Source organism: Paraburkholderia sp. FW306-2-2C-D06C, from assembly GCF_058781505.1.
On record NZ_JBYSWU010000006.1, the window covers coordinates 172,660 to 225,822 of the forward strand.

Here is a 53,163-nt window from a genome sequence, read left to right on the forward strand (position 1 = left end):
CTGCGTGCGTGATCGTGCCGCCGTCGTTGATGAGCGTAGCCGGTGCAAGTGTGAGGTCCGTGCTGTTCGTCTGCAGCGTGCCGCCGTCCGCATTGTCGAGCGTGCCGGACACATCGACGGCCATCGCACCGGTCCCGGTCTGCATGATGCTACCGCCGTGATTGACGAGGGTCGTCCCGTGTAGCGCGATCTGGTCGGCGCTGATCGCGCCAACGCTGTTGTCGAGCATCGCGGCGCTGGCGGTGACCTTCTGTTCTGCCTCAATCGTGCCGCCCGCGTTGGTCAGCGTCGTGCCGGCCGACGCGGCGGTGTTGCCGTTCGCCGCGAGCGTGCCGCTATTCGCCAGCGACAGTGCCGCATTGGCGGCCAGGTTCTGCGCGGCGGTGATGGAGCCGGCGTTCACGATCTGTCCGGCCTGCGCCGTTACGTTGCCGTTGCCGCCGATGGTGCCGCCTTGGCCGTTATTGAGCAGGCCGGTGGTGGTCACGCCGAGGCCGTCGGCATTCAGCGACGCGATGTGTCCGCCCGTGTTGTCGAGACTGCCGGCGTAAGTCGTGAGCGCGCCCGCCGCCTGCATCGTGCCGCCCTGGTTCGACACCGCGCCCGCGACGTTCTCAGCCAGCGTGCCGCCCGACACGATCTGGCCGCTGCGGTTCGACAATGCGCCCGCTGCGATCGTCTGTGCACCGCCCGACGAGAGCGCACCGTTGTCGTTCGTCAGCGTGCCGGCTGCGCTGGCCGACAGCGTGCCGCCTGCGGTCGTCGTCGCGCCGGATGTGTTCAGGTCGCCGATTGTCGCTGTGAGGGCAAGCGTGCCGTTCGCGGAAGTCTGGCTACCAGCGAGATTGACCGAGCCACCTTGCAGCGCGGCGTTACCGCCCGCTGCGTTGCGGCCAGTCGCGGACACTGCGCCACTGCCGGTGACCGCCAGGTCGCCAGACTGCGCAATCGAGCCGTCGCTGTCGATCCCCGCGCCGAGCGTACCGGTCGAATTCACGCTGCCCGCGTTCACGGTCGTGTTCTGCTGTGCGGCGAGCGTGCCGCTGTTGTTCAGGTCACCCGCTGTACTGGCAGAAACGGATTGCCGCGCATAGGTCGTGCCGCTATTATCGATGCCGTCGTGCGCCGACAGCGCCATGTTGCCGCTCGCGCTGGTACTGCCGGTGAGCACGAGCCGGCCCTGCGTGGTGAGCGTCAGGTCGCCCGCCTGCGCGGCAATCACGCCCCGGTTCGAAACCCCTACACCGAATTCGTTCGAGGCCAAAACGATACGGTTGGCGTACATTCCGCCCAGCTGGCTCACGTCAATCGAGATGGCCGGCGCCGGGCCATCACCGGCGATCGGCGTCGCCGCGAGCGAGTCATGATCGACATGGTTCGCGCCCGTCACGACGTTCAGCGTGTTCGCATACAACCTGGCATTCGCCGCGACCGAGCGGGCGATCAGATCAACCTGATCGATATTCGACGCATTCAGCCCGTCACCCTGCACGGTGATCTGCCCTCCACGCACGTCGAAACCGGTGAGGCTGCCGTCCGGGCCGTAGCTCGGCGTGCCAGTCGTGAGGGTTGCGCGCGAGGTGTTGATGAACGAGCCACCATTGACCGAAATCCCCGAACCATTCGCTATGACGACCTGGGCGCGCGCGCCCGCGACTTCGAGCGGCCCGTTGATCTGGCTCGCGGCACTGCTGTTGACCTGGTTGACGATGATCCTGGCGTACTGGCCCGCCGCGAAGTTAGGATTGCCGTTGATCTGCCCGGCAAGCTGCGTGCCGGTGATGACCGGCGAGTTGTTCAGGATCGCGCCGGGCTTCTGTACGTCGAACTGTGAATACGTATTGATCGAGACGCCAGCCCCCGAAGGCCGGGCCACGTTCACCTGCGGCAGACCATTCGGTGTCTGGATGACACTCGCGCCGGAACCCGGTGCAGCGACAATCTGCGCGTAACTGGTCGCCGGCCTGAGCGCGGGGACGGCACCGAGCAGGAGCATGGCCGCGAGAGCAGCATGCCGCAGCGCGAATCGCGTGATGGGTGTGCGCCGATACGAGCCGCCTGCGCACGTGGTTTCTCCCGATGCTGCCTTGCCGTTACCTGTTGCGGTCTCCTCGACGGCAACCAGCATCCCTCGTAGCCGGCTGAAAACCAGCCGGAAACTGTTGGTATTCATTTGCTCTTTTTTCGTTGTTCGCACAACGGATTATTGTAAGTAAGCTGAAGGGTATCGAAAGGCAACAGCAACCAACGAGTCAAACGTTGTCGCGCGACAACGCTTTGTACAAATCGGATTTATCTGATTGCGGGGCAAAAGAAGCTCAAACCGCTAATTCTGAAGCGGGCACCTCGGTCAATCAGCAGTATTGGAAACCTGCCGGACCACACCGAGGTCCACCAGTGCCTGTGACAAAGCAGTCATCCACCCCTTCTCGCGCTGCGCGCTCGCCGGCAAGGTCCATCCCAAATCACTCGCTGTCTTTCACCGTCGTAAGCCCACGCGCGCACCATGTTGACGCGCAAGAATGCTCGCTTGCGGTGCATCGCCCCATCAACTCCCCGCTCCGCCCCGCTGCACCGGCATGGCACACACCTTGCTCGACAACTACCCACGATGCTGCCGCGTCCTGACGGCAGCCGACCGCCTGTCGCCACCACCGCTCACATAACATGACCCGATCGACCCTTCGTCCCGCGCGCCGCGCCCTGCTCGCTGCCCTGTTGCTCTCGCCCGTCCTCGCGTTCAATGCGCCGGCCGCTCAGGCGGATACGCTCGATAACATCGCTAAAGCCGGTGTGCTCAAAGTCGCCGTGCCGGAAGACTATCCGCCGTTCGGCTCGGTCGGCGCCGATATGAAGCCGCAAGGCTATGACATCGATACCGCGGCCCTCCTCGCGAAGTCGATGAACGTGAAGCTCGAACTCGTGCCGGTCAACAGCGCGAACCGCATTCCGTATCTGCAAACCGGCAAGGTCGATCTGGTCATCTCGTCGCTCGGCAAAACGCCGGATCGCGAGAAGGTCATCGATTTCTCGAACGCCTATGCGCCGTACTATCAAGGCGTGTTCGGTCCGGCCGACCTCAAGGTCGCCAGCCCCGCCGATCTCACCGGCAAGACGGTCGGCGCCACGCGCGGCGCGCTCGAGGAAATCGGTCTCACGCAGATGGCGCCGAACGCGACCATCAAACGCTTCGAAGACAACAACGCCACCATCGCCGCATTCCTCTCCGGTCAGGTGCAGTTGATCGCCGCCGGTAACATCGTGGCCGCCGCGATCCTCGCGAAGAACCCGCCGCGTCGGCCGGAACCGAAGTTCGTCATCAAGAATTCGCCGTGCTTCGTCGGCATGAACAAGAACGAAGGCCGCCTGCAACAGAAGGTCAACGCCGCCATCGCGCAAGCGAAACAGGACGGCACGCTCAACACGATGTCGAAAAAATGGTTCGGCACGCCGCTGCCGACAGATCTGTAAGCGTGTCGTTAGCCGGACTTGATACCGTGACAGGCTCATCCGGCATTGCGCTCGTCCTGGCCCATCCGTGCACGGCACGCGATCGCGGCCATGACGCGCAGCGCCGGTCATCATCGCCGCCTGCCCCATCGGGACAGGCGCAACCCTAAGCACATAATCGATGAAGCTGACACCTCGCGAGAAGGACAAGCTGCTGATCTTCACCGCCGCGCTGCTCGCCGAACGGCGCCGCGCGCGCGGTCTCAAACTGAATTACCCGGAGGCGATCGCCTTCATCACCGCGGCGCTAATGGAAGCGGCCCGCGACGGCAAGACCGTCGCCGAAGTCATGCACTACGGCACCACGCTGCTCAGGCGTGACGACGTGATGGAAGGCGTGCCGGAAATGATCCCCGACATCCAGGTCGAAGCCACCTTCCCCGACGGCACCAAGCTCGTCACCGTTCATCACCCGATCCCCTAATCACGTAAGGCAGGCCCCATGATTCCCGGCGAACTCCTCATCGACGACGGCGAACACGAACTCAACGCGGGCCGCGCCACCGTCACGGTGGTCGTGTCGAATACCGGCGACCGGCCGGTGCAGATCGGCTCGCACTACCACTTCTACGAAGTGAACCCGGCGCTCTCCTTCGATCGCGAAGCGGCACGCGGCTTCCGGCTGAACATCGCGGCGGGCACCGCCGTGCGCTTCGAGCCCGGCCAGGAACGCACTGTCGAACTGGTCGAACTGGCGGGTGAGCGCGTCGTCTACGGCTTCAACGGCAAGGTGATGGGCAAGCTGTGATGCGCGAATCACGCGCGCTTGCTCGAACCGCCCTGCTCATTTCCGGACCCACACCATGACATTACGCATTGGCCGCCGCGCATACGCGGAAATGTTCGGCCCCACCACCGGCGACCGCGTGCGCCTCGCCGATACGGACCTGTTGATCGAAGTCGAACGCGACTTCACGACCTACGGCGAAGAAGTGAAATTCGGCGGCGGCAAGGTGATTCGCGACGGCATGGGCCAGTCGCAACGCGTGCACGCCGACGTGGTCGATACGGTCGTCACCAACGCGGTGATTCTCGATCATTGGGGCATCGTCAAAGCCGACATCGGCATCAAGAACGGCCGCATCGCCGCGATCGGCAAAGCAGGCAACCCGGACATTCAGCCGAACGTGACGATCGCGATCGGCGCGTCCACCGAAGTGATCGCCGGCGAAGGCCTGATCGTGACGGCGGGCGGCATCGATACGCACATTCACTTCATCAGCCCGCAGCAGATCGAAGAAGCACTCGCGAGCGGCGTGACGACCATGCTCGGCGGCGGCACCGGTCCCGCGACGGGCACGAACGCCACCACCTGCACGCCGGGTCCGTGGCATCTCGAACGGATGCTGCAAGCGGCCGACGGTTATCCGATGAACCTCGGCTTTCTCGGCAAGGGCAACGTGAGCCAGCCGCAGCCTGCCTTGGAGCAGATCGCCGCGGGTGCGATCGGCCTGAAGCTGCACGAAGACTGGGGCACGACGCCCGCTGCAATCGACAACTGTCTTTCCGTTGCCGACGATACCGACACGCAGGTCGCGATTCACACGGATACGCTGAACGAAGCAGGCTTTGTCGAAGCGACAGTCGCGGCGTTCAAGGGCCGCACGATCCACACGTATCACACGGAAGGCGCAGGCGGCGGCCACGCGCCGGACATCATCAAGGTGTGCGGCGAAGCGAACGTGCTGCCCTCGTCCACCAATCCGACGCGCCCGTATACCGTCAACACGCTCGAAGAACATCTCGACATGCTGATGGTGTGCCACCACCTGGACCCGTCGATCGCGGAAGACATCGCGTTCGCCGAATCCCGCATCCGCCGCGAGACCATCGCCGCCGAAGACATCCTGCACGACCTCGGCGCGCTGTCGATGCTGTCGTCGGATTCGCAGGCCATGGGGCGCGTGGGCGAAGTGATCATCCGCACGTGGCAGACCGCGCACAAGATGAAGGTTCAACGCGGCGCGCTGCCCGAAGACAACGCGCGCCACGACAATTTCCGCGCGAAGCGTTATGTCGCGAAGTACACGATCAACCCGGCGATCACGCACGGCATTTCACATGAAGTCGGCTCGATCGAACCCGGTAAATGGGCCGACCTGGTGTTCTGGCAGCCGGCCTTTTTCGGCATCAAGCCGTCGCTGATACTGAAGGGCGGCATGATCGCGATGGCGCAGATGGGCGACCCGAACGCGTCGATTCCGACGCCGCAGCCGGTCCACTATCGCGAGATGTTCGCGACACGCGGCGGTGCGCTGGGTCGCACGTCGCTCACCTTCGTTTCGCAGATGGCCGCGGATGCGGGCGTCGGCGAACGCTACGGCCTGAATAAGCGTATCGTTGCCGTAAAGAACTGCCGCAACATCACGAAGGCCGACATGATTCACAACGCGTGGCGTCCGGCGATCAGCGTCGATCCGGAGACGTATCAGGTCATCGCCGACGGTCAGTTGCTGACCTGCGAACCAGCAACCGTACTGCCGATGGCGCAACGCTACTTCCTGTTCTAAACCATGCGCACCATCGACAAACTGATCGCGCCGCATCTGAAGCTCGCGCCTGTATTGATCAAGCGCGCGCCGACCTTGACGCTCGCTTTCGACGACCGCCGCAAGAGCCGCCTCGCGGCGACGCTCGACAACGGCGAGGAAGTCGCGCTGCTGCTGCCGCGCGGCACGGTTCTGCGCGACGGCGATGTGCTGGTCGCCGACGACGGCGGTTTGGTGCGCGTCGTGGCCGCGCCCGAAACGGTGCTGTACGTCCGTGCCAAAGATGCGCTGACGCTCACGCGCGCCGCGTACCATCTCGGCAATCGCCACACGCCCGTCGAAGTCGGCGCGGATTATCTGAAGCTCGAATACGATCCGGTGCTGGCCGATATGCTCAAGCGCATAGGCGCAACGGTCGATCAGGTGTCGATGCCGTTCCAGCCGGAATCCGGCGCGTACGGCGGCGGCCACAGACATGGTCACGACGAGACCTTCGCCGAAGACTACGCAATCGCGCAGCAGGTGTTCGGCGAGCATCACGGTCATGAGCATTCGCATGATCACGACCGTGAGCACGACCATGAGCACGGCCATGGCCACGCGCACGGCCACGATCATGAGCACGGCCACTCGCACGATCACGACCACGGCGATCACGTCCACGACGAATCGTGCGGCCACGGGCATCACCCTCATCATGCGCATCGCTGAACTCACGGCGCTGCTGCATCTCGCGTCGCCGGCGCTGCCGATTGGCGCGTTCAGCTACTCGCAGGGTCTCGAAGCCGCGATCGAAGCGCATTTGATCACCGACGTCGATTCCGCACGCGACTGGATCGCCAGCGGTTTGAGCGATGTGCTCGCGCATGGCGAACTGCCGTTTCTCGCGCATCAGATCGAACGCTGGCGCGCGCATGATGCTGCGGGACTGGCCTCGGCGAATAGCGAGTTCCTCGCGAGCCGCGAGTCGGCCGAATTGAGACGCGAAACGGAGCAGATGGGCTGGTCGCTGCGGCAGTTGTGCGTGTCGCTGGAATGGGGCGATCCAGCACGGCGCGCGACGCTGGCTTCGATGACGCCTTTGGCCCAACCCACGGCATTTGCGTTCGCCGCCTTCGCGCACGACGCGGCGCCCGACGCCGCTCTCGCCGCTTACGCCTTCAGCTGGGTGGAGAACCAGGCCGCCGCCGCGTTGAAAGCGGTGCCGCTCGGCCAGCTCGCCGGACAGCGCATCATCGTCGCGTTGCGCGAGCCGATCGACGCCGCCGTCACGCGCGCACTGGCCACCACACCGGACAACATCAGCACCTTCGCGCCGCAATTAGGCATTTTGTCGGCGCGTCACGAGTCGCAATACTCGCGGCTCTTTCGCTCATAAGCAGACTAATGCAGACTTAGGCAGACTTAGGCAGATCCATCATGAACGCACCTCATCACCCCGCTCTTCGTACGAAGAAACTGCCGCCGCTGCGCGTAGGCGTCGGCGGCCCGGTCGGCTCGGGCAAGACCACGCTGCTCGAAATGCTCTGCAAGGCGATGCGCGAACAGTACGACCTCGTCGCGATCACCAACGATATCTATACGAAAGAAGATCAGCGTCTGCTGACGGTGGCGGGTGCGCTGCCGGCCGAGCGAATCATGGGTGTGGAGACAGGCGGCTGCCCGCACACGGCGATTCGCGAAGACGCGTCGATCAACCTCGAAGCCGTCGACCGCATGCTCACGCGTTTTCCCGACGCGGACATCGTGTTCATCGAATCGGGCGGCGACAACCTCGCGGCAACCTTCAGCCCGGAGTTGTCGGACCTGACGATCTACGTGATCGACGTCGCCGGCGGCGAGAAGATTCCGCGCAAAGGCGGACCGGGGATTACGAAGTCGGACCTGCTGGTGATCAACAAGACGGATCTGGCGCCGATGGTCGGCGCGAATCTCGATGTGATGGCGTCCGACGCGAAGAAGATGCGCGGCGAGCGGCCCTTCGTGATGTGCAATCTGAAGGCGCTCGACGGCCTGGACGAGGTGGTGAAGTTTATCGAGAAGAAGGGGTTGTTGAAGGTTTGAGCCTTCACTCGCCCGGATGGCATTCGAGCAGAAATGCCATCATCTCGGTCCCATCCTTCGATAGATAGAAGCGCACCATCTTTTCGTTGAAGTCCCCCGCCCGCTGCGCCGGGACACTGATTGCGTCGATGCCGTTCGACATGAGCACGCCGTTCATCATGAAGCGCGAGGTGCGCTTGTTGCCGTCGAAGAAGAATTGCTGCAACGCGCCGAACAGGAAGAACGCGCAACCACGCTCGAAGACATTCGGGACCTGCTCGGTCAGCGCGCGGGTTCCGGCAGCGAAAACCCGGTTGAGTTCTGGAGCACCGGCCACGGTCGGCAGCGGCGTATACCGCCCTGCCTCACCTAAAGCTACGTCGGGTGTGTACCGGGTTTCATCGCCTTCCCCGCGGAACACGCCCCACTCCAGCGCCTCGTTGCGCGCAACAAGACGATGCAGGTCGCAAAACGTCGCTTTGTCGAGCGCAAAACGGCCGTTCTGTACGATCTCCAGCAGATATTTCGAACTCTCCACCAGGTTCAGGACCTGCTCCTGATCAGAGATCTTCCGTCCGCCAACGGTGACGCCATCGAGCAGCGTTTTTACCTCGGGGAACGTAAAAGGATTGCCTTCGAGCACGCTCGCATCCCACACGAATTCCGGCAGCATCCGATGAAAGCGGAAACACACCCGTTTGATCGAGTGGATCGGCATGTCTTGCGGAATCGCGGCACGGTCCCATTGGAAGCCGAGGTCGGTGAAAAGCGTCATGGCAGGTCGTGAAGGGAGCGGTTCAAGTCACAGGGCAGTCAGCGCTCAAGCCCGGTGTTGGCAGAATATACGATTTATCGGCGCACAAAGCGATAACGCGAGCGCAGCATTCGCGGCGCTCGAATCACTACTCCGGCAACAACGCCATCAACACATCCACCGTCCGCGCGGTCGCGCCGCGATGGCGCGCGGCGAACGCCGAGGCCGCGCCGCTCATCGCGAGCCGCCGCGCCTTGTCGCCGAACAGCTCGCGCAGCGCGCGCGCCAGATCGGCCGGGTCTTGCACCTGCACCGCCGCACCCGCCGCGACCGCATCGGCGGTGGCTTGCGTGAAGTTGAACACGTGCGGTCCGATCAGCACCGGCACACCGACCGCACACGCCTCGATCAGATTCTGCCCACCGAGCGGCAACAAACTCCCGCCGATGAACGCCAGATCCGACGCGGCATAGTAAGCGCCCAGCTCGCCCATCGAATCGCCGAGCAACACATTCACATTCGAAGGCAACGCCGGCACGCCGCCGCCCGCGCCGGAAGCAGCCGAAGCCACGGTCGCCGCGGGCGCCCAGGTCGAACGCCGCTCGATGCGCAAGCCGGCTTTCTCGACCAGCGCCGCCACTTCGTTGAACCGTTGTGGATGCCGCGGCACTAGAATCAGCAACGCGTCGTCGATGCCGAGCGCGGCGAACGCCTGCAACACCAACGCCTCTTCGCCTTCACGCGTACTCGCTGCGACCCACGCCGGCCGCGCGCCGATCGCCGCGCGCCACGCATGACCGCGCGCCGCCAGTTCCGGCGGCGTGCTCATGTCGAACTTGAGATTGCCGAGCACCGCGACATTGCGCGCGCCCAACGCCGTGAGCCGCTCCGCATCCGCCGGACTCTGCGCCAGCACGCGCGCAAAACCGCCGAACACGCCCCTGGTTGCGTTGCCGAACTTCGCAGCGCGCTTATAAGAACGCGCGGACATCCGCGCATTGGTCAGCACGAGCGGCACATCCGCGCGACGGCATTCGTCTATCAGCGTCGGCCACACTTCCGTTTCCATCACCAGACCGAGCGACGGCCGCCACGTCCGCAAGAACCGCCGCACCGCGTGCGGCATGTCGTACGGCAAATAGCTGCGCAACACGCGGTCGCCGAATATCTGCTCGCCGGTCGCGCGGCCGCTCGGCGTCATATGCGTAAGCAGAATCCGCGCGTCGGGCCGCGCCTTCATCAGCGCGTCGATCAGCGGCTGCGCGGCGCGCGTCTCGCCCACCGACACCGCATGCACCCAGATCAGCGGCGCATCGTCTTCCGGCAGCCGGCCACGCGCAGAACCGAAACGCTCGCCGATATGCTCGCGATAACCGCGCTCCTTGCGCGAGCGGATCAGCAAACGCAATACGGCAAGCGGCGCGACGATCCACCAGAGCGCGTTATAGATCGCCCTCAGCATCGGGGCTCCGCGTCTTTCAGCGAGTCTGACAAGAAGAAAGCGGCGCTCAAACCAGCGCCCTGCCCTTCAGGCGCTCGAGAATGCCGAGCGGCGCGCATTCCGGCTGCGCCATCGCCTTGACCGGCAGGAAGAAAGTCTGCTCCAGCATGAACTGACCGGACATCACCGCGTGCGAAGTCTGGTCGGAGAAACACACCCACACGCTGCCGGTCGGAAACGGCACGGTTTCCTGCGGGCACGACTTCTGATAGTCGAGATCGGCCTTCATGCCGTCGTGCAGATTCAGCATCAGATGGTCGTATTCGCTGCGCGGCGATTTGGTCACGTGTAGCAGATTCAGCAGCCACGCGGAGCCGGGCATCTGCGGCTTGATGCGCGGCAGGAAGCGCCTCGCCATGTCCTCGAACGGTTCGCCGACGCGCCACACGCGCGGCACGCCATACGGATTGACGTTGGTGAACACGCGCAGGATGCGCTCGCCGTAGTTCGGCCGCGACGGAAATGCATCGACGTGCAGACGGCTATCGTCCTTGCGCCACGAAGTCTGGCGCGTTTCCACCTGATGCAGACGCAAACTGGTGGGCGCGACGCGCAGCGTGCCGTTGTATTCGGGGAAAAGCCCATCGACCAGCGTGCGCGCATTGGCCTGATAACGCGCGATCAACGCGCGCACCGCCGATTGCGCGACGGCGTCGCCGGCCACGCCGTGCAGCGCGCCGCCATTCGGTTCGAGGCTGATGTTCTTGCGGTTCGGGTCGGCGAGCGCCGGATCGAGCAGCGCCTGCTCGCCGCCTTCGATCGCAAAGCGCAGATTCGGGAAGTACAGCACTTTGCCGCGCTCGACGCCGGCGAGCAGCGTTTCGCGCGGCACGGACAGATTGCGTCCGTGCCAGTCAGCGTTCGCTACTTCGATGATCTGGGTTTCGTTCATGGTCGCCCTTGAAAACGGATGAAGCGTAAGGCGAAGCGCACGCCGCGTTACAGCAGGCCGAAGCCGGCCAGTGCGGACTTCAGCTGTTGCAGCGTGGGCGGCTGCCCGGCGGTGCCGAGATTGACGACGTTCGGCGACCAGTAGCCGCCGGTGCGCCACGCGGTGGCGAAATTGTACAACTCGATCGTCGGCCGCTTCAGCGCCGCGGCGATGTGAACCAGACCTGTGTCAACCCCGACCGTCGCGGCGGCACCGTCGATCAGGCCGACCACCGCCGGCAACGACAGCCTGGGCGGCACGATCGCCGCGGCGCCGAACTCCTTGGCCAGACGCTCACTGGTCGTGCGCTCTTCGTCGCTGCCCCACGGCAGCACGATCGACGCGCCACGCCGCACCAGCGACTGGCCCAGGTCGATCCACGCGGCATCGGGCCATTGCTTGTCGGCGCGCGAGGTGGCGTGGACGAACACCACGTACGGCACCGGCAGGTTCAGATTCGCCTCCGACAAAGCCAGCGCCGCGCGCCCGGTGTCGATGCCGAAATCGATTTCGTCGGTGGGTTGCGGCTGCGGGTCGTTCAGCGCCGCGGCCACCAGTTGGCGCGTGCGTTCGACCACATGGGTGCGCGGCTCGATCGGCACGCGCTTGTCGTAGAAGAAACGCACCGGCCATTCGAAGCCCGCGCCGTCGGTGCGGTTCGCGAGGCCGACCAGCGGTCCGCGCGCCATGCTCGCGACCCACGCGGTCTTGATGAGCCCCTGGCAGTCGATTACGAGATCGTAGTGCTCGGCGGCGAGCGCACGCCGGAATGCGCCGATCTCGCGCCAGTTGTCGAGCGACAGGAGCCGCTTGCGCCAGCGCCGCAGCGACACGGGAATCGCCCGGTGCACGCCGGTCACGAGCTGCACGAGCCCCACGAAGCTTTCTTCGACGAGCCAGTCGATCTGCGCTTGCGGATGGCGGCGGCGAATGTCGGCGATCACCGGCATGTTGTGAACGACGTCGCCCAATGACGACACCCTCACGATCAGTATCTTTTGCACGCTCAAGAGTGGGAAAACCGGCTATCCGGCCCGAAGATGCGTTGAAAGAGCCCCCGAACCTGTCGCTTCGCGCCAGGCCTCCCGAGGGGGTTGATCCCCCAATCCCCCAAGGGGACTTCCTTCGGGGCGGGGGACTTCCTGCGGAGCGGAAAACTTAGGGCGGCCCGGCGTTTTAGTAAGAGCGCCCCCAAACCTGTCGCTTCGCGCCAGGCCCCCCCGAGGGGGTTGATCCCCCAATCCCCCAAGGGGACTTCCTTCGGAGCGGGGGACTTCCTGCGGAGCGGAAAACTTGGGGCGGCCCGGCGTTTTCTCACGAGGACGGCAATTTTAGCGCGTCGCATGCCAATGCCATGAAAAAACGCGGCGCGGTAAGTGAAACCCGCGCCGCGTTCGGCGGCAGCCGCGGGCGGTTCAACTCGAACCGCCCGCAGCTTTTCGTCGCCCAAACCGTCAGAACGGCAGTTTGGCGTCAGCCTTCTCCGCGAGGATCACGCGGCGAAAGTCTTCCTGGATGCGCTTGAGCGCTTCGTCGTTATCGGCCTCGAAACGCATCACGACCACCGGCGTGGTGTTCGACGAACGCGCCAGACCAAAGCCGTCCGGATATTCGACGCGCAGGCCGTCGATCTTCACGACGTCGTCCGCGCCGGTGAACTTCGCGTTCTGCTGCAAACGCGCGATCAGCTCGAAGTTTTCGCCTTCCTCCAGCTTCAGTTGCAGCTCCGGCGTGGAATGCGAGTTCGGCAGCGAGTTCAGCAGCGTGCTCGGATCGGACACGCGCGTGAGGATTTCCAAAAGACGCGCGCCCGTGTACAGGCCGTCGTCGAAACCGTACCAGCGGTCCTTGAAGAACACGTGACCGCTCATTTCGCCTGCCAGCGGCGCGCCGGTTTCGCGCAGCTTCGCCTTCACGAGCGAGTGGCCGGTCTTCCACATCAGCGGCTCGCCGCCCTTGTCCTTCACCCACTTGGCCAGATTGCGCGTGCACTTCACGTCGTAAATGATCTGCGCGCCCTGGTTGCGCGACAGCACTTCTTCGGCGAACAGCATCAGCTGGCGATCCGGATAAATGATCTGGCCGTCTTTGGTGACCACGCCGAGACGGTCGCCGTCGCCGTCGAATGCGAAACCGATTTCAGCATCGGTTTCCTTCAGCGCGCGGATCACGTCCTGGAGATTCTCGGGGTGCGCCGGGTCCGGGTGGTGATTCGGGAAGTTGCCGTCGATCTCGGTGAACAGTTCGACCAGTTCGCAGCCAAGCTTCTTGAAGAGCTTCGGCGCGAGGCCGCCGGCCACGCCATTGCCGGTGTCGACCACGATCTTGATCGGGCGCGCGAGCGTGATGTCGCTCGCGATGCGATCGAGATACGTATCGGCGATGTCGTACTCGGTGTACGTGCCGGTGCCGGTGGCGAAGTTATCGTCGACGATGCGCTGATGCAGCGCGAGAATCTGCTCGCCGTAAATCGCCGCGCCGCGCAGCACCATCTTGAAGCCGTTGTAGTCCGGCGGATTGTGGCTGCCCGTCACGACGATGCACGAGTCGACGCGGCGCTCGCCGCCGTCGAGCTGCAACGGCACGCTGGCCGCGAAGTAGCCCACCGGCGTGGGCACCATGCCGACGTTGACCACGTCGACGCCTGCCGCGCGCAAGCCGTCCGACAGCGCCTGGATCAGTTCGGGACCGGACAGGCGGCCGTCGCGCGCGACCACCACGGCGTCGCCGCCTTGCGCCCGCACTTCGCTGCCGAATGCACGGCCGATCGAACGGGCTGCATCGGCATCGAGCGTCTTGCCGATCACACCGCGAATGTCATACGCCTTGAAGATAGATTTGGAGATCATATTGGCTCACTTGCGTGCAAAGGAAAATTTTGACCGGCGCTACGCTGATCAATCGGTAAATTGGTCGCTAACCTGGCCGTTGAGCTGGCCGTTACCTGGCCGTTGAGCTGGTCATTAACCGATTGGTACAACCTCGCGATGCGCCCTTGCCGGAAGCGATCCGGTTCCAACTTATAATTGCGCCTTTCGGACCTGCCTTATAGACGCCCTATTCTAATGCTTAGACGCCCTCCTTTTGGAAAGTTGCCGCGACTGTCGGCCAGGTGGGCAATGACGCGCGCTGCCGCCGCGCGGCTTGCAACGCTTGCGCCGCCCGCTCGATTCGCGCAACCGGACAGGCGAGCGGCAAGCGGATGCTGACGCTCAAACGCTTCGCCAATCCCGACGTCACGCGCGCCTTCACCAATATCGTCTGGCTCGGGCTGGAGCGGCTCACGCAGATCGGCGTTGCGATCTTGATCAGCGGCATGCTGGCGCGCTACTTCGGGCCGGACATCTTCGGCAAATGGCAGTACGCGAACACGCTGCTGCTGGTGCTGTCGCCGATCACCTGGGTGTGCGGCGCGGAGATTCTGGTCCCCACCATCGTCGGCCGGCCGCCGGCTCAACTCGGCACCGTGCTCGGCAGCGCCTTCGCGCTGCGCATTTCCGTGTCGGTCGCGGCGCTGCTGCTGACATGGCTCGGCATTGCGCTGCACCTCTTCGAACCGATGGTCGGCGCGATGCTCGCCGGCCTCGCGGTCACCATGCTGTTTCGCGAGCCGTTCGTCGGCGTGATCAATGCGTGGCTGCAAAGCATGACGTACAGCAAGCCGCAGTTGCTCACCAGCATGAGCACCGCGGTGCTGAAAGCGGGCTTCGTCTATCTGCTGGTGCGCGCCATGGCGGCGCCCGCGCGCTTCGGCTGGCTGTGGGCGGTCGAATCCGCGGCGATCGGCGCCGTGCTGCTGCTCTATTACATCCGCCGGCATGGCGGCACGCTCGGCTGGCGCTTCGACCGTTCGCTGTTTCGCCACTTCGCGAGCGCGGGCACGGTGTTCTGGCTTGGCCTGATCTGTATGTATCTGTTCCTGAAACTGGACCGGCTGATGCTCGAACGCGCGATCTCCTTCGCCGACCTCGGACGTTATTCGGCCGCGCAGCAGTTGAACGAAAACTGGATCACGCTCGCGCTGATGCTGGCGCAGACGATTGCGCCCGCGTTCGTCTATCGCGTGCAGGAGCCCGCGCAACTGCGCCGCAACATGTGGCGGCTCACCGCGATGACCGCCGCGCTGATGGTGAGCGGCGCGCTCGTGCTGGACCTGCTGGCGGGGTTCATCATCGGCCGCGTGTTCGGGCCGGACTATGAAGGCGCGATCGAGATTTTCCGCTGGGCCGTGTGGCTTTCCGTGCCGGCCGGCATCGAAGCGATCGGCAATCTGATCGTGCTGAAATATCAGGCCAAATTCGTGTTGCTGTCGAAGTGGCTGCTGGCGCTGGCCGTCGCCTTCGTCGTCAATCTGCTGGCGATTCCGCGGCTCGGCGCGTACGGCGCGCTGGTAGGCCTCGCGGCCGGCTATCTGGCGGCGGCGTCGGTCAATCTCTACTACATCCGCTTCAAATTGCGCCCATGACGAATTCATCCGCCGCCGCGCATATTGCCCTCGACGACGTCGCCGTGCTGATGCCCGCGTACAACGGCCAGGCCGACGTCGATCTCACGCTGGCCTCGTTCAGCGAAAGCGCCCCGGTGCACGTGCTGATCGTCGACGACGGCAGCACGCCGCCGATCGTCGCGCCGGCGATCGCCAATCTGCATATCGAAGTGCTGCGCATGCCGGAGAACGGCGGCATCGAGCGCGCCCTGCAAGCCGGCATCGACGCCCTTGCCCAGCGCGGCTTCCGCTATGCCGCGCGGATCGACGCGGGCGACCGCAGCGTGCCGCAGCGCCTCGCCAAACAGCGCGTGTTCATGGAATTGCATCCGCAAGTGGCCGGCCTCGGCATGTGGACGCAGGTCGTCACGCGTGACGGCAAGCCGCTCTTCATGCTGACGCCGCCCGCCGAGCCGAACGCGATTCGCCGTCTGCGGTTTTTCCGCTCATGCCTCGCGCATCCTTCGATGATGCTGCGCATCGACGCGGTGCGCGCGGTCGGCAACTATCGCACGCAATACCGTTCCGCCGAAGACCTCGATCTGTTCGTGCGCCTGATGGAGCGCTACGACTGCGCGAATCTGCCGGAGCTTGGGCTCTATTACGAGCTGAACGAAGGCGGCATCAGCGCGACCAAACGGCGCCGCCAGGTGAGTTCGACGCTACGGCTGCAACTGCGCTACTTCAACGCCGCCAATCTCTACGACTGGCTCGGCCTCGCCAAAAATCTGTTGCATCTGATCACGCCCTACGGCGCGTTACAGCGGGTCAAACGCACGCTGCTCGCGCCGCGCGCAAGCCATTAATTCATTCCACCGTCGAGCCCGTTCCCGCATGAAGCCTGCCTTGAAATCGACGCCCGCGCTGCGCATTACACTCGTCTGTAACACCGCCTGGGCAATCTATACGTATCGGCAAGGTCTGATCCGCATGCTGGTTGGACGCGGCGTCGACGTGACGGTGCTCGCGCCGCGCGATCGCACGTTCGAACTGCTCGCCGCGATGGGTTGCCGCTGCATCGAACTGCCGGTGGCGTCGAAAGGCACCAGTCCACGCGAAGACCTGCGGACGCTTTTGTCGTTGTATCGTTTGTACCGGAGCATCCGCCCGCACGTCGTGTTTCATTACACGATCAAGCCGAACATCTACGGCTCGATCGCCGCGAAGCTGGCGGGCGTGCAGTCGGTAGCGGTAACGACGGGGCTCGGTTACGTCTTCATCCAGCAGAGCCGCGCGGCGCAAGTCGCCAAAAAACTGTACCGTTTCGCTTTCCGTTTCCCGCGCGAAATCTGGTTTCTGAATCGCGACGACCAGGCCGCGTTTGTCGAGCAAAATTTGTTGGTGCATCCTGAGCGTGCGCGTCTGTTGCATGGCGAAGGCGTCGATCTCGAACAGTTCGCGTTCACGCCGCTACCCGAGCGGGCCGAATTCAAGTTTGTGCTGATCGGGCGGCTCCTGTGGGACAAGGGCGTCGGCGAATATGTCGAAGCCGCACGGCGTTTGCGTGAACGTTACCGCCAGGCGCGTTTCCAACTGCTCGGGCCGGTCGGCGTCGACAATCCCAGCGCAATCACGCGCGAAGAAGTCGCTGCCTGGGAACGGGAAGGCGTCATCGAGTACCTGGGAGAGGCGCACGACGTGCGGCCTTTCATCGCCGATGCGGATTGCATCGTATTGCCGTCGTATCGCGAAGGCGTGCCGCGCACGCTGATGGAAGCCTCGGCGATGGGCCGGCCGATAGTCGCGACCGACGTGCCGGGCTGCCGCGAGGTGGTGGCCGACGGCGTCAACGGCTGGCTGTGCGAAGTGCGCAATGCGGAGAGTCTCGCGGCGAAGCTGGCACAGATGCTCGACATGAGCGGCGCCAAGCGCCGCGCAATGGCAGAACGCGGCCGACAGAAAGTCGCAAAAGAATTCGACGAACGCGTGGTCGTCGAAGCATATAAAGACCTGGTGCAGAAAATGACGGGCGTCCTACTTTAACGGAGCAACAGCATGACCACGAAGGGCACGATTCTGGTAACGGGCGGCGCGGGCTTTATCGGCTCGCACACCTGTGTCGAACTGCTGAACGGCGGTTTCGACGTCGTGGTAATCGACAATCTCGTGAACAGCAATCGCGAATCGCTGCGACGCGTGGAACAGATCACCGGCAAGGCGGTGGCCTTCTACGAAGCCGACGCGCGCGACGAAGCGGCGCTCAACCGTATTTTCGACGCGCATCCGATTACGGGCGCGATTCACTTCGCCGCGTTGAAGGCGGTGGGCGAATCGGTCGCCAAGCCGATCGAGTACTACAGCAACAACGTCGGCAGCCTGCTGACACTGCTCGGCGTGATGCGCGAGCGCAATGTGAAGCAGTTCGTGTTCAGTTCTTCCGCGACGGTGTATGGCGTGCCGAAGAGCTCGCCGATCGACGAATCGTTTCCGCTTTCCGCAACCAATCCTTATGGACAGTCGAAGCTGATCGCCGAGCAGGTCTTGCGCGATCTGGAAGTGGCCGATCCTTCGTGGCGGATCGCGACGCTGCGCTATTTCAATCCGGTCGGCGCGCATGAGAGCGGCTTGATCGGCGAAGATCCCGCTGGCATTCCTAACAATCTGATGCCGTATGTGGCGCAGGTCGCCGTGGGCAAGCTCGAGAAGCTGCGGGTGTTCGGCGGCGACTATGAAACGCCTGACGGCACCGGCGTGCGCGATTACATCCACGTGGTAGATCTGGCGCGCGGACACCTGGCGGCGCTCGATGCGCTGGTCGAGCGCGACGCGAGTTTCGTCGTGAATCTTGGGACGGGACAAGGGTACAGCGTGCTGGACGTAGTCCGCTCGTTCGAGAAGGCGTCGGGCAAACCGGTGCCGTACGAGATCGTGGCGCGCCGTCCGGGCGATGTGGCTTCGTGCTTTGCCGATCCGGGGGCGGCGGAGAAGCTCCTTGGCTGGCGTGCTGAGTTTGGGATCGAGAGGATGTGTGCGGATCATTGGCGGTGGCAGTCGATGAACCCCCACGGGTTTGGTGCAGCCTAGCGTCGGGGAGCCGGTTCGTCCCGTGCCCGGTTTTGCCTTGCGCCGGGCACGCTTCGACGGGAAGACCCGCGTTGTCACAGCCCGCCCGCGACGGGCGCCTCCGGTGTGCGTGCCGGTGGCTTTCGCGACGCGCGTCGTTTTTTCGCTACGCGCCGCTCCTGCCCCCTTGTGCCACCCGGTATTGGTGTGATCAAATAGCTTCGATTGCAGTACACGCTTTATCCTCCGCCGAGGCTTCGGCATGACACACCGGTTTCCCCCCTGTTCTTCAGGGCATGAATCGTGATTTCAATTGCATTGCAGTTGGACGATGGGCTCTGTGTCCATCGTGACGATCCGGAAGAGGTCGCGGCTTGGTCCGCCGGCCACGAGTCATCGATGTATTAGCCGCCTTGTGAGGGCACGACTCGTCGAAGGATCAAAGGTCTGCTGCGCGCCAATGCCGGCGCAGCCCGCCCATCTGCCATCCCCCCACGCAAACCAGCCGTCAGGCTCACATGCGCCCTCAGGCGAGTGATCCGGCGGGTCATCAAACCATGCCCGTTCCTCTGGCATTCCAATAGCCCCGGGCGCGCGCATCTGTGCGCCGATCATCTGCTTTGACACATGCGTTTTGCGCACGCGGTCGCATGTAAAGCCGATTCCACGCGGGCATCTCTCACTTTCAAGCACAGCAGACCGCCTCTTATCCAGGTCACCGGATCTACAAACTCAACCTTACCCTTTGGCGCCTGTTCGTTCCTTCGTCCATTAACCGGCAAAGCCCCTCAGGCACGCAGCTGGCCCTCCCGCCCCCTTCCCGTCAGCGCGCAATCAACAGGCTCCGAGCCGGCTGTGATATGGCGCGGCACGTCCGCACCCCGGGGGCTGTGTTCGTGAATACCGCCAGCGCGCAACACAATGTGCGGGTCTGGCGGGTACTGAAGCGGAGGATTCAAATGGCCATGCTGGCAGATGCTGTACACGAGCTTGCCGGGGCGAGCGCCTTGGCCGGCGGTAGCTTTAAACATCAGGAAAACCGGCGTCATCTGGTGACACCGTTCCTGCGCTTTGCCCGGGAACTCAAGGCCCTTACCCGGTCACTTGCCGAGGTCAAGCCCTGGCTGGTGCATGCCTATGCAGCACACTGTGTCGCTCAAGGAATGACCCCGGGACACCTTGAGAACATATTTTCTGCCATCCGCGTCGTTCTGGATGTGATGGGAAACGACCTGGGTAAAAGCTGCAGCAACCGGCAGCTTGGCCTGCCATATCGCGTGCGCAAAGGCGCCCGCCGCGCCCAGACACCCGGCGAGCTTGACGCGCTGCTGGAGCGCGCGGCCCGCATTGATCGCGGACTCGGGCACCTCATCGCGCTCGCCCGGCACCTCGGCCTGCGTCGGCTTGAAGCCCTGATGTGTGGAAGGGACTTGAGGATGTGGCTTGATGCGCTGATGAGCGGCAAGACCAGGCTAGATGTGATGCGGGGGGCCAAAAATTTACGTGCCCGGGAAGTGGAGGTGCTCGAGGCGCAGCGGGAGGACACCATCAAGGTTATCCAGGCCGCACTGGAATATGCCGTTGCGCACAACTATGAGTTCATCACAGGACGCGGCAAAACACTTGAGTCGGCGATCAACAGGCTGAAAGCAATACTGCGTCGCGCCGGAATGACAGGAGAACTATCTTTTCATTCACTTCGTTACACATATGCCTTGGAGCTTGCGCTGCAGCTGCTGGACAGCGGTGTCGCACCCTATGAGACCCTCGTCCGCCTGAGCGCCTCGCTCGGCCACGGTCCCACGAGAATACAAATGATTTTCAACTACTACTGTCAACCCATTGCGCATCAATTCAAGGGTTGCCTGAAAATCCATAAGAAAGAAGCACACCGCCGAAGCCCGGCAAAGCAGTTGCCCCGGGCGGCCGCGCGGCGGGAAGCGAAACTCCGGCATGCCCGGCTAAGTGGCTCTCCAATTGGTCGGATGGATTTGCCGACGAATGCGATGCCCGCAATGCCCGCACGGGGCGCCCGCAGGCGCACGGGCGGAAAACGCGCGGTTTCCCACGCTCGCGCACCGGTCGACCACGCCGGCCAGGACCATAAAAGTGGCCGCCAAACCGGTTGATTCATCTGCATTCCGCTCCTTTTTTAATATACACAGGACTCCGCTACTTTGATGAAAACGTTCGAAAGACAGCCGCGTCGCACCGGGACAACCTCCGTGCCAATCACCGCCGAGATGGAAGCATCGAGCGCTACTGCAAGCTCGCCCGCAACGATCAGCGTGATGCAGGCGTCGCCCGGGTTGCCCGACCAGGCCGCCAGCCGAAGTGGCGCGTCCACCGACACCGGCCCTGGCAACACTGGCTCAACGCCGCAGCAGTCTGCGATTCATGATCAGGTGGAAAGCGTCATTGCCGCCATCGGCTGCAACCAGATCATGAACGCGCGCCTGCGCGAGGCATGGATGATGTTCGGCGTCTTTCTCCAGTGGCGTGGCACGTTGCCCGAGCGGCTCCAGGACATCGCCGCGACGGAGTTCGAGCCGTTCGTCTCTCATTGCCGGGCAACGCAGGCAAACGTCGACGCCGTTCTCTGGGCACTTTCGCCGTTGCGTACCCTCCTTGCTCATGCGGGGCATCGCGCGGACGCACTTGCTGCACTATCCGCCCGGACGACAAGCGTGCGGGTGGGCAGCGGCGGCAATCGCAAGTACCGCCGCGACCGCCGGTTCGCCACGCCGGCCGCCGGATCGAGGGTCGCACCCGAGCAGTGCGATCTTCCTGAGCCCGTCCGATGACGCACCGCAGTCCTCCATATCGCTATTTCGGATTTCCAGCCTGCCCTGACCTACCCACCTCTTCCTGAACAGGAGAAAACAGATGAACCATCACTACCTCATCCTCACCAGCGGCAATGATGTGCAGGAGAGCGCCGTAGCTGACCTCGTCAGCTCGCGTACTGGTGCACGCCTGGTCCGCGTGGAAGTGCCTCGCAAAGCGTCTGCACAGCTTGAACCAGACGCGGTACGCGTACGGGCCGACCGGCCCGACGCGCTTTACTGCATGCTGGCCGCTGCCTCGCACGCCTACTGTGTGGCCGTCTCGGCACCATCGGTGGCTCCCACGCTTGAGTTCCTTGCGGAACACCCTGGCACAGCGAATGATTTTGCGCTCATCATCTGCACCGCAACACCCCGTGAGGGATCACAGCAAAGCGCAGTCGGAACGCTCACCAAGCTCGCCTCGATGGGCGTTGACCCGACGCAGGTTGGCGTGGTCTATACCCATACGCCGCGCGACGCGTTCGTAGAGCAGGCGTTCACGCAACTGGCCGGCTATCTGGCTAACGGCCCCTTTGCGGCGGTCAGCCGTGAAGCCGTGCTTAAGGACTCGACGGCCTTTGAGCGCGCCCGTGAGTTGCAGCTTCCGATCGCCGGCGTTCTGAGCGGCCAGGTCCGCTTCGAGTCAGCACTTGAGGAGGCGCGCCAGGCCGGAGAACCGGAAGAGCTTCTGCACGCTCTTGCCCGCAAACTCCTCGCGCAGCGCGCATTGACCGGTTGCCGGGTGGACATCGACAAAGCGCTCGACATGCTTCGCGTTCCCCACATCCTGCAGCAGGAGCTGCCGCCCGCCGTGTCGGTCACCTCAACCCCGCCCCAGCCGCACGCCGTTGCACTGGTGGACGGCGGTGTCGTACTGGATGAGACAAGCCCGCCTCACAGCGAGCCCATGCCGGGCTAAATGGCCCAGGAGTCCGGGACCGAGGAGGTCCCGGGTAAGCGCGGCCGGCTCCAGCGTCCCGGCCGCGCCACCGGCGTCGGGGCGCTGAATGGTGAGGACGTTCCGAGTCGCCCTTTTCCTGAACGGGCGTCGCATGATCTCGTGAGAAAACGCAATGCTTTTGTGCTCCCGGACTGCCAGACCCCCAAGCGTATCGCACACAACGACGGATACGCCCGGCAATTGCTCGCGGGCGCTGATCAACAGGGACCTCGCCTATGTTCGGCCAGCTCGATGTGCTAATGGGCAGTTCCTCAAGAACGCTTGCTTCCAGCGGCGGCCCCGTCGCATGCAGAACCCCCTCACCCTCGGATATCTGCGATATTCAAGTTCACCCGGACATGCTCCGGCGCTTCATCGCCCGTGCATTCGGCGGTCATGTTACAGGCGCTCGAAATCGTAGGCAGCGTCGAAGGTCAGCCACGAAGGACCGACCTGATGTCTCGCTCGCGGTCACTGGAGCAGCAATGACCAGGTAAGGACCAGACGCGGGCGACTGTTCGCATTGGGGGTGTGACTCACGACCGAGCGATCATGGCCACCTGCTGCCCGTCGTGACCGGCAGCAACCGACCGACCCATTGCGGCCCGTCAAGCCAGCGCGACATCTACGGCGGCTTTCAAGGTACAACGGCCGTTCGTCGACTCGCATAGGGAGACGGGAGTTCGGCCTGAGCCGACATTGGGCCGGGTTGGGTTCTACGTCAGCAATGTGGCGGATTGCTGACAGTGGCGGGATCGAGCAGACGGATGGCAGCTTTTTGCATTAGCGAACTCACACTCCCGACCCACTGCGGACCCTGGACCAGGCGTCGCCTCTTCGGCGGCTTTTGCGGTACAGCGGTCATTCATCCCTTCGAGTCGGTCGGCAAGTCGTCAGCCAATGAAGCCGCCGTTCGGATAGCCGCGAATTTTATCGCTCGCGAGTGGTGGCTTACAAAAGGACCGTATGATCTGATTGCTGTCGACCCATCTCCGACACTCGAGAATCGAAAACTGGATGCCGTAGAGCAGCCTTTGAGCGACCGGTTACAGGTGTCGGCACTGTCGTTGACCCAACGCGGTCTGATCTATGACGCGTGCCAAAGCGCGTGACGGAACCCATTGGCCTCCTTGTGCAATGAATCGGGAGGTCGCGTCGACGACTGTTTGGTTGCTGTCATCATCGAATACGGCAAAGACAGGTGCGACGACCGACTCCGCGAGGGCAAATTGCTGCTTTTCGAATCTGCTCGGGTCGATGCGGCCTTCGGCATCGAAGGTGAGAATGGAAAACGTGTTCCGAACGACGCGCACCGGGTTTCTGGCCACAAGCTCGACCACGACGCTGGCCATTCGCGCTCGTTGCCCGGCAAAAACGGGCAGGCAGTGGCTTGCCGGATCTTGCAGCATCTGGTCGAACGTTGTGTTTGACAGCCGCCAGAGGGTATCGTCACGAGCGATCAAAAACGTTCGGCAAGAAAAACCCATGGTTCTGCCCCTTGCATTAACGGTGACGCTCACCACGCTCGGCAAGATCCCACAACGTGCCTTCCCCGCAGCAGATTCGCCCCTTTACCTTACACCGTGCGCATGACCAGGCTTCGGGTTGGCTCGGTCGATGTCCGGCTCCGCTGGGCCTCTCCTGCACGTGAAGCACGTCGCAGTCATCGCGCTCGTGGAGTCGAAGTGAGTCGCGCAGGCGATCACGGTTGCGTGGAACCACGCCACGGGCTTTGCCGCGCCCCGCTGAGGGCCACGCGCACCCTTCTCGTCCAGAAAGTGTCCTGCGTTAATGAATGCGTGACTGCGGTCGGAATGAAGCAAGTAAGGAACGCCTCAGCGCGAGGATGGAAACGCTTGCCTCTTGACGTCTCACTGCATGATCTCGCCGCTCCATCGATCACGGTTGGCCCAGAACGGACACTGCATACATTTTTCGCCTTCCGGGTAGTCAATGCCTTCCTCATGCGGGCAGCCGATGATGCGATCGACGGCAACCACCGATTTCGCACCGTGATGATCGATGAATCGAATGATTGCTTCGGTGACTTCTGGATCGATTCTCGCATCGGTGGTTTTGCAGAACCACCGCTCAACAGGGTCCGCGTCAGCACCTTCGTGCGCGACGATGCCAACAGAGACCTTCGTCGCTCTCGTGTCGTCTGGTCCGTAGAAGGCAACCGTTGCCACCGGATAGCCGCAGAAGCCTTTGCCACGTTTTTTCGCAAACTTGTCCCGGTACCACTGCGCCTTGAATGTCACGACTCCTCCCTCGCATGCCTTGCCGAGTGACGTAAGCGGCGTCACCGGTGTACACAAAGCGTACCAAGTTTCTACACCTTGACCGGCCGCCCGGCAAGCGGGTTCGGGAAGTAATGGCTGCGTGAACCGAGCAAGGGGCATTCGCAGCACAGACGCGGGCGACCGCAATGGAGTGACTCGCTCCGGTTGGTGATCGGCGGTAGGCGGCCGGCTACATGATCATCGTGCGACACGAAGTCGCTTGTAGAAGTTGTTCCCACGGCAACGGAGGGTACCACCCGTGTCACCGGGTGAATCTAGGAGCCTGAATAAAGAGCGGTTCTGACAACGTAACGAAGCGCCGCAAGGTGCGGGGTATCAATCGCGAGAGGCGTACCCTTCTGGCAGCCACACGCCGGATGAGTGCCAGATAGTCGGTAGGGTGAAAACATTTGAATCTGCGATAAAGATCGTCATGTAGAACAAGCGGAAGTGGCTACCACGCTTGAACCAAAACGGTAACGGAGGCGGGAATAGCGTCTGATAATTGCGCTCTCGTGACCCATACGCCTCCCGGTCAATAGCAGGCACCTAACCCGACGTACTTTACAAGCGGAACGTGGAAACCCCGTATCGCTCCCTTCGGGGACAGCAGGCTGCAAGGTCTGCCCATGGTGGTGCGGGCATAGGAACGAGGACAAAGCGAACGCCGGCCTGTAATGGGACGGATAGGGGTTGCAACATCACCTCACGCGAAAGCGGGCAGACTTCCTCATGGTCTCTCTTCACCAGAGAGTTTCCAGAACCATCTTAACGGAGGGAAAGCAAATGAGCGCTGCAACACAGGCGCGTGCGCCTTCTGGCGTGACGTGGGACGGCATCAATTGGGCCAAGGTCCGACGGTACGTAAGAAGGCTGCAGACGCGTATGGTGAAGGCGTCACAGGCCGGCCGCCACAACAAGGCGAAAGCCTTGCAATGGTTGCTGACCCACTCGTTCAGCGGCAAGGCATTAGCCGTGAAGCGGGTGACTGAAAATCAAGGCAGGAACACCCCCGGTGTGGACAAGGTAACGTGGAAAACACCGGCGGCAAAGACCAACGCGATTGCGTCGTTGAAGAGGCGGGGCTACTCGCCCCTTCCGCTTCGGAGAGTGTTGATTCCGAAGAAAAACGGCAAGACGAGGCCGCTCGGCATACCCGTCATGAAGTGCAGAGCCATGCAAGCATTACATTTGCTGGCGCTGGAACCGATTGCGGAAACCACCGCCGATCTGAACTCCTATGGGTTCAGGCCGGAGCGCTCAACCGCTGATGCAGGAGAGCAATGCTTCACTTCTCTTGCGCAAAAGACGAGTGCGGAATGGGTGCTAGAGGCCGACATTCAAGGCTGTTTCGACCAAATCAGTCACGACTGGATGCTCGCCCATATCCCCACGGATAAGGCGATCCTCAAGAAGTGGCTCAAGGCGGGATTCGTGTACCAGAACGAACTCTTCCCGACTGAGGCAGGTGCCCCGCAAGGGGGAATTATCAGCCCTGTCTTGGCTAACATGACGTTGGACGGTCTCGAAGCCAGGCTGGCGGAGAAGTTTCCGAAGGCAAGGCGGGCAGGCTTAAAAATGAACATGGTGCGTTACGCGGACGACTTCATTATTACGGGCAATTCAAAAGAATGGCTGGAACAGGAGGTCAAGGCCGCAGTGGTTGAATTTCTGGCGGAACGCGGGTTAGTCCTATCGCCAGAGAAGACCAGAATAACGCATATCAGGGAGGGGTTTGACTTTCTCGGATGGAACATTCGCAAGTACAACGGCAAGCTGCTCATGAAGCCGTCCAAAGCGAACGTCAAAGCGCATCTTGACAAGATCCGTGAGGTCGTCAAGGCCAACAAGACGGCTAAACAGGCCCACCTGATAAGGCTGCTCAATCCGGTACTACGTGGATGGGCGAATTACCACAGGCATGTAGTCGCCAAGGAAACCTTCGCTCGGGTTGATGACGATGTCTGGTCGATGCTATGGCGATGGGCGGTAAGAAGGCATCCGAACAAGGGAGCCCGCTGGGTTAAGGAAAAATATTTCAAGACCCGAGGTGCCCGGAACTGGGTATTCACCGCCACAGAAAAACAAGAGGATGGAACGCAACGGGAGCTCACCCTGCTACAAGAATCTGATACGCCAATCCAGCGGCATATCAAGATCAGAGCCAACGCCAATCCGCACGACCCAGACTGGAAGCATTACTTCGAGTCCCGATGGGGCACGAAAATGCAGAACTCGTCAAAAGGCCGTGCGAAGCTGTACCGCGTCTGGCTCAGGCAGGACGGCCTGTGTCCTGACTGTCAGGAACCCATCACGACGGGCATCCCTTGGGGTGTTCGTTGTATCGTGAAAAGAACCGAAGGCGGATCGGACGCAGCGAGTAATCTTCAAGTACACCATCCCGATTGCCGTAGAAATCATTAGTCTGCCGAAAATACCGTTGTGAAACCGGGTGTCGCGAGATGCCTTTGCAGAGGCTTGAGCCGTGTGGATCGAAAGACCCATGCACGGTTCTGAGGGGGCTGGACGCGGGTAACCGCGCCCAGCTACCCGACATTCAAAGGCGCAGCGTTGAACGTCCGTAGGTCGGTCCAACGAGACACTCTGCCATTTAGTCGTTTGTAACAAACGCGCCAACTGATTTTCGCCGCGCGGGAGGGAGCCGCCATCGGCATCCCATCTCGTGTGACTCAGGTTTTGGTACCCTTTCATCGTGAGTCCTGTTTCTCTTGGCAGAATTCGGAAATTCACGGCGACCGCCGTGAAGGTTAAAGGTTGGTCAGCCGGCGGCAGAGCCGGGGGCGAATTTCTGTGAGTTGATACGTAGCAATCAGGTCGTCCTACAGCAGATGAAAAGACAGTTCACAAGACATGCGCAACGCAGCGGCCAGGCGTATCCCGGACGCTTGGTCCACCCCACAATTCGAGCGGACCAGGCGCAAACGGAGCTTCGTCCAGTTCGCACTGGCGTGGTGGGCCTGCTGGTTGATTCCGAAGCCGCGTTCCGCGAAAACAGGCCGCTTCAGCGCTTGCTGCAACAGTGTCATGAGGACGGGCGTTCTTGACTGCTTCCGACATTCTCGCGCCACACCTGACGCCCGGTGGTCACCTGCTTGCGGTGCCGGAGGACGCCGCGCCACTATTGGCGGATGAAATACGACCGCGGTTGGGCAGTTCTTTTGCGCTTGGCGCAGGACATGGCCTGCTGCATCTGGGAACGGCGGAAATCGGCCGCATTTTGCCGCCCGCATGGGCCTGGTGGCGTGATTTTGCCGCGCGCTATGTCACCGCCTTGTGTGCCACGCCCGAAGGCGGCGAGATCGCGGTCGTCACGCCTGCTGCCAAGGATTTCGATGCCCTGATTGCCGATGCACCGCCGATGACGGGCGGGGAGTATCTAACGCCAGATGTGCTGGCCACGCTGTGGGGCGAGATCAATACCGCCTTGCACCAGGAACTGGCGACCGCAAAAGTCTCGCTTCAGGATTTCCTCAAGTCGCGCCACCCGGCCTGGAATCTCGTCGGCCGCGTGCATTTCAACCTCGCTGAGAACCGCAAGGACCCGGAGTCACCGTTCGCCTTCCTTGCGACTTACACCTCGCGCCTGTCGGCACATGGCAAAGCGCAACACCAGCCACTGTCGCAAGCCCTCGCGGAATTTTCGGGAGCCAGGAGCCGTGCGCAACTCTTGTCGCTACTGCTGCCGGTCCAGCGCGCCGCGGAACACTGCGATTGGCTTCGCGAAATGGTGGATACCGGCGAGATATACCATCCGCTGCGCTGGACGCCGCTTGACGCCCACCGCTTCCTTTCGGACCTGTCCAAACTCGAAGCCGCCGGGATTGTCGTACGCACGCCAAGCGTCTGGCAGGCGGGCCGCCCTGCTCGTCCCGTTGTGAGAGCCAGCGTCGGAGCGCGACCGCCTTCGCTCCTGGGCAAGGACGCGTTGCTCGATTTCAGCATGGAGGTCTCCCTCGACGGCGAGAGTCTCAGCGCCTCCGAGGTTAGGGATCTGCTCAAAGGCGCCGACGGGTTGCAACTCATCCGTGGTCGCTGGGTCGAAGTGGACAACAAAAAGCTCAGTCGCCTCCTGGAGCGATTCGAGGCCATGGAAAGGGCGGCGAAAACCGGTCTGCCATTTAATGAGGCCCTACGCATTCTGGCGGGTGTTTCGCTCGACGATAGCGGCGACCCCGCTGACCGAGACTGGTCGCAGCTTGTTGCAGGGCCATGGCTGGCCGACATCTTGCAGAAGTTGCGTCAGCCGGACGGGTTGGCACAGATCAGCCCGGGACCGGAACTCAAGGCCAGCCTGCGGCCCTACCAACAGGCCGGCGTGCGGTGGTTGTACCTGCTCACCCGGCTCGGACTGGGCGCTTGCCTGGCGGACGATATGGGCCTGGGCAAGACCATGCAGGTACTCTCGCTGCTGCTCGTGCTGAAGCGCGAAAGCGCCGAGGCGCGGCCCAGCCTGCTGGTCGCCCCCGCATCGCTGCTGGCCAACTGGGCGGCAGAGGCCGAGCGCTTCGCCCCCGGCTTGCGCCTGCTGATCGCCCATCCGTCGGTCATGCCGGCGGCCGATTTGCGTGCGCTGGACGCCGCGCGGCTTGCGGACATCGATCTCGTCGTCACCAGCTTTGGCTCGCTTCTTCGCCAGCCGGTACTGGGTACCATCCAATGGCGGGTTGCCGTCGTCGATGAAGCGCAGGCGATCAAGAATCCGGGCGCCAAGCAAACGCGACAGGTCAAGCAGCTCCATGCGCAATCGCGTATCGCGCTGACCGGAACCCCCGTGGAAAACCGCCTGTCCGATCTGTGGTCCATTTTCGATTTCACCCACCCCGGTTTGCTGGGCTCGGACAAAGTCTTCGCCAACTTTACCAGGCGGCTGGCGAAGGCCGAGCACTTCGGCCCGCTGCGCACGCTCGTGCGGCCCTACATCCTGCGCCGCCTGAAGACCGACAAGCGGGTAATCGACGACCTTCCGGACAAGACCGAACTCAAGGCCTGGTGCCACCTGAGCCCGAGCCAGGCGGCGCTTTATCAGCGCGCGGTGAAAGATCTGGCCGCCGCGCTTGACGACGTCGAAGGCATAGGTCGCAAGGGTGTGGTGCTGAGCTTCCTGATGCGCTTCAAACAGATATGCAACCATCCCTCGCAATGGCTGGGCGACGCAGCGTGGAAGGAGGACGACAGCGGCAAGTTCGCCCGCCTGCGCCAGCTGGCCGAAGTCATCGCCGCCAAGCAGGAAAAGGTGCTGATATTCACCCAGTTCCGGGAGACCACGGAGCCGCTGGCGGCATTTCTGGGTTCAATCTTTGGTCGCGAAGGTCTGGTGCTCCATGGCGGCACTCCGGTAGCCAAGCGCCGCGAACTCGTCAAGCGATTCCAGGAAGATGAGCTGACACCCTTCTTCGTGCTCTCGCTCAAGGCAGGTGGCGCGGGGTTGAATCTCACCGCCGCTTCCCATGTGATCCACTACGACCGCTGGTGGAACCCGGCCGTGGAAAATCAGGCGACTGACCGTGCGTTTCGTATCGGCCAGCAGAGGAACGTTTTGGTGCATAAGTTTATCTGCCGTGGCACGATCGAGGACCGTATCGACCAGTTGATTGAAGCGAAGCAGCAATTGGTGAAGGATGTGCTGGAGGGCGGCGCGGAACTCCTGCTCACCGAGATGAGCGATCGAGAGTTGCTCGATCTCGTGAAGCTCGACGTTTATGCCGCGCAAGAAAATTGATCGTCAAGAGGAAGCGCAATGGGTTACGGGGGATGGCAGCCTTACGTCTCGGTCGCCGAGCGCAGGAAAAAGGCTGAACTGGCCGCTGCCAAGGCGAAGAAGGCTGGTGCGGTCCTGTCGCCAATCGTGTCGAACCGTGGCGCCATCGCCAAGACCTTCTGGGGCAAGGCCTGGTGCGACAATCTGGAAGGCTACAGCGACTATGCCAACCGCCTGCCGCGCGGTCGAACCTATGTGCGCAACGGTTCCGTGATCGACCTTCAGATTACGGCAGGCGAAGTCCGCGCGCAGGTAATGGGTTCGAGCCTCTACACGGTCGCCGTGAACGTGACGGCGTGTCCTGATAAGCAATGGCGAGCAATTGGAGCCGATTGCGCGGGGTCGATCGATTCGATCGTGGAACTCTTGCAGGGCAAGCTCTCGACAGCCGTGATGGAGCGCATCTGCAAACCTGGCACCGGTCTTTTCCCGGCGCCAAAGGAAATCACGTTCAATTGCAGTTGCCCGGACTGGGCGTCGATGTGCAAGCACGTTGCTGCCGTGCTCTACGGCGTTGGCGCACGCCTCGACCAGCAGCCAGAATTCCTCTTCGCCTTGCGCCGGGTCGATGCCAATGATCTCGTCAGTCAGGTCGGTGCCGGCCTGCCTAAATCGAGAAAACGCCCGGCCACCGCCAAGGTGCTCGACGACGCGCTGGTGGCCGATGTGTTTGGCATCGAGATGGCCGAAGCTTACCCACCGGCGAAGCCTGTTGCCGGACGTGCCAAGCCATCGGCAGGTAAGGTGACAGCGAAGACGGCGGCAAAGTCGGCTGTCTCGACAACCCGGAAGCCGCCCGCGACCGCGAAGACTGCGGCGGACAATAAAGTGGTAACAAAGAAGTCGCCAGTCAAGCCCTCTGCTGAGCCACGTAAGTCAATGTCTGGCAACGTCGTTACCGGTAAAGCAAACGTGGCGAATTCGCCTGCAACCCCGAAAGAGGCTGCAGCAAGGAATCGCGCCAGTACTCGACCGGTGAAAGGTAAGTCCCGTTAAACTCCGATTCAATCTCGCATTGCTACGCGAGAAGCGAGTGACGTCGATGAATGAAATTCTTTTCCTCGGGAAACCCCGGCGTCTGGCGAAGTCTCCCGATCATGTTGAGCGTCAGCGGACGTATCCGGTTCAGGATTTCACAGAGACCAGATTGACGGTATTTTCAATACTTGAACGACCGTTTCGTGAACATTGCAAACGGCTGTAACGGCCGATCACTTGACGAGCATGACCGTCGGAGGAAGGTCCGTTGTCTGGGCTGAGCCGGCGCTCGAATGTCCATCTGAGAGCTCGATCGAACGACCGCAGGTGGCCGGATCCCGTCCGATGCTGAACTTCCGTGACCATGACCAGATCGTGCCCGCGATCGAGTCGATTCACGCGCCAGATGTTGCCGGCGGAAATACACTCCTCACCGCCGCTGTCGACGATGACATGCTCGTCGGTTTCGAGGATGAATCGGTTGCCCGCTGCGCGCGTTGTCACGGGGTGGGAGATTTTCGATGCTTTGGCGAACGCCTTGCGGGCGTTCTCGAGGCCGAACTTTTCCACCGACGGCGGCGCGAACTGATGCGTGCTATGGCCGCCGGAGCAGGCGAGAATTTCCGGACCGACAACGTCGGTATTGCTATGATTGTTCGGCATATAGTCTTTCGCCTAGGTTATACCCGGAAACACTATCCTGGGCCCTTAAGGACGTGCTAAAAAGAGCCGATATCCCGGAAGCGCGACTGGAAGTCCGGTCCGGAGATTGGAGAATCCCACGCGGTCTGTCGCACGGAATTCCGAGGTGAAAGTATGGAAAAAAAAGTGCTCGTCGCGGTAGCCGCTGCGCTTATGTCTTCTGTGGGCGCGCTGCATCCCGAATCCGCCCGTGCCGCTGATGCTGAAGCCTCGGCCTTCGAAGACTCGACCGTCGACGCATCTCTTGATCCCGGCGAAAAACGCGTCTCCGCCGAAGCCGACATTCAGGCGCGCCTGGCAGACCTGCGCTATGCGTATTTCATCGGCTATAACGCGCGCGCCAGGGAAGACTCGAAATCCTATGCGACCTTGGGCGACGAGGTGAAGCATCGGCAAAAGCAGCTTGCTGCGCCGGCCATGCCCGCATCGCCGAAGCCGGTTGCCGAGCGGGTTGCACCCCCAAGGCGGGTCGTAGCGCAAGCCGCGTCGCTGAGGCAAGTATCCGCGCCGGTCACATCGCCGAAGCGGGATGCTGCTGCGCGAGCCACGCCGTCCAGGCAGGTCGTCGCGCAATCCGGGCCTGTGCCGCTAAAGCACGGTCCCGCGCAAGTCGCGTCTGCGCCGCCGAGGCGGGTCTCTGCACCGGTCGCGTCGTTGAAGCAGGCTTCAGTGCGGGTTACGCCGCCTAAGCGGGCTGAAATGCAACCTGTGCCTCTGAAGCAGGTTTCTACGCGGACTACGTCGCCGAAGCTGTTTGCCACCGAGTCCGAGCCTCCGATACTGATTCCGACGCAAGCCGTGACGGCATTGCCGGAAGCAAAATCGGACAATGATGACGACGCGCAGGTGACGCAGAGGCGCGATTTCCAGAACGCTCAGCGGGCGGTGCCGCAATATCGGCAGGCCGATGAGGAACCGCAATACGCCGTAGAGCAAGGAACTCAAGCGGCTCCGCCGACTCAAGCAGCGCACAACCGGCAACCTCGGCAATATCAGAATCAGCAGCCCCAGCAATACGCGGGGGCGCCGGCCTATAACCAGATGTCAACAGAGTCTCAGGAGTCAGGTGGGTACGCCGGGCGGGAATACGCGCCGTCGCCCCCGCCGCCTCGAACCGTTCAGGCTAACCAGTACGCGCCCGCTCCGTATCCGCCCGCTCGGTACCAACCGGCTGACGTGCAGTCCGCCTACGTACCTCGGCCGCCCACTCAAGCGGCGGCGCAGCAGGTCATCATAGTGGGCCGCCCGCCTGCCTATCCGACATATAACGAGATGTACACGCCGCCTGAAGTGCGGCGGCCGTACCCCGCCGGTTACGGCAATCCGGCGCAGCCAGCCGGATATCAGGGATGGGAGTAGGCGCACTCACTCGCATGTGCCGCCGGGCGCGCTGACTCACGTATGCAACGGGCCGTAACAGGCGTCCCGTTTCCATGATGGAAGCAGCATGCGCGTGCCGGACACGTGCGATGGCACTGCCGTGACTCCGATTCCCCATCAGGGCGATACCTGCTCACAGGGCGTCCATGCAGAATAAAAATCGTCCCATCCATCGATGGTGAGCACGCCCTTTAGCAGCCTGCGCTGGCATTTGTCGATGGCCGTGGCGAACGTCTGCTGCCGACGTCAATGAACGGGTGTTTTTGTTAAGGGTTATTCGACGTCTGCCCACATGCGCCGCGGCAGACTCACGATCCTGTGAATGAGGGCAGGCATCGAATAACCCTTAACAAGAGTGTGAGTTCGCTAATGCAGAAAGCTGCCGTCCGTCTCCTCGACGACGCCTGTCAGCAATCCACCACATTGCTGACGTAGAACCCAGCGCATCTCAATGTCCGCAATGGCCGAGCAGCCAACAAACGCTTCCGAGGGCTCTCGCACCTGCATTTTCCGCCAAACGCCCACTCAACGTGATAAGGAGCGGGCTATCCGAACAAGCAGAAGCTGATCCTCTCCGGATTTCACGAGGCTTCGCTTGCCCTTCGCAAAGCCTACAACTACGCGTTCCCGGACAAGAAGCACGTGCACATTCATTCGAGCTACGACGCCAAGCTGGCAGAACGTGTCGCTGGCTCTCACGCGTAGCGCGAAGAGCGACGTTGCCTGGGCGGAATGCGCCCCGCTCTTCGTGTATAAAGGAGGAAGCCTGTACTACGGGAGCCCGCCGTGCCCGAAACCCCGCCGTCAACCACGAACTCAACCGCTGAAGGTCCGAACCCGTCCTTGCCGCGAATCATCAAGCCGTGGGCCATCGGCGGCGCAATCGTGCTGTTGCTCGGCATTTTGCTGCTGATCTTCAACCCGTTCCACAAGAGCCCGGATGAACGGGCGCTGAGTGAACTGGGATTCATCAAAGGCACCTGCAACGACAGCGACGCGTCGACAGCCACGCCCGACTCGGAATGCCTGGCGTTGCGGGCGAAACCGACAATGACAGCATCTCAGGTCGCGGCCGCTTTGCCACATCTAAAGAATTCCGACCGCAAGATCGAACTGAATCTGGGAGGCACCCAGATCGATAACCTCGATTCGCTGAAGGGGCTGGACGATCTGGAATCGCTTGACCTGACGGACACGCCCGTCTGGAACATCGACGCCCTGAAGGAAATGCACTCGCTGAAAAGGCTCGTGCTCCATCGCACCGAAGTCGAAAACGTCGCCGCGCTAAAAGGGCTGACCGGTCTGCAATCGCTAAACCTCTGGGATACCCGCGTCTCGAATCTCGACGCGCTCAAGAACCTGCGCGATCTGCGAGAACTCGACCTGCGGGATACACAGGTTCGCGATCTCAATCCGCTCGAGGATTTGCCTCATCTGGAAACGCTCAAACTCGGGGGCGCGAGGAACGTCCGGAACGTCGACGCGCTCAGCCAGCTCGCCTCCTTGCAGACGCTCGACCTCAACGAAACCCAGGTCGACAGCATCAGTCAGTTGAAAAAGCTCCGCGGTCTGCAAGCGCTCTATCTAGCGAACACGCCGCTGCGAGACATCGACGCACTAAAAGGAATGTCCTCGCTCAGGACGCTCGTGCTGGACGGCTCGAAGGTCGATGATATCGACGCGGCGCAGGGCATGCTCCTGCTGGACACGCTGGTGCTCGCTCGCACGCAAGTGACGAACATCGATGCATTGAAAGGGCTCACCCGTCTGCAAAGGCTCAATCTCGCCGACACCCGGGTCGAGAACGTCGAGGCGCTGACAGACCTGAAAAGCCTGCGAATGCTCAATCTCTTTCGCACCAGGGTTCGAAACATCGATCCACTGCGAGGTTTGACCGGTTTGCAGGAACTCTACCTTGCGAACACCCCTGTCGAAGACGTCGACGCGCTGAAAGGGCTCACTGGCCTGCGAGAGCTCGTTCTGTATGGCACCCAGGCCAGGAACGTCGACGATCTCAAAGCGGCGCTTCCAAAAACGCGAATCGTGTGGTGATCATTCGACATTTTTTCAACAGGTGCGCCAGGTCAAACAGCAGCGTCCCAGATTTTGATAGTCCTTATCCGACGGCACGCGACAACTGACGTGCGCTTGCAGCGAGATTGAATCTCAAGCTCACGGCAGCGCAGTAGCTTCTGCGGAAACCGGTTTTGCGTGCGCGAGGCTGACCCGTTTCATACGGGTTCGCGGGTAGCGTATTGCGCGGCGATCGGCATCGAGGTATTGCGCTCCCGGCCAACGCATGAAACGGATCATAGGAAGCAGGTGACGGCCAGTCATGGGAAGCGGTCTGTTATAAAACGATGCGCGCGCATGTGGGCGGGACGGCTATTGGGTACACGCGGCCGTAATGTCCAATATCGGGAGCATCGGCTGGCTCTTACCGGACGTTCACTGCCCTTGCGGAACGGTCATAGCTGACATTCGCGCGAACTGAACGTCCGTGGGCGGCTAAGCGACGCATAACGGCCGCTGACCGAATCACCGGCCAACGTCGCCTTAGGCCGATGAACGAGCGTTCGTCCTTTACGATTGGATGACCGGTTACGGGGCGGAGCCGACGCTTGAACGTCCGACCGACGACGCATGTGAACGGCGGTTTGTGGCCGGGCTCTGCCCCTTGGCGATCGGCGGCAGTCGACCCACAAGGGCCGGTCGCATTTCTCAGTAACGGTCGTTCAAACGCGTCGAACCGGGCCCGGTTCCTACTTCGATCCCTCGGTCTCGTGAACCCAAGGGAGACGCCCGGCACCGTTCGCGGTCTTGAGATCCTTTTTTCTTGCGTCCAGGGAGAATGCGAAGGAGCTTGGGAGCCTCCGTTGACCGTATCCGGTCCGAGGGCATGCCATATCTGGCCGCCACATGTATCGCGCACGCGTCGCACAAGGTTGCCGCAGTTCTCTCACGACCACGTCCCCGTACACCCCCTGCCAGACAGATATCGAGAAGCGCGACGTCTGGGCGAAACCCATGGCCGCAGCCAGTGCCAATTTCTACCCCAATCGCAAACTCCACGACACATCGAGGACGTGTTGCGTGGAGCGTTCGACGTACTCGGTACGATGCGCAATGCCGAGGCGCCGGCATCGAAATCTTCAAGCGCAACCGGAGCGTGTTTCGTCTTCACAGGATTTTGCCAACAGCACCGCACGTATGTGTTGGGTGCAGACCATCACACTCCCTCTCGCCGGCTTCAAAGCCATCGCTCGGCGCTCGCCTGGGATGGGCATGGCGCCGCGATTTCCGGCAGTGGCCGGGTCAGCGCGCAGCTTTACCGTGTATGTGGCCCGTTCTATGCATTGGACCGGCAAAGACGATTCAATGTTCGGCTGCTCGGACTGACAACGCAGACCGATATGACAGCGGCGTCTAACGCGACGCGCTGCGGCGCGCATTGTTCGTCTTTATGTTGGCTCCAACGGCGCAGAGGGTGTACTGGCGACGGTGGGCAGACTCTTTTCTCGCAGGCGGAGGGAATCTCAATGCTGCCCAAGAAGTACCTCCTCGTCGCGGCCATGCCGACGCCCAACGGCGCCCTGCACCTGGGGCACGTAGGCGCGCAATACCTGCCGCTGGATGTGTTTCGCAGGTATCAGGAGCAGCAGGGCCACCGGGTGGCCTATTACGGCGGCTTCGACGTCTTCGACAACGCGGTCTGCGTCGCGGCGCAACGCGAAGGCCGCACGCCGCAAGCGCACGCCGCTCTGATCACGGCGCAGATCGCGGCGGAGCTCCGGTACCTCGAGATTCACATCGATGGGCTGATCAACTATGCCGACACTGCGTACTCGGGGCTAGCGCGCCAGTTGGTCGGCGCGCTGCGAGAGACGTACGGCCCTCGCGTGAGTCAACGCGGCGCGAAGTTTCCGTTTGACGATGCGGGACGGCCGCTCGGCGGGAACTGGCTTCGCGGGCGGTGCGCATACTGCAAGGCGGCGGTGAAGGGATACGCCTGCGACCCGTGCGGCCGTTCGCTGTTGCCGTCCGAGCTGAGCGACACTGAGACAGTCGACGGCTCGACGATCCACTGGCATACCGTAGACGTCGAATTCGTGACCACGCCCGTTCATGGGCTGCATGCCTATCTCGAGTCTCTTCCGTCCGCCCGCCCATACCTACCTCTCGTGACGGCACGCCTTAATGCGCCCCAGTTGCAGCTGCAATGGACCAATGTGGACACCTGGGGCCTGTCGCTAGCTCAGGGTGTGGTCTTTTATAACCGCAACTTCACCTTGGTGGAGCAACTACTTCTCGGCGACCTCGCTTGTGCGTCCCTTGAGCTCAAGGAAAACGCCTTCGGTCCGAGCAGCGATGTGGTCTCCATCCTTGCGTACGGCAAGGACAACGTGGGGCTGTTGTTGGCCGACATCCCCGCGCTGGCGATGACCACCGGCTACTACCGGCCGTACCGTTACCAGTGGATCAGCCCTTTCTACAACCTCGACGGCCGGAAAATGTCGACGAGCGGCAACTACGCCATCTGGGTGCGCGATGCCAGCGGCAGCGATGCAGAAGCGATCCGCATGTACGTGTGCCGCAAATTCGACGCGCAGCGAGATGTTGACCTCTCCCTGGTCGAACTTCGCAGCGAAGAGGCGGCTTACGCAAGGCTCGTCGATATGGCGCGCTCGGCGAGCGTCTATGCGACGAGAACTTCGCGCTTGTCCGAAGAGATCAACGGGGTTCTGGGACACCTGCGGGAGACGGTACGCGATGCTATGCAGGATGGCGTCGCGGACATCGCCGTCTTTCCCCGGGCCATCGATAAGTGGGTGTCGCTGCGCCCGGCGGCGAGCGCCGGCCAATGGCTGCGCGGTCTCTCGGAGCTGGCCGCACCCGTATTGCCACGCCTCGCCCGCGAGATCGACAAGTGCCTGGAGGTTGCCCGATGAGCGCGCGCGGAGGCGGTCGTCTACTGCTGGCGGCAACCGTCGGGAATCTGGCCGATGGAGTCCGCGTGTCCGCGTTCCCGTTGCTGGTCGCGGGGCTCACGCGCTCGCCGTTGGTCGTCGCCTTGACCACGGCGCTGACGCACCTGCCGTGGCTGCTGTTCGCGCTGTATGCCGGCCTGGCGGTGGACCGGCATGGCGCCCGGCGCGTACTCGTTGCGTCGCACGCGACGCGGGCGCTGCTGATGCTGCCGGCGTTGGCGGTGGCAGCATCTGGCGCAGCGGTCTCGCTGCTGCTGGCGGTCATCTTCGCGCTAGGCGTACTGGAGGTGTTTGTCAACACCGCGGAGCCGACGCTCGTGCCGGCAGTCGTGGCGGCCGATGCTCTGGCGAAAACCAACGCAAGGTTGAGCGTGCTCGAGTTGGTCATGAACTCGTTTTTCGGTGTCGCATTGGGCGCCACGCTGTTCGGGGTCGAGAAGTGGCTGCCATTCGTCATCGTCGCAATCGCCTGTTTCGGGGCAACGGTCCTGGTCAGCACGCTGAGCCCGCGCGAGATACGCCCCGAGCTGGCTGGTGGGCAAGAGTGGGGCCATCTGCTGGACGGTGTGCGCTTCGTGTGCGGCAACAGAATCTTGCTGACGCTGGCCGTCGTGACGGGGCTGGCAAATTTCGCGATGACCGCGTTCTTCAGCCTCCTGGTGCTTTACGTACATCGGTTCGGAGAGGACACACAGTACCTCTTTGCCGCGTCGCTAACGGCAGTGTCGGCCGGCTCCGTGCTGGCGCTAGGCCTGATCGGTCCAGCTCGCCGCTGGTTGGGCGACGCCCGGGTACTGCGTGGCGCGATCGTACTGCTCACAATCGCCCTCGGCGCCGTCGCGACAGCGGAGCGCCTGCCGATCGCATTGGCGGGGTTCGTGGCGATCGGCGTGGCGGTCAGCCTGTGGGGAACCATTGCGGTCACGTTTCGCCAGGAGGTGGTGCCGGCGCAGTTGCTGGGGCGGGCAAACGCCTTCTATCGCCTGGTTTCCTACGGCAGCGCGCCGCTGGGCGCCCTGTTCGCCGGGGTTGTGTCGGCGTGTGCCGGCGTGACGCAGACCTGCACGGTGGCCGCGATCCTGACCCTGTTGTGCTGGCCGCTGCTGCCGCTCGTCTCACACCGCCGAATGACCCAGATGCGCCAGTTGGGCGCGCCCCTGCAGGAGGACGTCTCGTGAAGATTTTGATTCTGAACAACTGGAGTGGCTTGATGCACTTCTTCCATCAGTATGTAGACCACGATGTGCATGAGGTCCACTACCTGTGTGACGACAGTGGCGTCAAGGCGGTGCGCACGTTCCTCGACCCGGACCACATCCATGGGATGACCACCGTCAAGGACTTCGATAACCACGACGAAATGGTGAATGCTGCGGTGGGTCTGCACCAGACGTTTCCGTTCGAGCGCGTCATTGGCGTCGACGAATTCAGCGTGCTTCCGGCCGCCCGCATCCGCGATGCCCTTCACATCCCCGGTCCTCGCGCCGCGGATGTGGAGCTCTATCGTGATAAGCGTCTGATGAAGCGGCACGTGGCAGAACGCGGCATCCGCGTGCCGCGCGAACTGCCCGCCAAGGTCGATACCGGTTCCTTCGTGCCTTGCGTCGTGAAGCGCCCGGACGGCGCCGCCGCAATGGGCGTCACGATCTGCCACACCGCCGCGCAGGCCGAGGCCGCGCTCGCGGCCGCGGAGGCTTCGGTGCTGGTCGAGGAGTTCGTCGATGGCGAGGTCTTCCACATCGACGGCGGGTATCGCGATGGTCAGGTCGTCTGCGTGCCGCACGCGTACACCATCACCTGCTACCAGCACTACGTGAACGCCCAGCCTATCGGGTCGGTGAAGGTCGATGAGCCCGTCCTGAACCAGCGTCTGGTCGAATTCACCGAAATGGTGGTCAAGGCCCTGCCGCTGCGCGAAGGGGTATTCCACCTCGAAGTGGTGCATAACAGGGCCGACGAGCTTGTCTTTCTGGAGATCGCTTGCCGGGTGGGAGGCGGCGAGATCTATCGGAACTTCATCGATGTCTACGGCATGGACCTGCTGAAGTTTCACATCGAGACCGACCTGGGCTTGCAGCCTCGGCTACGGCGGCTGGGACAGAAGGCGGCAGCCGGCTGGCTTCTCATGAACTTCGCGCAGCGGCCCCGCACCTTCACGGGCTTTCACTGCGCCCCGTTGTCCGCGGAGAACTGCATGTACGCAATGCGCTCCGTCAAGCTGGGACGAAAGATCGAGCACGCCTATGACTACATCGCCTTCGCTCTGCGTGCGCCGACTTCCGGTGACATCCGCCGCAGCATCGAAGAGCTGATCGCCAAGGTTCAACTCGTGACGGAGCCGGTGCAATGAGTGGCCAGGACGCCGTGCTCCCTGACGAGCCGATCGCAGTTGCGCCGGGCGCCGGTCAAACCGTCGCGATGCGGCCTCGCATGCTGAGGACACGCGAGGCGTTGATCGCCTACGACCCCGAGCGTGAGTCATGGACGCAGCAGCTGTCGAGGCGGTACACGCACCACTCACAGCTCGCCGGGATCCTCGAGCACGTGGAGGACGTGCCAGAAGACCTGTACTCGTTCTTCAACTTCCGGGTCACCCCGTATATGGCGCAGCTGATGGATCCGGCCGATCAGTCGTGCCCGATCCGCCGGCAGTACCTCCCCACGAACAACGAGCTGGTGATCCGGCCGTATGAGGTGCGGGACTCGCTGGCCGAGGACGACGCGATTGGGGTGGCCGGGTCGTCGGTGGTGCACAGGTACCCGCAGCGCGTGCTGTTCCTCGTCCAGAACACGTGCGGTGCCTACTGCCGGTACTGTACTCGCAAGCGCCTGGTGTCCGACGCCGAGGCGGCCATCACCGGCGATGTCATCGATGCAGGTATCCGGTATATCGCCTCGCACCGGGAGATCGAGGATGTGCTGCTGAGCGGCGGTGACCCGCTGATCCTCAACGACAGAAAGCTCGACGAGATCCTGGCCAGGATCCGTGCTGAAGCACCGCACGTGCGGCTTCTTCGAATCGGCTCGCGCCTGCCGGTCCAGCTTCCTACGCGCATCACGGCCGAGCTGTGCGAGCTGCTGGCCCGGCATAACGTGCAGATGATCAACCTCCACATCAACCATCCGAAGGAGATCACGCCGCTGTTGGTGCGCCGCCTGGCCATGCTTCGCAAGGCGGGGGTGATGCTTGGCAACCAGGCAGTACTGCTGCGCGGCGTCAATGACAGCATCGCGATTCAGCGGGAATTGTGCATGCGGCTGGTCGAGATCGGCGTACGTCCCTACTACGTCTACTCCAACGACAGCGCCGAGGGGAACTGGCAGTTCACGGTGCCGCTGGAGGAGATGACCGAGATCGCTCGGGGACTGCGCGGCTGGATCAGCGGACCGGCCGTACCGACCTTCGTCGTGGATGGCACAGGCGGCCTCGGGAAAATGCCCATGCTGCCCACCTACGTCATGCAAGACGGAGCAACGGGTGAGGTGTGGGCCACCAACTACGAGGGCAAGCGGGCGCGACAGCGGAACCTGGAGCCCGCAGGGAATCTTCGATCGTGCGAGCGTACTTGAACCACAAGGAGTGCAACGAAATGAATCGCAACAGCATGGAGTTGGTGGTCGACTCCGACTTCACCAGCCCGTGGGGTTTGAGTGCCTACGCGGCACTTACCCACAAGGGCCTGGATTTCTCGGTGCGCTCGGTCAACCTGGCGCAACGCCAGAACCGGGAGCCGGACTTCGCGATCCCGTCGCTCACTGCGCGGGTGCCGCTGCTGCGCCACGGCGACTTCTTCCTCACGGAGTCCTCTGCCATCGCGGAGTACCTGGAGGAGCTGCTACCGCCGCCGGATGCACCGGCGTTGTATCCGCGGGACACCCATGCGCGCGCCCGCGCGCGTCAGTTGCAGGCGTGGCTGCGCAGCGACCTGCAGCCGATCCGCAACGAGCGTCCCACCGAGGTCATCTTCATCGCCCTGTCGCAGAAGCCGCTGTCTGCGCGCGCGCAAGCCTGCGCCCAGCATCTGTACGAGGTGGCCGACAAGCTTCTGCCTCAGGGCAACGCCCATCTGTATGGGGACTGGAGCATCGCTGATCTGGACCTTGCCGTGATGCTCAAGCGCCTGGTCGCCAACGACGACCCAGTCCCTCAACGCCTTGTCGACTACGTCGAGGCGCAGTGGCAAAGCGACCCGGTGCAGCGCTGGCTGCGCGCCCGTTCGGTATGACCTTCTTTTCACGCGCCAACCCAAGGAGTGCGTCATGACGATCGACTGGATCACACAAGACCGTCACGAGGAAGCGATCGCGGCTTCCGTGGCCAACGACAAGCCCATCCTGATCTACTTCCACAGCCAGTCGTGCGGCGGCTGCCAGCGGCTGGCACACGAGGTACTGTCCAACGAGGCCGTCCAGAACGCCATCGGCATGGCCGCCATCCCGATGTGGGTGGAGGTCGAGCAGGGGCGGGTGGACACGCGTGTCGCTTCGCTGGTGGGCAGCCACATCTTCATCATGTCGCCGGTCGTGCAGCTCATCTCCTCGAACGGGGACATCTTCCACAAGTTCCTGGGTGCGCCGTTGCATACCCGGCTGGATCTTGGCTATACCCGGGTGTACCACGACGTGGCCGGCAACATCGGCGTCGCGCAGTTCCTCGGGCAGCTAGCCTTGGGGCTGGGCAAGCGCCACCTGTTCAACGGCGACTTCGCGCTCGCCGGGCAGGCGCTGAGCGAGGTCGTCGCGCAGGCGACCGATTCGCTGACCTATGAGGAGGCGCGGTATTGGCTGCCCGTCGCACAAAACAGTGGGCGATATCCGGAAGAAGCGCGTGCCCATCCGGTCGCACCGGCGCTGCCGGCTCTGTCGGAGATCGCGAATGAGGTGCGGCGCTTCTGCTCGCTGCTGACCGCGATCCCCGATACGGATCTGATGACCGACTGGCCCGGCACGCCGGGCGAAGGCGGTTGGGCGCATTACTCGGACTGTCTGCGCGAAGTGTGTCTCGGCGTCTACCAGACGCTGCTGGATGCCGGAAACACTGCAATGCGACTGCGGCAGTCGAAGGGTGCTCCGCTGACGCAGGCCCAGTTGATCCTGCAGCACTGGCAGGTGTCGTACCGTTCGCTGCAAGGCACGCTACATGGACTGCGCCTGAGCGACTGGGACCGCCAGCATTTGCACGAGAACTATTCGCTGGGCAAGCAGCGCACGGTCCGCAACAACATCGTGCACTGCGTGATGGCGGAGTTCTGGGCCCACGGGTCGGCGATCCGCAATGCGCGAGCAGCTTACGCAGGCGTCAAGCACGATGGCGCGAGGCCGGTGGATGCCATCTGGAAGAAGTGCGGCCCGCCGCCCGCCAACTTCGGAACACTCGCTGATCTGCTGCAGACTTGGGAGCGGCGTCACAATGAGCTGCAGGAAGAGTTCGCCGGCGTGACGGACGCTGAGCTGGACTTCGCGCGTAGCTGGTGGGAGGGGTCGGATGTGTGCGTGCGCTTCCGTCTGAACCGTCTAGGCTGGCACCTGCAGGACCATGCCGCGGTGCTGGAGACGATTTGTGAGCGCATCGGCCGCGTGCGCACGGAAACCGAACGACTGGCAGCGCGGATCTTCACCGCGCTTGGCACCGCCGAGGGCGCGATGATTGGGCTGCCCGGCGAAGAGAAGCGTAGCCTGTTCTTCGATGCGGTGGCAACCCTGCGTCGCAAGGGCGACGAGTTGCAGGCGCTTTACGCCCGGTATTGGGAGGACGCTGAAGTCGCTCGCGGATGAACACTGACCCGAAGAGTCGATTGTTGACGATTTGGACCGAAGCGTCGAGTGACCGGTTGTGGCCGATGGCTGTCTTATGCCCGACGGACGAGAGCAGGATCAATCTCGTTGTGTGTCAGGCCGAATCTCGCCATGCGAGCGCGGTGGCTTGATGAGCCCAAATATGAACTCAGGTGCTCGTTCACCGCATTGAGCAAATCTCTGTTTTTTCTATTAAACGAGAATGCTCCGACAGGAAGATTTCGGTGCTTCTCACTCGCTTCCCGGTCGTGCTCCACAGCCTCGAGGACCGAATCGTCGATGCTCTCCGCAAGTATGCGATTTCCCAAGGCGGTGCTTGCGTATGCATCGATCGCCCCCGAGCGCACCGCTGCGATAGCGTCGCTCTGATGCTCGAAGATGGCTATCTGTTCCTCGGTTGCTCCCGCTGCCCTTGCCGAGTCGTGCTGCACCTGGCCCGCAATGATGCCAAGGCGCGCATCCCGGCGTTTGGCAAGTGACGCATAGCTCTTAAGCGACTTTGGATTGCCCGCCCGAACTAGGAAGCCGTCCCCGATCGCCCATACGGGCACGCTGAACGCCACCCGAGCAGCCCGTTCGGGCGTTACGAAAAGTGGAACGTTCATGTCCCACCGACCGGCTTCGACGCCAGGTAGCAGTTCACTAAACGTCGTCAGACGATGCTCGATCCGGGAGACACCGATCTGCCGCAGAATCGCTTCGGCGAGCTCAATGTCAGCACCAGTGGGTGTTCCGTCCGCTTCCGTCCAACCGAACGGTGGTTCCTCGATATAGGCAATCGTTACCTTCATCGTTGTGTCTCACGAAAGGAAAAGGGACATCAAGTCCCTTGAGCCGATTTTCGACGATTCCAGTTGCACGCACGGATGTGGCGTTTTGGCCGTTGCGTGCAGCAGGCATCTGCTCACGGTCCTGTTCGGGACATGCTGGTGCGAGATGCGAATCGTTGCCACCAATCGACGAGCTTTTCGCACGTGTGCATTAAGTTGACGGCTTCAGGTGCCTGCATGAAGCATGCGAAGATCGGAGCGGCGTACAGATCGGCAAGGGTCACGCCACCGCCAATCATGAACCCTTGGTCATCAGACAGCCTGGTCAGCTCGGATAAACATACGGCGGCACGCGGTAGCGCGGCGGCGATCTTGTGCTCATCTGCTAACCGGCCTTCGCGGGCTGAAACCACCCGTTCAACGTATATGTCCCAAACGAATGTTCTGTAAGCGTATGCGTCCAGTATTCCAACGATCTGGTTTACCTTGGCCCGAGCTTTCGGATCGGGCGGCTGGAGTTTGCATCCAGGAAAAGCGTCATCGATGTAGCGAACAATCGCGCCTGTCTCGTAAAGATGGAAATCGCCATGCTCGAAGGCCGGAATGCGGCCAAATGGGTGACGCGTCAGATGCTCGTGCGGAACGCCTGCGTCTGCGAATACATCTACCTCGACCAAGCCATATTTAACCTGTTTCTCTTCCAGCGCAAGCCGCACGATGCGCACATAGACGCTCCATGCGGCTCCGTAAAGGGTCACCACTTCGTCTCTTGCCACAGAATTAGTCCCCGTCGCGCATGAGAGGCGCGGATACCGTAGTTTAACGAAGCCTGCGACCTCCAGTTCGACGCGGCTAATCGGCAGCAGATAGGCAAATCGTCAACGATCCATGTGTCAGGGTTGAGTGTCCCTTCCTGGCCGATCCTGGAAATCGAGCGACCTCCGATGATCGTCGGTCGCATCCGCCCGTCGAGCTCCATAGCCGACCCATAAGCGTCATTGAAACTTAGCCGTCGAATGACCGCTTCCCCCGCAATAAGAGACGCCGACTTTCACCGCCAGCACTTTGATCTTGCGGGTTACCCGCCTGTCAGCAATCGTGCGCCAAGTGCGACCAGGAGCGCCGGCAGCATCACGACTCCACCCACCACGAGGAACTGGAAAAAGCCTACACGCTCGCCCTCGCGCCGGATAGCCGTGAGCCACAGGATGGTCGCGAGCGACCCGGTGACCGAAAGATTCGGACCGATGTCGACGCCGATCAACACCGAATCGATGATGCGCTCCGGACTATGCGCCTGCAACAACGTCGAACTCGCCATGAGGCCGGCGGGCAGGTTGTTGATCACGTTGCTCGCGAGCGCGATGATCATACCGGCCGATGCGGCCGCCACGGGTTCATGTTGCAACGTGAATACCTGCAGCAGGCCGGCAAGCATCCGGATCACTCCGGTGTAATCGAGCGCCTCCACCAGCACGAAGAGTCCTGCCACCAGCGGCAGCACGCTCCACGATACTTCCTTCAAAAGAGGCCAGGGCGATGTGCGGTCGCGCCATAGCACGACGACCATGGTCAGCGTGCCGAGAATCGCCGTCGGTAGCCCGAGTTGCAGATCGAGCGATGAGACGGCCAGCAGCACGGCAGCCGTCACCCCTATGCCAGCCAGCGCGAAACGCCCCCCGGCGGACAGATCAACGGCAGGCACATCCGCTGCGCACATCCCTGCCAATTCGCGGCGTTGTGACCATCGCAGCATGACGAAGGTTACGACAATCGAGAGTAGAGAAGGCAAGGCGAATCGCACAAGCCACCTGCCGAGCGCGGGCGTGTGATTGCCATACAGCACGAGATTGGCCGGGTTCGAGATCGGCAAAACGAAGCTCGCGGCGTTGGCAATCAACGCGCAGACGAACAGCAGCGGCAACGGTTTGGTTTTCGCCTTCCTTGCCGCTGCGAATACCGCTGGGGTCAGCACGACAGCTGTCGCGTCGTTGGAGAGAAACGTCGTGATCACCATGCCCAGGAGATAGACCAACACGAACAGCCGTCGCGGAGAACCTCTGGCGTGGTTCACCGCGAGCACTGCGAACCAATCGAAGAGTCCCTCCCGCCTGCCGATTTCCGAGAGGAGCATCATGCCGATGAGGAAGAGATAGACATCGGTGCCCTTGCCGACCGCCTGCAACGCAAGACTCATTGGCAATAATCCGAGCCACTGGAGCAGTATCGCGCCCGCGACCACCCACACCGCTTCGGGCCAGTTAAATGGTCTGGCAATGACGCCGGCGGTCGCCAGCGCGGCGATGCACCAGGAGAGAAGAACTGGATTCACGTGCCTGTGTCTGCAATGGATCAATGAAATCGATCACGACGTCGCGGTCGCGGCGCCACGGTTCGGCTGCAGCGATTCCGGTTGTGCGCGGCACGCGTGCCTCACCGCGCGCCCGAAGCCGAGCCACAGTGCCAGGGAGCCCATCGAAATCGCACCGAGTGCGAGAAACGCGGTCGCGTAACCGAATCGCTGGGCCAGCACACCGCCCAGCGCGGGACTGAGCGCAGCGCCGATCCCCTGGACCGTCATCACCACGCCCTGACCGATGTTCACCCGGCCTGTCCCCTGCAACAGGCGTACGACCAGCGCCGGCACGGCAACGCTTTGGAGGCCCGCCCCGACGCCATCTAGTACCTGTACCGGCCACACGCCCCACGCGCTCATCAGAAAGGACGCAATCATTCCTCGCATCGGAAGTGCCAGGTACGTGATCAGGATCGTCGCCCAGTAGCCCCGCCAACGAATGAGGCGGGGCGCAATCCACGCGGTACCGACCATTACAGTCTGGGCGATCACGATCGTCTCGGCAGTGAACGCACTCGGATCGCCCTGATGGGTAGCGACGATCGCGATCCCGTAAAGCGGCAGCATCGCGGCGTTACCCAGGTGGAATAGCGCGAGCGATGCTGCGAGCAGTCGCAACGGCCTGCTTTCGAACAGGATTCCCAGACCGCTCGCCCGATGACCGGCGTGCCCGTCAGCGGATGCTGATGGTGCAAGTCCGCGGGCGCTGTTGTGATCAATCGCGTGGCCGGAGATCTTCAGGACAGTGAGCACCGTCAGCGCGCCAAAAATCGCCGCAAGGGCAAACACCGCACCAAAGCCGAGCGCCAGCCGAGCCACCCGGAAAGGGCCGCACCGGCGACGTTGCCAGCGTGGTTGGCCATCTGGTTGCGACCGAACTGGCGGTCGAAACCGTGCTGACGCACAATACCCAGCGTGACCCCGGCCACAGCGGGGCCGAGTGCGGCGCCGGTCACCGCGGTTGCGACCTGCGAAGCGGCAACCATCCAGTATCCGTGCGATACCCACAATGCGAGCGAAGCGAGCGTGCTCATCGCCCCGGCTGCGACGATGACGGTGCGTTTGTGCCTTGTCGAATCGACAAGTGCACCCGCGGGGGAAGTCGCGACCATCCCTGCGATGCCGCCGAGCGTCATCACGGTGCCGATCGCGTCGGCACCCCATCCGCGCCCCAGAAGGACCACACCGATGAACGGTCCGATGCCCGCCTGCACGTCGGCCATGAAGAAGTTAAGTGCCTCGAGTGCGCGGGTAGGTTTCATGATGGCGACCACTCAGGTGTGTTCTACGACGCCGTCGGAGGAGTCGACGAGTTCAGCAATCTCGTGCACGTCGATCGTGCGGCCGTGTTTCGACCTCACCCCGTGCCCCCACGCGTGCACATGCGCTCCCGTGCTCAGGTAATCGACGAGTTCTGCGGCGGCATGTGCGGGCATCCGCAGCGAAGTACCCTCCTCGAGCAGCGCGCCGCGCAGCTCGCCCTTTGGCCCGTAGAGCGAGAGGATGACTTCTCCGCTTGCCTCCATCGGCTGGCCTTCGGCTTTCGGCAGTTTTGGAGCGTCGTGGTCCGGACCGTTGTCGATGATTTCCACACCCTGATCCGACGTCAGCGACACGGCTGCGACCATCTCTGCTGTGCGGGGTTTGACGCCGCGCACGCGCACCCGGTCGCCGGTTGCGATTTGCCGGGTAACCTGCGTCGACAGGTGGGGCGGCACATGCACCTGCCGGTTGCCGTCGAGAATCAGGCCGTCAACCTCGCCGCGTGGATTGAGCAGGAACTGCGAAACCCGGCCGCGGGTTTCAGGAAGAAAGGACGGATCGATCCAATGCATGGTTCAACTCCTCAGTTGGGCGTGTGAATGGGTTATACGAATCGGGTTGGAGCAATGCTCATCGGGTGGTGCTGCCGTAGAGATTCACCATGCGTCCCGGCGTGCCAAAGGAGGTCGCCTGAAGGGCCTCACCGTACTGGTTACGCGTACCGTAGCCAGCCGCGACGACCTCAGTTTCTGGCTTCAGGATGTCGATGAACTGCTGAGCGGCGAGCGGAGTGAGCTTGATGATCGTGCCATCACGCAGCAACACGCCATCGGGTTCGCCTAGCGGCGCCGTCGTGACATGCAGGATCGTTCCCTGCGCCGTCAGCTTCACAAGACCCGCACCGCGCAGCGTCGGAGGCAGACGGCGCGCATCGGGCGGCGGCGGAGGCTGGTCGACAAGTTGCTGACCCGTGCGCAGATTCTGGATCTGTCGAGCCTTGACGTCCCCGGTGCCGGCGCGCAAACCGTCGACTGCGACACGGTCGCGAGGCTGGACGAGTGCGACGAGCTCCGAGCCCATATGCGGCGGAAAGCTGACGAGCGTGCCGTCGCTAAGCAGGAAGCCGTCGACGTCGCCTTCCGGGTTGATCGTGAACCGACTCACCGTGCCCTGCACCACGGGCGTCTGCTGGAGCGGCATCGGGGGACGTACTGCGGCAGGCGCTGGAGGCAGTGGCTGCCCTGCTTCAGGCGGAGGAGCGGGCGCGGGCGACGTGACCGGCGTCTGGGCAGCACACGCAGCGGTCAAAGCAACGAACGTGAGCGCGACGATCGCTCTCGTCGATGCTCCGGGGCGTCGTTGCTGGAGCACCGGGTACGTCGAGGCCGATGAGGACGGGAAGCGTTGCATGATTCGCTCCGGTAACGGAATACCGAGCTATACGCAACGCCCATGCCAATCTGCGAGCGCCAGCCAATCAAGGGATTCGCCGTGATTGGCATGCCGACATGCGTCCGGTTCGTTGACATCGGTGTCGGATTGCTGGACAGGTTTAGTCCAGTCCGAGGTTAGCTATCCGCGAATATAGCGACTGACGGCTGATGCCAAGACGCCGGGCCGCTTCGGCACGGTTACCACCCGAGCGCTCGAGCGCCCGCACGATCATGGCCCGCTCCACCTGGGCCAGTGCATCGGCGAGCGGCTGCTCCAGTAACGTGGCCGGCAGTGCCAGGGACGGGGGCGCGGCGCCGTCCGCTGCGACGGTCGCGGCCGTCAGCCCTAGGTCATGCTCCGTGATCGCTGGGCCCGGCGCGAGCGCAGCAGCGCGCTCCATGACGTTGCGCAGTTCCCGGACGTTACCGGGCCAGCTGTGCGCTAGCAACGCGCGCTGCGCGGTGTTGCTGAGATGCATGCGTCGTGCGCTGCCCACGAGAGCGAGCGACAGGAAGTTCGCGGCGAGCGGCAAGATGTCCGCTACGCGGTCCGCGAGCGGTGGCAGATGCAGTGGAACAACGTTGAGCCGGTACAGCAGATCCCGCCGGAACGTCCCTTCGGCCACCATCGAGTCGAGGTCTCTATGCGTCGCCGCAATCACACGGATGTCGATTTCCATCGGCTTGTCCGAGCCGAGCGGGGTCACCTGGCGCTCCTGCAGCACGCGCAGGAGTTTCGCCTGCATGGGCGGCGGCATGTCGCCGATTTCATCGAGAAAGAGCGTCCCGCCATGCGCCTCGATGAGCCGCCCGGTACGATCATTCGAAGCTCCCGTAAAAGCGCCGCGACGGTGACCGAACAGTTCGCTTTCGAGAAGCTCCGCCGGAATGGCCGCGCAATTGACCGCGACAAAGGGACCGGTGCGACGCGACGATGCCTCGTGCAGCACGCGCGCCGCGACTTCCTTGCCGGTTCCTGTCTCCCCGGTGATCAGCACGGTCGAATCGGACTGCGAGGCTCGTCCCAGGCGCTTCTGCACTTCCCGAATCGCGTCGCTCACGCCGAGCAGTCGAGCACGGGTCGAACGCAGGTCGGCGCTTTCGTCGACGGCAAGGTCGGCAACGATGGGGCCGACGTTCGCGCGGAATATCTGTTCCAGCAGCGCAGCAATTTCGGCGCGGCCTACTGGCTTCGTCAGATGCTCGAAGGCACCCAGTCCCATCGCGCCAATGGTGTTGTCGCTGGTCGCGTGGGCAGTCAGCATGACCACAGGCGTCGAGCCGCGATGGTCCAGCTCGCGCAGGCGCTCAAGCACCTCGAGTCCGTCCATGCCGGGCAGGCGGAAGTCCAGAAATACGCAGTCGATCACGGCGGTGCCAGCGAGCGTCGTCAGCGCAGCTTCGCCTGACGTTGCCTCGATCACACGATGCCCGAGGTCGGCGAGCGTTTCCGTCAGCCCGTCGCGGAACGCCGCGTCGTCGTCGACTATGAGAATGGTTGCCATGGAATCTCGATCACAAAGCACGCGCCCGAAGGCGAATCCTCAAGGTAGGCGCGGCCTCCGTGCGCCGCAGCCACCTGCCGTACAACGGCAAGGCCCAGTCCCGAGCCATCAGGCCTGCCCGTCACGAAGGGCTCAAAAATCCGCTCACGCTGTTCGGGCGGCACGCCGGGTCCATCATCACGTACGGCGATCCTCAGGTTTGTTCGCACGTCTGAGGGTTCCTTTCCGGCAATGACCGTCACCATCCCTCCCTGCGGAACATGGCGCAGCGCATTGAGCAGAAGATTGTCCAGCGCGCGCCGTAGTTGCTCCGCATCGAACTGCGGCTGTGCGTTCGCACCCCGAACTCTGCCGCAGGAGCCGACGTTGCTCGCCGGCCGATGGGTTCATGCAGACTGCAGCGAGTCCGTAAGCGGATCGTGCGGATAAGCGGCCAGGCACACCTCCAGCACCTCAGCGCGAAGCCAGCGATGGGCCGGATCCTGGTCGAGGCGTGGATGCCAGATCGCCGAGACGTTGAACGCCGCCGTGGGGACGGGCAGCTCAAAGCACTGCAGCCCGTTGGCGAAGGCGTGATCAGGCGTGAACGGATTACCGAGGCAGGAATGCGGGACGACGGCGAGCAGGTCCGAGTGGCGGGCTACCTGCATGGCGCTGGTATAGGCGGGTACCACCATCAACACCTTCCGCTGCAGGCCCCGTGGCTCCAAGGCCACGGCCACCGGGTTCTCCATGTCCCCCATGCGCGAGGTCACCACGTGGCCGCACGCAGTCCAGTGCTCGACGCTGATGCCGGCGCCGCCCAAGAGGGGACGGCCGACGCGACACACGCCCACGTAACGGTCACGGAAAAGCCGGCGCGTACGCACCTCGGGGGCCGAGGTCCTAACGGTGCCGATCTCGAGATCGACCGTGCCTTCCCGCAGTGGCTGGGCGCCCCAATCCGGCTTGGGCGTGAAGCGAAGCTGCACGCCGGGCGCCGCGCGATGGATCCGGTCCATCAAGGCCGCGCCAAGCAGGTCGATGAAGCCTTCGCCCGCTCGAAGGGTGAAGCTTTGTTCAAGGGTGGCGACGTCGAACCGGTGGTCGGCGGGGCTCAATACCGCCTCCGCTTCGCGAGCCAAGACGGGGATGCGCTGGCTCAGTTGTTCGGCGTAAGGGTTAGGACCAGCGTGCGGCCGGCCTGCAGCAGCAGGCGGTCGCCTGTGGCCGAGCGCAGGCGGGTGAGCGCGCGGCTCATGGCAGAGACGCTGAGGTTCATGCGCTTTGCCGCTGCCGTGACGCTGCGTTCGGTCAGCAGCGCATCCAAGGCGGCCAGGAGGTTGAGGTCGACGCGTGGCATGCCTCTAGCATAGTGGAAAGCTGGGCCAGGCAGGGCGTCCGGTGCAATCATGGATTGCATACGGGGCGTCTGGCGCAAATCCGTAGTGATCACCAGAATTCATG

At 62.8% G+C, this 53,163-nt stretch carries 40 protein-coding genes and 4 pseudogenes (1 of these 44 only partly in view); 26 read left to right on the forward strand and 18 right to left on the reverse strand.

Going from position 1 to position 53,163, the window contains the following annotated elements; genetic code table 11:
• On the reverse strand, positions 1-2,173 hold the 5' end (the start) of the coding sequence (locus AC3WLT_RS06825) for a two-partner secretion domain-containing protein (RefSeq protein ID WP_492591143.1). The gene continues 7,766 nt to the left of window position 1, outside the view; 2,173 of the gene's 9,939 nt are visible here — the first part of the coding sequence; the start codon lies at positions 2,171-2,173; its stop codon lies off the left edge, out of view.
• 494 nt (positions 2,174-2,667) lie between these two features.
• On the opposite strand from AC3WLT_RS06825, the gene AC3WLT_RS06830 reads away from it, so the two are divergent.
• The 7 genes from AC3WLT_RS06830 (at position 2,668) to ureG (ending at position 8,063) form a co-directional block, all read left to right on the forward strand.
• Positions 2,668-3,471: a transporter substrate-binding domain-containing protein gene (locus AC3WLT_RS06830; RefSeq protein ID WP_492591144.1), complete on the forward strand. Its 804-nt coding sequence runs from the start codon at positions 2,668-2,670 to the stop codon at positions 3,469-3,471.
• Between the two features lie 160 nt (positions 3,472-3,631).
• Complete coding sequence (gene ureA / locus AC3WLT_RS06835) at positions 3,632-3,934, forward strand: urease subunit gamma (protein WP_492591145.1); 303 nt, start codon at positions 3,632-3,634, stop codon at positions 3,932-3,934.
• Between the two features lie 18 nt (positions 3,935-3,952).
• On the forward strand, positions 3,953-4,258 hold the full coding sequence (locus tag AC3WLT_RS06840) for an urease subunit beta (RefSeq protein WP_492591146.1): 306 nt from the start codon (positions 3,953-3,955) through the stop codon (positions 4,256-4,258).
• A 55-nt stretch (positions 4,259-4,313) separates the two neighbouring features.
• Positions 4,314-6,020, forward strand: coding sequence for an urease subunit alpha (ureC, locus tag AC3WLT_RS06845; RefSeq protein ID WP_492591147.1), 1,707 nt, complete (start codon positions 4,314-4,316; stop codon positions 6,018-6,020).
• Positions 6,021-6,023: 3 nt separating this feature from the next.
• Positions 6,024-6,710, forward strand: a complete 687-nt coding sequence (ureE, locus tag AC3WLT_RS06850) for an urease accessory protein UreE (RefSeq protein WP_492591148.1) — start codon at positions 6,024-6,026, stop codon at positions 6,708-6,710.
• Positions 6,697-7,377 carry an urease accessory protein UreF gene (locus tag AC3WLT_RS06855; RefSeq protein WP_492591184.1) on the forward strand — a complete coding sequence of 227 codons (681 nt, stop codon included), beginning with the start codon at positions 6,697-6,699 and terminating at the stop codon, positions 7,375-7,377. Before ureE ends, AC3WLT_RS06855 begins: the two co-directional genes overlap by 14 nt.
• Positions 7,378-7,418: 41 nt before the next feature.
• Positions 7,419-8,063: an urease accessory protein UreG gene (gene ureG / locus AC3WLT_RS06860; RefSeq protein ID WP_341312988.1), complete on the forward strand. Its 645-nt coding sequence runs from the start codon at positions 7,419-7,421 to the stop codon at positions 8,061-8,063.
• 4 nt (positions 8,064-8,067) lie between these two features.
• On the opposite strand, the gene AC3WLT_RS06865 is transcribed toward ureG, so the two are convergent.
• From AC3WLT_RS06865 to AC3WLT_RS06885, 5 genes are all read right to left on the reverse strand, one after another.
• Positions 8,068-8,715, reverse strand: a complete 648-nt coding sequence (locus AC3WLT_RS06865; RefSeq protein ID WP_492591149.1) for a Fic family protein — start codon at positions 8,713-8,715, stop codon at positions 8,068-8,070.
• A 229-nt stretch (positions 8,716-8,944) separates the two neighbouring features.
• Positions 8,945-10,258 (reverse strand): lipid IV(A) 3-deoxy-D-manno-octulosonic acid transferase, encoded by a 1,314-nt coding sequence (waaA, locus tag AC3WLT_RS06870; RefSeq protein ID WP_492591150.1) that lies wholly within the window; start codon positions 10,256-10,258, stop codon positions 8,945-8,947.
• A gap of 46 nt (positions 10,259-10,304) precedes the next feature.
• Positions 10,305-11,189, reverse strand: coding sequence for a Kdo hydroxylase KdoO (kdoO, locus tag AC3WLT_RS06875; protein ID WP_492591151.1), 885 nt, complete (start codon positions 11,187-11,189; stop codon positions 10,305-10,307).
• Between the two features lie 47 nt (positions 11,190-11,236).
• Positions 11,237-12,238 carry a lipopolysaccharide heptosyltransferase I gene (gene waaC / locus AC3WLT_RS06880; RefSeq protein WP_492591152.1) on the reverse strand — a complete coding sequence of 334 codons (1,002 nt, stop codon included), beginning with the start codon at positions 12,236-12,238 and terminating at the stop codon, positions 11,237-11,239.
• A 444-nt stretch (positions 12,239-12,682) separates the two neighbouring features.
• The gene (locus AC3WLT_RS06885) at positions 12,683-14,077 is read right to left on the reverse strand and encodes a phosphomannomutase/phosphoglucomutase (protein WP_492591153.1); all 1,395 of its coding nucleotides are present in this window, start codon (positions 14,075-14,077) and stop codon (positions 12,683-12,685) included.
• Positions 14,078-14,430: 353 nt separating this feature from the next.
• On the opposite strand from AC3WLT_RS06885, the gene AC3WLT_RS06890 reads away from it, so the two are divergent.
• The 7 genes from AC3WLT_RS06890 to AC3WLT_RS06920 all read left to right on the forward strand — a co-directional run bounded on the left by AC3WLT_RS06890 (position 14,431) and on the right by AC3WLT_RS06920 (position 22,464).
• Positions 14,431-15,693, forward strand: coding sequence for an oligosaccharide flippase family protein (locus AC3WLT_RS06890; RefSeq protein ID WP_492591154.1), 1,263 nt, complete (start codon positions 14,431-14,433; stop codon positions 15,691-15,693).
• Complete coding sequence (locus tag AC3WLT_RS06895) at positions 15,690-16,520, forward strand: glycosyltransferase (protein WP_492591155.1); 831 nt, start codon at positions 15,690-15,692, stop codon at positions 16,518-16,520. The genes AC3WLT_RS06890 and AC3WLT_RS06895 overlap by 4 nt, the downstream gene beginning before the upstream one ends.
• Positions 16,521-16,548: 28 nt before the next feature.
• Positions 16,549-17,697: a glycosyltransferase family 4 protein gene (locus AC3WLT_RS06900; RefSeq protein ID WP_492591156.1), complete on the forward strand. Its 1,149-nt coding sequence runs from the start codon at positions 16,549-16,551 to the stop codon at positions 17,695-17,697.
• A gap of 12 nt (positions 17,698-17,709) precedes the next feature.
• Positions 17,710-18,738 (forward strand): UDP-glucose 4-epimerase GalE, encoded by a 1,029-nt coding sequence (gene galE, locus AC3WLT_RS06905; protein ID WP_492591157.1) that lies wholly within the window; start codon positions 17,710-17,712, stop codon positions 18,736-18,738.
• Positions 18,739-19,676: 938 nt separating this feature from the next.
• Positions 19,677-20,846: an integrase domain-containing protein gene (locus AC3WLT_RS06910; RefSeq protein WP_492591158.1), complete on the forward strand. Its 1,170-nt coding sequence runs from the start codon at positions 19,677-19,679 to the stop codon at positions 20,844-20,846.
• A gap of 51 nt (positions 20,847-20,897) precedes the next feature.
• Positions 20,898-21,521, forward strand: a complete 624-nt coding sequence (locus AC3WLT_RS06915; RefSeq protein WP_492591159.1) for a hypothetical protein — start codon at positions 20,898-20,900, stop codon at positions 21,519-21,521.
• A gap of 82 nt (positions 21,522-21,603) precedes the next feature.
• On the forward strand, positions 21,604-22,464 hold the full coding sequence (locus tag AC3WLT_RS06920) for a hypothetical protein (RefSeq protein ID WP_492591160.1): 861 nt from the start codon (positions 21,604-21,606) through the stop codon (positions 22,462-22,464).
• Positions 22,465-23,531: 1,067 nt separating this feature from the next.
• Here the strand turns inward: AC3WLT_RS06920 and AC3WLT_RS06925 are convergent.
• Both AC3WLT_RS06925 and AC3WLT_RS06930 read right to left on the reverse strand, forming a co-directional pair.
• Entirely contained in the window at positions 23,532-23,972 is a 441-nt protein-coding gene (locus tag AC3WLT_RS06925; protein WP_492591161.1) for a hypothetical protein, read from the reverse strand.
• A gap of 384 nt (positions 23,973-24,356) precedes the next feature.
• On the reverse strand, positions 24,357-24,746 hold the full coding sequence (locus AC3WLT_RS06930; protein WP_492591162.1) for a hypothetical protein: 390 nt from the start codon (positions 24,744-24,746) through the stop codon (positions 24,357-24,359).
• A gap of 807 nt (positions 24,747-25,553) precedes the next feature.
• Between AC3WLT_RS06930 and ltrA the strand changes: the two genes are divergently transcribed.
• From ltrA to AC3WLT_RS06945, 3 genes are all read left to right on the forward strand, one after another.
• Positions 25,554-27,191 (forward strand): group II intron reverse transcriptase/maturase, encoded by a 1,638-nt coding sequence (gene ltrA, locus AC3WLT_RS06935; protein WP_492591163.1) that lies wholly within the window; start codon positions 25,554-25,556, stop codon positions 27,189-27,191.
• Positions 27,192-27,828: 637 nt separating this feature from the next.
• Positions 27,829-30,507 carry a DEAD/DEAH box helicase gene (locus tag AC3WLT_RS06940; RefSeq protein ID WP_492591164.1) on the forward strand — a complete coding sequence of 893 codons (2,679 nt, stop codon included), beginning with the start codon at positions 27,829-27,831 and terminating at the stop codon, positions 30,505-30,507.
• Between the two features lie 18 nt (positions 30,508-30,525).
• Positions 30,526-31,542 carry an SWIM zinc finger family protein gene (locus tag AC3WLT_RS06945; protein ID WP_492591165.1) on the forward strand — a complete coding sequence of 339 codons (1,017 nt, stop codon included), beginning with the start codon at positions 30,526-30,528 and terminating at the stop codon, positions 31,540-31,542.
• Positions 31,543-31,671: 129 nt separating this feature from the next.
• Here AC3WLT_RS06945 and AC3WLT_RS06950 read toward each other — a convergent pair whose 3' ends face one another.
• Positions 31,672-32,187, reverse strand: a complete 516-nt coding sequence (locus AC3WLT_RS06950; RefSeq protein ID WP_492591166.1) for a hypothetical protein — start codon at positions 32,185-32,187, stop codon at positions 31,672-31,674.
• Positions 32,188-32,340: 153 nt separating this feature from the next.
• Between AC3WLT_RS06950 and AC3WLT_RS06955 the strand changes: the two genes are divergently transcribed.
• From AC3WLT_RS06955 to AC3WLT_RS06995, 9 genes and pseudogenes are all read left to right on the forward strand, one after another.
• Positions 32,341-33,585 (forward strand): hypothetical protein, encoded by a 1,245-nt coding sequence (locus AC3WLT_RS06955; protein WP_492591167.1) that lies wholly within the window; start codon positions 32,341-32,343, stop codon positions 33,583-33,585.
• 561 nt (positions 33,586-34,146) lie between these two features.
• Positions 34,147-34,311 (forward strand): annotated as a pseudogene (locus AC3WLT_RS06960) (NAD(P)/FAD-dependent oxidoreductase); the annotation flags it as partial.
• A 198-nt stretch (positions 34,312-34,509) separates the two neighbouring features.
• Entirely contained in the window at positions 34,510-35,658 is a 1,149-nt protein-coding gene (locus tag AC3WLT_RS06965) for a leucine-rich repeat domain-containing protein (RefSeq protein ID WP_492591168.1), read from the forward strand.
• Between the two features lie 1,487 nt (positions 35,659-37,145).
• Positions 37,146-38,555 carry a class I tRNA ligase family protein gene (locus tag AC3WLT_RS06970; RefSeq protein WP_492591169.1) on the forward strand — a complete coding sequence of 470 codons (1,410 nt, stop codon included), beginning with the start codon at positions 37,146-37,148 and terminating at the stop codon, positions 38,553-38,555.
• A complete protein-coding gene (locus AC3WLT_RS06975) occupies positions 38,552-39,772 on the forward strand; it encodes an MFS transporter (protein WP_492591170.1) in 1,221 nt (406 codons plus the stop codon). The genes AC3WLT_RS06970 and AC3WLT_RS06975 overlap by 4 nt, the downstream gene beginning before the upstream one ends.
• Complete coding sequence (locus tag AC3WLT_RS06980) at positions 39,769-40,944, forward strand: ATP-grasp domain-containing protein (protein ID WP_492591171.1); 1,176 nt, start codon at positions 39,769-39,771, stop codon at positions 40,942-40,944. Before AC3WLT_RS06975 ends, AC3WLT_RS06980 begins: the two co-directional genes overlap by 4 nt.
• Entirely contained in the window at positions 40,941-42,164 is a 1,224-nt protein-coding gene (locus tag AC3WLT_RS06985; RefSeq protein ID WP_492591172.1) for a KamA family radical SAM protein, read from the forward strand. The genes AC3WLT_RS06980 and AC3WLT_RS06985 overlap by 4 nt, the downstream gene beginning before the upstream one ends.
• Before the next feature lie 20 nt (positions 42,165-42,184).
• Complete coding sequence (gene yfcF, locus AC3WLT_RS06990) at positions 42,185-42,820, forward strand: glutathione transferase (protein ID WP_492591173.1); 636 nt, start codon at positions 42,185-42,187, stop codon at positions 42,818-42,820.
• Positions 42,821-42,854: 34 nt separating this feature from the next.
• Positions 42,855-44,369, forward strand: coding sequence for a thioredoxin family protein (locus AC3WLT_RS06995; protein WP_492591174.1), 1,515 nt, complete (start codon positions 42,855-42,857; stop codon positions 44,367-44,369).
• Between the two features lie 74 nt (positions 44,370-44,443).
• Here AC3WLT_RS06995 and AC3WLT_RS07000 read toward each other — a convergent pair whose 3' ends face one another.
• From AC3WLT_RS07000 to AC3WLT_RS07040, 9 genes and pseudogenes are all read right to left on the reverse strand, one after another.
• A complete protein-coding gene (locus AC3WLT_RS07000) occupies positions 44,444-45,181 on the reverse strand; it encodes a transporter substrate-binding domain-containing protein (protein WP_492591175.1) in 738 nt (245 codons plus the stop codon).
• Between the two features lie 113 nt (positions 45,182-45,294).
• Positions 45,295-45,921: a glutathione S-transferase family protein gene (locus tag AC3WLT_RS07005; protein ID WP_492591176.1), complete on the reverse strand. Its 627-nt coding sequence runs from the start codon at positions 45,919-45,921 to the stop codon at positions 45,295-45,297.
• 317 nt (positions 45,922-46,238) lie between these two features.
• Positions 46,239-47,492, reverse strand: coding sequence for an arsenic transporter (locus tag AC3WLT_RS07010; protein ID WP_492591177.1), 1,254 nt, complete (start codon positions 47,490-47,492; stop codon positions 46,239-46,241).
• A 33-nt stretch (positions 47,493-47,525) separates the two neighbouring features.
• Positions 47,526-48,778, reverse strand: a pseudogene (locus AC3WLT_RS07015) (MFS transporter).
• A gap of 12 nt (positions 48,779-48,790) precedes the next feature.
• Entirely contained in the window at positions 48,791-49,351 is a 561-nt protein-coding gene (locus AC3WLT_RS07020) for a hypothetical protein (RefSeq protein WP_492591178.1), read from the reverse strand.
• A gap of 58 nt (positions 49,352-49,409) precedes the next feature.
• Entirely contained in the window at positions 49,410-50,189 is a 780-nt protein-coding gene (locus AC3WLT_RS07025; protein ID WP_492591179.1) for a hypothetical protein, read from the reverse strand.
• Positions 50,190-50,331: 142 nt separating this feature from the next.
• Positions 50,332-51,717, reverse strand: coding sequence for a sigma-54-dependent transcriptional regulator (locus AC3WLT_RS07030; protein WP_492591180.1), 1,386 nt, complete (start codon positions 51,715-51,717; stop codon positions 50,332-50,334).
• Positions 51,699-52,046 (reverse strand): annotated as a pseudogene (locus AC3WLT_RS07035) (ATP-binding protein); the annotation flags it as partial. The pseudogene AC3WLT_RS07035 and the gene AC3WLT_RS07030, both read right to left, overlap by 19 nt.
• Before the next feature lie 57 nt (positions 52,047-52,103).
• Positions 52,104-53,059: pseudogene (locus AC3WLT_RS07040) on the reverse strand (LysR family transcriptional regulator).
• Positions 53,060-53,163: the final 104 nt, after the last annotated feature.

What these genes read in the sequence shown, in the direction of transcription:
- AC3WLT_RS06830 (WP_492591144.1), top strand. Translation starts at nt 2,668, where the DNA reads ATGACCCGATCGACCCTTCGTCCCGCGCGCCGCGCCCTGCTCGCTGCC.
- ureA (WP_492591145.1), top strand. Translation starts at nt 3,632, where the DNA reads ATGAAGCTGACACCTCGCGAGAAGGACAAGCTGCTGATCTTCACCGCC.
- AC3WLT_RS06840 (WP_492591146.1), top strand. Translation starts at nt 3,953, where the DNA reads ATGATTCCCGGCGAACTCCTCATCGACGACGGCGAACACGAACTCAAC.
- ureC (WP_492591147.1), top strand. Translation starts at nt 4,314, where the DNA reads ATGACATTACGCATTGGCCGCCGCGCATACGCGGAAATGTTCGGCCCC.
- ureE (WP_492591148.1), top strand. Translation starts at nt 6,024, where the DNA reads ATGCGCACCATCGACAAACTGATCGCGCCGCATCTGAAGCTCGCGCCT.
- AC3WLT_RS06855 (WP_492591184.1), top strand. Translation starts at nt 6,697, where the DNA reads ATGCGCATCGCTGAACTCACGGCGCTGCTGCATCTCGCGTCGCCGGCG.
- ureG (WP_341312988.1), top strand. Translation starts at nt 7,419, where the DNA reads ATGAACGCACCTCATCACCCCGCTCTTCGTACGAAGAAACTGCCGCCG.
- AC3WLT_RS06865 (WP_492591149.1), bottom strand. Translation starts at nt 8,715, where the DNA reads ATGCTGCCGGAATTCGTGTGGGATGCGAGCGTGCTCGAAGGCAATCCT.
- waaA (WP_492591150.1), bottom strand. Translation starts at nt 10,258, where the DNA reads ATGCTGAGGGCGATCTATAACGCGCTCTGGTGGATCGTCGCGCCGCTT.
- kdoO (WP_492591151.1), bottom strand. Translation starts at nt 11,189, where the DNA reads ATGAACGAAACCCAGATCATCGAAGTAGCGAACGCTGACTGGCACGGA.
- AC3WLT_RS06885 (WP_492591153.1), bottom strand. Translation starts at nt 14,077, where the DNA reads ATGATCTCCAAATCTATCTTCAAGGCGTATGACATTCGCGGTGTGATC.
- AC3WLT_RS06890 (WP_492591154.1), top strand. Translation starts at nt 14,431, where the DNA reads ATGCTGACGCTCAAACGCTTCGCCAATCCCGACGTCACGCGCGCCTTC.
- AC3WLT_RS06895 (WP_492591155.1), top strand. Translation starts at nt 15,690, where the DNA reads ATGACGAATTCATCCGCCGCCGCGCATATTGCCCTCGACGACGTCGCC.
- AC3WLT_RS06900 (WP_492591156.1), top strand. Translation starts at nt 16,549, where the DNA reads ATGAAGCCTGCCTTGAAATCGACGCCCGCGCTGCGCATTACACTCGTC.
- galE (WP_492591157.1), top strand. Translation starts at nt 17,710, where the DNA reads ATGACCACGAAGGGCACGATTCTGGTAACGGGCGGCGCGGGCTTTATC.
- AC3WLT_RS06910 (WP_492591158.1), top strand. Translation starts at nt 19,677, where the DNA reads ATGGCCATGCTGGCAGATGCTGTACACGAGCTTGCCGGGGCGAGCGCC.
- AC3WLT_RS06915 (WP_492591159.1), top strand. Translation starts at nt 20,898, where the DNA reads ATGAAAACGTTCGAAAGACAGCCGCGTCGCACCGGGACAACCTCCGTG.
- AC3WLT_RS06920 (WP_492591160.1), top strand. Translation starts at nt 21,604, where the DNA reads ATGAACCATCACTACCTCATCCTCACCAGCGGCAATGATGTGCAGGAG.
- AC3WLT_RS06925 (WP_492591161.1), bottom strand. Translation starts at nt 23,972, where the DNA reads ATGGGTTTTTCTTGCCGAACGTTTTTGATCGCTCGTGACGATACCCTC.
- ltrA (WP_492591163.1), top strand. Translation starts at nt 25,554, where the DNA reads ATGAGCGCTGCAACACAGGCGCGTGCGCCTTCTGGCGTGACGTGGGAC.
- AC3WLT_RS06945 (WP_492591165.1), top strand. Translation starts at nt 30,526, where the DNA reads ATGGGTTACGGGGGATGGCAGCCTTACGTCTCGGTCGCCGAGCGCAGG.
- AC3WLT_RS06950 (WP_492591166.1), bottom strand. Translation starts at nt 32,187, where the DNA reads ATGCCGAACAATCATAGCAATACCGACGTTGTCGGTCCGGAAATTCTC.
- AC3WLT_RS06955 (WP_492591167.1), top strand. Translation starts at nt 32,341, where the DNA reads ATGGAAAAAAAAGTGCTCGTCGCGGTAGCCGCTGCGCTTATGTCTTCT.
- AC3WLT_RS06970 (WP_492591169.1), top strand. Translation starts at nt 37,146, where the DNA reads ATGCTGCCCAAGAAGTACCTCCTCGTCGCGGCCATGCCGACGCCCAAC.
- AC3WLT_RS06975 (WP_492591170.1), top strand. Translation starts at nt 38,552, where the DNA reads ATGAGCGCGCGCGGAGGCGGTCGTCTACTGCTGGCGGCAACCGTCGGG.
- AC3WLT_RS06985 (WP_492591172.1), top strand. Translation starts at nt 40,941, where the DNA reads ATGAGTGGCCAGGACGCCGTGCTCCCTGACGAGCCGATCGCAGTTGCG.
- yfcF (WP_492591173.1), top strand. Translation starts at nt 42,185, where the DNA reads ATGAATCGCAACAGCATGGAGTTGGTGGTCGACTCCGACTTCACCAGC.
- AC3WLT_RS06995 (WP_492591174.1), top strand. Translation starts at nt 42,855, where the DNA reads ATGACGATCGACTGGATCACACAAGACCGTCACGAGGAAGCGATCGCG.
- AC3WLT_RS07000 (WP_492591175.1), bottom strand. Translation starts at nt 45,181, where the DNA reads ATGAAGGTAACGATTGCCTATATCGAGGAACCACCGTTCGGTTGGACG.
- AC3WLT_RS07020 (WP_492591178.1), bottom strand. Translation starts at nt 49,351, where the DNA reads ATGCATTGGATCGATCCGTCCTTTCTTCCTGAAACCCGCGGCCGGGTT.
- AC3WLT_RS07025 (WP_492591179.1), bottom strand. Translation starts at nt 50,189, where the DNA reads ATGCAACGCTTCCCGTCCTCATCGGCCTCGACGTACCCGGTGCTCCAG.
- AC3WLT_RS07030 (WP_492591180.1), bottom strand. Translation starts at nt 51,717, where the DNA reads ATGGCAACCATTCTCATAGTCGACGACGACGCGGCGTTCCGCGACGGG.